The organism is Ruegeria sp. CDSB117, assembly GCF_059611005.1.
The window spans coordinates 57,672-98,544 of the sequence record NZ_JBXWOS010000019.1; the positions used below are offsets into that span (position 1 = coordinate 57,672).

Annotated in this window: 35 protein-coding genes, 1 tRNA gene and 1 pseudogene (1 of these 37 running past the window's edge); 18 read left to right on the forward strand and 19 right to left on the reverse strand. The window is 58.4% G+C overall.

Features of this window, described 5'->3' with window-relative positions; translation table 11 throughout:
- The 6 genes from AC2FJC_RS18600 to speB form a co-directional block, all read left to right on the forward strand.
- Positions 1-191: the 3' portion of an imelysin family protein gene (locus AC2FJC_RS18600; RefSeq protein ID WP_496740712.1), read on the forward strand. 820 nt of this gene lie to the left of the window's left edge; the window shows 191 of its 1,011 coding nt (coding positions 821-1,011); its start codon lies beyond the left edge, outside the window; it ends in the stop codon at positions 189-191.
- A 3-nt stretch (positions 192-194) separates the two neighbouring features.
- Entirely contained in the window at positions 195-1,280 is a 1,086-nt protein-coding gene (locus tag AC2FJC_RS18605) for a DUF1513 domain-containing protein (RefSeq protein ID WP_496740714.1), read from the forward strand.
- A gap of 101 nt (positions 1,281-1,381) precedes the next feature.
- Positions 1,382-3,271, forward strand: a complete 1,890-nt coding sequence (gene speA / locus AC2FJC_RS18610) for a biosynthetic arginine decarboxylase (protein WP_496740716.1) — start codon at positions 1,382-1,384, stop codon at positions 3,269-3,271.
- Between the two features lie 22 nt (positions 3,272-3,293).
- Positions 3,294-4,517 carry a saccharopine dehydrogenase family protein gene (locus tag AC2FJC_RS18615; RefSeq protein WP_496740718.1) on the forward strand — a complete coding sequence of 408 codons (1,224 nt, stop codon included), beginning with the start codon at positions 3,294-3,296 and terminating at the stop codon, positions 4,515-4,517.
- A 75-nt stretch (positions 4,518-4,592) separates the two neighbouring features.
- Positions 4,593-5,762 carry a carboxynorspermidine decarboxylase gene (nspC, locus tag AC2FJC_RS18620; protein WP_496740720.1) on the forward strand — a complete coding sequence of 390 codons (1,170 nt, stop codon included), beginning with the start codon at positions 4,593-4,595 and terminating at the stop codon, positions 5,760-5,762.
- The gene (speB, locus tag AC2FJC_RS18625; RefSeq protein WP_496740722.1) at positions 5,759-6,601 is read left to right on the forward strand and encodes an agmatinase; all 843 of its coding nucleotides are present in this window, start codon (positions 5,759-5,761) and stop codon (positions 6,599-6,601) included. The genes nspC and speB overlap by 4 nt, the downstream gene beginning before the upstream one ends.
- On the opposite strand, the gene AC2FJC_RS18630 is transcribed toward speB, so the two are convergent.
- Complete coding sequence (locus AC2FJC_RS18630) at positions 6,598-7,188, reverse strand: HD domain-containing protein (protein ID WP_496740724.1); 591 nt, start codon at positions 7,186-7,188, stop codon at positions 6,598-6,600. The genes speB and AC2FJC_RS18630 overlap by 4 nt on opposite strands.
- 100 nt (positions 7,189-7,288) lie before the next feature.
- Between AC2FJC_RS18630 and AC2FJC_RS18635 the strand changes: the two genes are divergently transcribed.
- Entirely contained in the window at positions 7,289-8,119 is an 831-nt protein-coding gene (locus AC2FJC_RS18635; protein WP_496740726.1) for a LysR family transcriptional regulator, read from the forward strand.
- Here the strand turns inward: AC2FJC_RS18635 and lptF are convergent.
- Together lptF and AC2FJC_RS18645 are read right to left on the reverse strand one after the other, a co-directional pair.
- Positions 8,116-9,255, reverse strand: a complete 1,140-nt coding sequence (gene lptF, locus AC2FJC_RS18640; RefSeq protein WP_496740728.1) for an LPS export ABC transporter permease LptF — start codon at positions 9,253-9,255, stop codon at positions 8,116-8,118. The two genes, AC2FJC_RS18635 and lptF, sit on opposite strands and share 4 nt — an antisense overlap.
- Before the next feature lie 806 nt (positions 9,256-10,061).
- Positions 10,062-10,137: transfer RNA gene (locus AC2FJC_RS18645), tRNA-Trp, on the reverse strand.
- A 143-nt stretch (positions 10,138-10,280) separates the two neighbouring features.
- On the opposite strand from AC2FJC_RS18645, the gene AC2FJC_RS18650 reads away from it, so the two are divergent.
- Positions 10,281-10,988, forward strand: coding sequence for a lysophospholipid acyltransferase family protein (locus tag AC2FJC_RS18650; protein WP_496696472.1), 708 nt, complete (start codon positions 10,281-10,283; stop codon positions 10,986-10,988).
- On the opposite strand, the gene AC2FJC_RS18655 is transcribed toward AC2FJC_RS18650, so the two are convergent.
- From AC2FJC_RS18655 to AC2FJC_RS18675, 5 genes are all read right to left on the reverse strand, one after another.
- The gene (locus AC2FJC_RS18655) at positions 10,985-11,230 is read right to left on the reverse strand and encodes a MoaD/ThiS family protein (RefSeq protein ID WP_170559220.1); all 246 of its coding nucleotides are present in this window, start codon (positions 11,228-11,230) and stop codon (positions 10,985-10,987) included. The genes AC2FJC_RS18650 and AC2FJC_RS18655 overlap by 4 nt on opposite strands.
- Positions 11,223-13,478, reverse strand: coding sequence for a xanthine dehydrogenase family protein molybdopterin-binding subunit (locus tag AC2FJC_RS18660; RefSeq protein WP_496740730.1), 2,256 nt, complete (start codon positions 13,476-13,478; stop codon positions 11,223-11,225). Before AC2FJC_RS18660 ends, AC2FJC_RS18655 begins: the two co-directional genes overlap by 8 nt.
- Positions 13,478-13,957, reverse strand: a complete 480-nt coding sequence (locus AC2FJC_RS18665; RefSeq protein WP_496740732.1) for a (2Fe-2S)-binding protein — start codon at positions 13,955-13,957, stop codon at positions 13,478-13,480. Before AC2FJC_RS18665 ends, AC2FJC_RS18660 begins: the two co-directional genes overlap by 1 nt.
- Positions 13,954-14,820 carry an FAD binding domain-containing protein gene (locus AC2FJC_RS18670; RefSeq protein WP_496740734.1) on the reverse strand — a complete coding sequence of 289 codons (867 nt, stop codon included), beginning with the start codon at positions 14,818-14,820 and terminating at the stop codon, positions 13,954-13,956. Before AC2FJC_RS18670 ends, AC2FJC_RS18665 begins: the two co-directional genes overlap by 4 nt.
- 129 nt (positions 14,821-14,949) lie before the next feature.
- Positions 14,950-18,162 carry a reductive dehalogenase gene (locus AC2FJC_RS18675; RefSeq protein WP_496740736.1) on the reverse strand — a complete coding sequence of 1,071 codons (3,213 nt, stop codon included), beginning with the start codon at positions 18,160-18,162 and terminating at the stop codon, positions 14,950-14,952.
- Positions 18,163-18,238: 76 nt separating this feature from the next.
- Between AC2FJC_RS18675 and AC2FJC_RS18680 the strand changes: the two genes are divergently transcribed.
- Entirely contained in the window at positions 18,239-19,141 is a 903-nt protein-coding gene (locus AC2FJC_RS18680; protein WP_496740738.1) for a LysR family transcriptional regulator, read from the forward strand.
- Here AC2FJC_RS18680 and AC2FJC_RS18685 read toward each other — a convergent pair.
- Complete coding sequence (locus AC2FJC_RS18685) at positions 19,132-19,983, reverse strand: LysR substrate-binding domain-containing protein (protein ID WP_496740740.1); 852 nt, start codon at positions 19,981-19,983, stop codon at positions 19,132-19,134. The two genes, AC2FJC_RS18680 and AC2FJC_RS18685, sit on opposite strands and share 10 nt — an antisense overlap.
- A 103-nt stretch (positions 19,984-20,086) precedes the next feature.
- Between AC2FJC_RS18685 and AC2FJC_RS18690 the strand changes: the two genes are divergently transcribed.
- Entirely contained in the window at positions 20,087-20,788 is a 702-nt protein-coding gene (locus tag AC2FJC_RS18690) for an SDR family oxidoreductase (protein ID WP_496740742.1), read from the forward strand.
- A 2-nt stretch (positions 20,789-20,790) separates the two neighbouring features.
- Here AC2FJC_RS18690 and AC2FJC_RS18695 read toward each other — a convergent pair whose 3' ends face one another.
- From AC2FJC_RS18695 to AC2FJC_RS18710, 4 genes are read right to left on the reverse strand one after another with little or no spacing between them, the layout of a single operon-like run.
- A complete protein-coding gene (locus AC2FJC_RS18695) occupies positions 20,791-22,062 on the reverse strand; it encodes an NAD(P)/FAD-dependent oxidoreductase (protein WP_496740744.1) in 1,272 nt (423 codons plus the stop codon).
- Between the two features lie 39 nt (positions 22,063-22,101).
- Complete coding sequence (locus AC2FJC_RS18700; protein WP_496740746.1) at positions 22,102-23,136, reverse strand: ACP S-malonyltransferase; 1,035 nt, start codon at positions 23,134-23,136, stop codon at positions 22,102-22,104.
- Positions 23,133-25,325 carry a dehydrogenase E1 component subunit alpha/beta gene (locus tag AC2FJC_RS18705; protein WP_496740748.1) on the reverse strand — a complete coding sequence of 731 codons (2,193 nt, stop codon included), beginning with the start codon at positions 25,323-25,325 and terminating at the stop codon, positions 23,133-23,135. The genes AC2FJC_RS18700 and AC2FJC_RS18705 overlap by 4 nt, the downstream gene beginning before the upstream one ends.
- 24 nt (positions 25,326-25,349) lie before the next feature.
- Positions 25,350-26,516 carry a pyridoxal phosphate-dependent aminotransferase gene (locus AC2FJC_RS18710; protein ID WP_496740750.1) on the reverse strand — a complete coding sequence of 389 codons (1,167 nt, stop codon included), beginning with the start codon at positions 26,514-26,516 and terminating at the stop codon, positions 25,350-25,352.
- Between the two features lie 96 nt (positions 26,517-26,612).
- Here AC2FJC_RS18710 and AC2FJC_RS18715 point away from each other — a divergent pair, with 96 nt between their 5' ends.
- Positions 26,613-27,503, forward strand: coding sequence for a LysR substrate-binding domain-containing protein (locus AC2FJC_RS18715; RefSeq protein ID WP_496740752.1), 891 nt, complete (start codon positions 26,613-26,615; stop codon positions 27,501-27,503).
- 157 nt (positions 27,504-27,660) lie between these two features.
- On the opposite strand, the gene AC2FJC_RS18720 is transcribed toward AC2FJC_RS18715, so the two are convergent.
- Both AC2FJC_RS18720 and AC2FJC_RS18725 read right to left on the reverse strand, forming a co-directional pair.
- Positions 27,661-28,818 carry an acyl-CoA dehydrogenase family protein gene (locus AC2FJC_RS18720; protein WP_496740754.1) on the reverse strand — a complete coding sequence of 386 codons (1,158 nt, stop codon included), beginning with the start codon at positions 28,816-28,818 and terminating at the stop codon, positions 27,661-27,663.
- 126 nt (positions 28,819-28,944) lie between these two features.
- Positions 28,945-29,508: a TetR/AcrR family transcriptional regulator gene (locus AC2FJC_RS18725; RefSeq protein WP_496740756.1), complete on the reverse strand. Its 564-nt coding sequence runs from the start codon at positions 29,506-29,508 to the stop codon at positions 28,945-28,947.
- A gap of 301 nt (positions 29,509-29,809) precedes the next feature.
- Between AC2FJC_RS18725 and AC2FJC_RS18730 the strand changes: the two genes are divergently transcribed.
- The 6 genes from AC2FJC_RS18730 to AC2FJC_RS18755 all read left to right on the forward strand — a co-directional run bounded on the left by AC2FJC_RS18730 (position 29,810) and on the right by AC2FJC_RS18755 (position 38,127).
- Positions 29,810-30,274 carry a nuclear transport factor 2 family protein gene (locus tag AC2FJC_RS18730; protein WP_496740758.1) on the forward strand — a complete coding sequence of 155 codons (465 nt, stop codon included), beginning with the start codon at positions 29,810-29,812 and terminating at the stop codon, positions 30,272-30,274.
- An 11-nt stretch (positions 30,275-30,285) separates the two neighbouring features.
- A complete protein-coding gene (locus AC2FJC_RS18735; RefSeq protein WP_496740760.1) occupies positions 30,286-30,906 on the forward strand; it encodes a pyridoxamine 5'-phosphate oxidase family protein in 621 nt (206 codons plus the stop codon).
- Positions 30,907-31,212: 306 nt separating this feature from the next.
- On the forward strand, positions 31,213-33,693 hold the full coding sequence (locus tag AC2FJC_RS18740) for a heavy metal translocating P-type ATPase (RefSeq protein ID WP_496740762.1): 2,481 nt from the start codon (positions 31,213-31,215) through the stop codon (positions 33,691-33,693).
- Positions 33,690-34,079: a Cu(I)-responsive transcriptional regulator gene (gene cueR, locus AC2FJC_RS18745; RefSeq protein WP_496725353.1), complete on the forward strand. Its 390-nt coding sequence runs from the start codon at positions 33,690-33,692 to the stop codon at positions 34,077-34,079. Before AC2FJC_RS18740 ends, cueR begins: the two co-directional genes overlap by 4 nt.
- The gene (locus tag AC2FJC_RS18750) at positions 34,033-35,049 is read left to right on the forward strand and encodes an NAD(P)-dependent oxidoreductase (RefSeq protein WP_496740772.1); all 1,017 of its coding nucleotides are present in this window, start codon (positions 34,033-34,035) and stop codon (positions 35,047-35,049) included. Before cueR ends, AC2FJC_RS18750 begins: the two co-directional genes overlap by 47 nt.
- A gap of 12 nt (positions 35,050-35,061) precedes the next feature.
- On the forward strand, positions 35,062-38,127 hold the full coding sequence (locus tag AC2FJC_RS18755; RefSeq protein WP_496740764.1) for an aminotransferase class III-fold pyridoxal phosphate-dependent enzyme: 3,066 nt from the start codon (positions 35,062-35,064) through the stop codon (positions 38,125-38,127).
- Between the two features lie 51 nt (positions 38,128-38,178).
- Here the strand turns inward: AC2FJC_RS18755 and AC2FJC_RS18760 are convergent, their stop codons facing one another.
- A complete protein-coding gene (locus AC2FJC_RS18760; protein ID WP_109312371.1) occupies positions 38,179-38,655 on the reverse strand; it encodes a hypothetical protein in 477 nt (158 codons plus the stop codon).
- Complete coding sequence (gene hemP, locus AC2FJC_RS18765) at positions 38,652-38,819, reverse strand: hemin uptake protein HemP (RefSeq protein WP_081894606.1); 168 nt, start codon at positions 38,817-38,819, stop codon at positions 38,652-38,654. The genes AC2FJC_RS18760 and hemP overlap by 4 nt, the downstream gene beginning before the upstream one ends.
- Before the next feature lie 225 nt (positions 38,820-39,044).
- Here hemP and gph point away from each other — a divergent pair, with 225 nt between their 5' ends.
- Complete coding sequence (gph, locus tag AC2FJC_RS18770) at positions 39,045-39,704, forward strand: phosphoglycolate phosphatase (protein WP_496740766.1); 660 nt, start codon at positions 39,045-39,047, stop codon at positions 39,702-39,704.
- 142 nt (positions 39,705-39,846) lie between these two features.
- Here the strand turns inward: gph and AC2FJC_RS18775 are convergent, their stop codons facing one another.
- Both AC2FJC_RS18775 and AC2FJC_RS18780 read right to left on the reverse strand, forming a co-directional pair.
- Positions 39,847-40,281 carry a hypothetical protein gene (locus tag AC2FJC_RS18775; RefSeq protein WP_496740768.1) on the reverse strand — a complete coding sequence of 145 codons (435 nt, stop codon included), beginning with the start codon at positions 40,279-40,281 and terminating at the stop codon, positions 39,847-39,849.
- Between the two features lie 61 nt (positions 40,282-40,342).
- Positions 40,343-40,846: pseudogene (locus AC2FJC_RS18780) on the reverse strand (aminotransferase class IV); the annotation flags it as partial.
- Positions 40,847-40,873 lie beyond the last annotated feature (27 nt).

Below are 40,873 nucleotides of genomic sequence, written 5' to 3' on the forward strand. Positions count from 1 at the left end.
CATTCGCCGCCGCGATCGACCGGGCGCAGTCACTGGACGATCCGGCATTTTCTGGGGTGGCAACCCAGCAGGGACGGTTCCGCTTTGAAGCATTACAGCAATCCATCAACGATATCCGCGTCATTGCCTCCACCGAGCTTGGCCCGACGTTAGGCATCAATGCCGGGTTCAACTCGCTGGACGGGGACTAAATCATGACCAACCGTCGACGCTTCCTTGCCGGGCTGGCTGCCGCCAGCGTTGCCCCCATTCGTGGATGGTCTGCTGTCGGTGCGCCGGACTACCTGGCCGCGGCGCTGTTCCCGGATGGGACTTATCGGCTGGCCGGGATGGACGCGGGCGGCGACATCCTGTTTTCCCTGCCATTGCCCGCACGCGGGCACGCAGCAGCAGCGCATCCCCACCATGCGCTGGCGGTGGCCTTTGCACGCCGCCCGGGAACATTTGCACTCATCATCGACTGCGAGACGGGCACCCAGACCGCTTTGTTGGAGGCCCCCAAAGACCGCCATTTTTATGGCCATGGCGTGTTCTCAACCGATGGTACACGGCTGTTCACCACCGAAAACGACTATGAGACCGGTCAGGGCGTGATTGGTGTCTGGAACACGGATGGCTACACACGAATTGGCGAGTTCGCCTCAGGCGGTGTCGGACCACATGACATGCGCCTCATGCCGGATGGCCGGACATTGGTTGTTGCAAATGGCGGGATCGAGACCCACCCTGAAACCGGAAGAACCAAGCTCAACCTGCCGGTGATGCAACCGCGCCTGTCCTACCTGGACCAAAACGGTAGAGTTCTGGAGCAGGTAGAGCTGCCACAAGCCTTGCACAAAAACTCGATCCGCCATCTGGCCGTGCGATCCGACAGTCTGGTCGGGTTCGCGATGCAATGGCAGGGCGACACATCGCAACACCCACCCCTGCTGGGTCTGCATCGCCGTGGCGAAAACCCTCGGCTGCTTAGCGCCCCCGACGCAGACCAAAGCACGCTGCACGGGTATGCGGGCAGCATCGCGTTTTCCGGTGACGGCGAAACGGTCGCCATCACCTGTCCGCGCGGCAATGCCCTGCACCAGTTTCGTGTCGCGGACGGACAGCTTGATGGCGTCTTCCTGCACGAGGATGTTTGCGGCCTTGGCACCGCATCAAACGGGTTTGTGTTCACAACCGGGACTGGAGTCATCGGGCAATTGTTCACAAACAAGGCCCAAATATCCAACCGGGCTGATTGCCAATGGGACAACCATTTGATCCCAATTCGCACAGCTGCATAAATTCGGAAAATTCCGCCTCATAGATTACACTTGGAAGAATCATATAGCTGCCGTATTGGCGGGCGCGAAACTGGCACCCTGACTTACAAGGACTTACTTGATTGAAACACACGCCCGACGCACCGCATTCCATCTACGGAGTTGAGAAATGGGGCAAAGGTCTCATTGAGGTGACAGAGCAGGGCGAAATCGGTCTGCGCAATCCGATGGCCCCCGAGGCCGAAGCGATCAGCTTACCGGGTATTCTCAGTGATCTAGATGAACGCGGCATCAAAGCGCCGATGATCCTGCGCGTCAGTTCATATCTGGAACACGAGATTGCCCATATCAACGAAAGCTTTCGCGATGCGATTGCGCGCACCCGCTACAAGGGCAGCTATCGCGGTGTCTTCCCGATCAAGGTGAACCAGCAGGCGCAAGTGGTCGACCGGATCGTCGAGTTCGGTAAGAAGTACAACTACGGGCTCGAGGCCGGATCGAAACCCGAACTGGTGGTCGCGCTGGCGCACCGTCTCGCCCCCGAGGCGTTGATTGTCTGCAACGGCGTCAAGGATGCCGAGTTCATTCAGTTGGCCATCCTCAGCCGCAAGATTGGGTTCAACACGGTCATTGTGTTGGAAAGCCCGAAAGAGGCTGACACGGTGATCGAAGTCTATAACGAGCTGGGCATCGAACCCCTGATCGGCGTGCGGGTCAAACTGACCAACCAGATCAGCGGCAAGTGGGAAGAAAGCTCGGGCGACCGGTCCGCCTTTGGTATGAACACCGACCAGTTGGTCGCCGCAGTAGACAAACTGAAAAACGCGGGCCTGCTGCATTGCCTGAAGCTGCAGCACTCACACCTTGGCTCGCAGGTGCAGGACGTCAACGATGTACGCCGCGCGGTGGGCGAAGCCTGCCGCTACTACACTGAACTGACACGCGAAGGCGTGCCGCTTACCCATCTGGACCTCGGCGGCGGTATGGGCGTGGACTATACGGGTGAGAAGAAGGCCGCCGAGAACTCGATCAACTACACGGTCGAGGAATACTGTGCCAATGTCGTGGAAACCGTCGCCTATGCGATGGACGAGGCAGAAGTGAAGCACCCTACGCTGGTCACCGAAAGCGGCCGCGCCGTGGTGGCAACATCGTCGATGCTGGTTTTCAACGTGCTGGAAAGCACGCTTTACGATGCGCCCAACGGCCCCGAGGTTGAAGCGGACGACCACCATCTGGTCTCAGATCTGGCGGCAATCAACGGCTATCTCAGCAGCGACCGCCTGCAGGAATGCTGGAACGACGCAAATTTCTACCGCAACGAACTGCGCGCGCTGTTCCGCCGCGGCTATGTGGACCTGCGCCAGATGGCCCGCGCCGAACGGATCTACCTGTCGCTGATGGCCCGTCTCAAGGCGCTGGCCGCAAGCGATGATCTGGACACGGATGTGGATGATCAGCTTGAGAAAGTGGCCGATATCTATCACTGCAACTTCTCGTTGTTCCAGTCGTTACCTGATGTCTGGGCCATTGACCAACTGCACCCTATCGTGCCGTTGCAGGGCCTGAACCAGACGCCAGATCGTCGCGCGGTGCTGTCGGACATCACCTGCGACAGCGACGGCAAGATCGACCGGTTCATACTGGCCGACGGCGTCTCGCCCAGCCTGCCGGTGCATTCCCTGCCCGAGGATCAGGAATACCTCATGGGCGTCTTCTTCGTCGGTGCCTATCAGGAAACACTGGGCGATTTGCACAACCTGTTCGGCGACACAAACGTCGTTACCATCGACCTGCGCGCCGACGGCGGCTTTGACCTACTGCACGAGCAAGAGGGCGACACGATCAGCCAGGTTCTGTCGTATGTCGAGTTCGACCCCAACGATTGTGTCGCCGCGTTCCGCAAAATGGTGGACGAGGCGATCTCGACCGGTACTCTGATGGCCAAGGACCGCAAAACCCTGATGAGCGCCTATCGCGACTCCATCAACGGCTACACCTATTACGAATAACTCCAGAGAGGAGATGACCCCCATGGGAACTTTGAGTGGCAAAACACTGGTTGTCGGCGCAGGTGGCGTATCGCACGCGGCCGTGCACAAGATGGCAATGAATTCGGATATCTTTACCGAAATCACATTAGCCAGCCGCACGAAATCAAAATGCGATGCCATCGCGAAGGCAGTGAAAGATCGCGTGGGCGTTGACATCGCCACGGCGGAGCTGGACGCCTATAAGGTCGAAGATACCGTCAAGCTGATCAAGGAAACCGGGGCAGAACTGCTGGTGAACCTCGCCCTGCCCTATCAGGATCTGGTGCTGATGGATGCGTGTCTTGAGGCGGGCATTCATTATCTCGACACTGCGAACTATGAACCCGAAGACGTGGCCAAGTTCGAATACCACTGGCAATGGGCCTATCAGGACCGGTTCAAAGAGGCTGGCCTGACCGCCATCCTCGGCTCGGGCTTCGATCCGGGCGTGACCAGCGTGTTCGCCAAATGGCTGAAGAAACACAAGCTGGACACCATTCGCCAGATCGACGTTCTGGATGCCAATGGCGGTTCGAACGATCAGGAATTCGCCACCAACTTCAACCCGGAAATCAACCTGCGCGAAGTGCTGGCCGAAGTGCGCCACTGGGAAAACGGCGCGTGGCATACCAGCCCGGCGATGACCACAAAGGTCGAATACGATTTCCCCGCCATCGGCCAAAAAAACATGTACCAGATGTATCACGAGGAATTGGAGTCGCTTACAACCCACTTCCCCGAGATTGAGCGTGCCCGCTTCTGGATGACATTCGGCGACGCCTACATCACCCATGCCAAGGTGCTGGAAAATGTCGGCATGACTCGCATCGACCCGGTGATGCATGACGGCAAGGAAATCATTCCAATCCAGTTCCTGAAAACTCTGCTGCCCGATCCCGGCGATCTGGGTGCCGAAACCAAAGGCAAAGCCTGCATCGGCGACATCGCCACGGGTCAGGCCAAGGACGGCTCGGGCGAGAAGACCTATTACATCTACAACATCTGCGACCACGAAGAATGCTACGCAGAAGTCGGCAGCCAAGCCGTCAGCTACACCACGGGCGTCCCCGCCATGATCGGTGCGGCGCAGGTGCTGAAAGGCAACTGGTGCGAGCCGGGCGTGTGGAACATGGAACAGCTGGATCCGGACAACTTCATGGATATGCTGAACGAACACGGCTTACCGTGGCAGGTCCACGAACTCGACGGTCCGGTCGAGTTCTAATTTCATCTTTTCCAAAATACTCCGGGGGTCCGGGGGCAGAGCCCCCGGCCTCTCCACAATTCGGAGGCGCCGGACATGTCCGACATGATGACCACACAGGCCGGAGATGCCGGAGCCTTTCGCAGCTTTGACCTGAGCCGCGTGCCAAGCCCCTGCTTTGTGGTTGATGAAAAAGCCGTCGAGCGGAACCTGACCATTCTCTCCGATATTGGAACCCGATCCGGCGCCCATGTGCTGAGCGCGCTCAAGGCATTCTCGATGTTCTCGCTCGCCCCGCTTGTCCGCCAACATCTTGGCGGCACATGCGCGTCCGGCATTTTCGAAGCACGGCTGGGTCGCGAAGAATATGGTGGCGAGGTCGCGACCTTCTGCGCCGGGTACAAGGACGCGGACGTCGATGAAATTCTGTCGCTGTCCGATCACATCATATTCAACTCACCAGCGCAAAAAGAACGGTTTCTTGCCAAAGCTCGGAACGCTGGCGTTCAGGTCGGTCTGCGCATCAACCCGGAACATTCCGAAGGCGAGATCCCAAAATATGACCCCTGTGCGCCCTGCTCTCGCCTTGGCACCCCAATCAGTCAGTTGACGACCGACGAACTGACCGGGGTTGATGGCCTGCACATGCACACGCTCTGCGAACAAGGATTCGCGCCATTGCAGCGCACTTGGGAAGCCGTCCTGCCAAAACTCAAGCCCTTCCTCGGCCAACTCAAATGGCTGAACTTTGGAGGCGGCCATCATATCACGCGCGACGACTATGACCGCGACGGGCTGGTGGCGTTCATCCGGGACATCCGCGAGACATACGGCATCGATGTCTATCTCGAACCCGGTGAGGCGGTCGCGCTGGACGCAGGTATCTTGGTCGGCGAAATCCTCGACCTGCCAACCAATGTCATGAACCTTGCAATCACCGATATCTCGGCCACCTGCCACATGCCTGACGTGATCGAAGCCCCCTATCGTCCCGCCCTGATGGATGAGGCCGAAGCAGGCCATACTTACCGTCTGGGCGGCCCCTCCTGTCTGGCCGGTGACGTGATCGGGGATTACACCTGGGATCAGCCACTGGAAATCGGCCAACGCTTTGCCTTCCTGGATCAGGCGCATTATTCGATGGTCAAGACCAATACGTTCAACGGCGTACCGTTGCCCACCATTGCCCTGTGGAATAGCGAAACGGACGAGCTGAAGATCATCAAGCAGTTCGGCTATGACGACTTTAAGGACAGACTCTCATGAGCATTTTCCTCGACAGTGAACTGACCGCATCTGAGCGCACCGAGGATGCCCGTTTTCGCGTGATCCCGGTGCCGCTAGAGCGCACGGTCTCTTACGGCTCGGGCACAGCCAAAGGGCCTGATGCCATCATCGAAGCCAGCAATGAGCTGGAACGCATCACCGGACACGCCGAGCCATGCGTCGAGGGGATCTTCACCGAAGAACCGGTGGATTGCGACGCCGCCCTGTCCGAGATCATGGAGCGCCTTGCCCAGCGCACCGAAGCCGCTGTTCGCGCTGGTAGGGTTCCAGTGACTTTGGGCGGAGAGCATTCCCTCAGTTACGGCGCCGTCATGGGAGTGGCCCGCGCGTTAGGTCAACCCATCGGCATAGTTCAGATCGACGCCCATGCTGACCTGCGCAACGCCTATCAGGGGGAAAAACACTCCCATGCTTCGGTCATGCACCTGCTGGCCGAAGAAGGCGTTCGATTGGCTCAGTTCGGTGTCCGTGCCTTTTCGACTGAAGAGGCACAGAGCCGCCTGAAAAACCACATCTTCCACGTGGATGCAGAAGATCTGGTCACCGGGAATATCTACGCCGTCGACCTACCCGAGGATTTCCCCGAGCTGGTCTACGTCAGTTTTGACGTTGACGGTCTTGACCCCTCACAAATGCCGGCAACCGGCACCCCGGTTCCCGGCGGATTGGGGTATTATCAAGCGCTTCGGCTGGTCGAGCACGCCCTGAAAGGCCGCAAATGCGTGGGCTTCGACGTGGTCGAACTTGCCCCGGACGGCAACGCCGCCTGGGACTTTACCGCCGCTCAGATCGTCTATCGCCTGATGGCCGCCTGTTAACCCTCGGACGTTTCGTTCAGTTCCATATGGCCATCGCCCTTGTTCAGGACGCGGCGCAGCATGGGTTCAAAGAACTCAAGCGGTTTGGTCGGATACTCGGGATCAAACGCCTTCTGATCGTATTCATGGCAGAAGTAACGGCAGTCCTCCCAATAGGGGCTGTCGCGGTACTTGTCGCGGGCGTTACGATCACCACCCAGGTGGTGATTGTAGTAATAGCCTTGGAACACGCAGTGGTGTTTTAATATCCAGTGGGTTTTCTCGCTGACATAAGGTTTCATCATCGCAGCCGACAGCTCACCGTGGTTATACGGCGACAGAATATCTCCGGTGTCATGGATCAGTGCAGCGACCACCAGTTCTTCATCCGCACCATCCTCATGGGCACGCGTCGCGGCCTGAAGGCTGTGCTGGTAACGATTGACTGGGTATGGGGTCCACGCTTCGTCCAGGGAACGGATCGCGTCCAGGATTCGGTCAGGAAGGGCAGCGTTGAACGCCTCTTCATACTCCATGACGGCGTCCCAATCGGCTTTGGTCGCCTCTTCAAAACTGGTCCAGGTGGGTTTGTGGCTTTTGTCCAGCATGATGTTTCCTCTGGCTGATCTGCTACGGCCAGCATATCCGAAGGCAACAGCTGAAAAAAATGAATTGATTTTATCACTTCGATCAAAAAATACTTTCGACATGCAAATCAAAGCCCTTGAGACATTTCTGTGCGTTGCAGACACCGGTGGCTTCCATGCCGCCGCACGACACCTCAACATCACTCAGACAGCGGTCAGCGCCCGTATCAAACTGATCGAAGAGGAAACCGGAAAGCCCCTGTTCACTCGGGGCGCAGGCGGCACCAACCTGACAGAATTCGGACGGCAGTTTAGACCCTATGCCGAGCAGATGTTGTCATTGTGGTTCTTCGCCTCTCGTGACCTACCGGGGCAGACACCGCACCGGATTGCCCTGCGCCTTGGTGCACAGCTCAGCGTTTGGGATCCATTGCTGGTCGATCTGGCCGTTCGTTACGAACAGCGCCATGGCCAGCTGTTGCTAACCCTGAACTACGATCATGACCTCAACATGGTCGAGGCCGTGGCGACGCATGTATTGGATGCGGCACTGACCCATGAAAAACCATCTGATCGGCGCGTTCTATATCACGAACTGGCGCCTGAACGTTTGTTGCTGGTCGAAACCCCCGACGCCGACAAAGACCCGGTTTTCGTCAATCTAGAATTGGGCGAAGTCTATCAGGACCACGTGCGGTCAGCAGCGCGCAAAGCGGCAGGTCAGACACTTTTTTTGGGCAATTGCATGATGGGTCTGCGCTATGTTTTACGGCGCGGCGGTACGGGTTACTTTCCCGAATATGTAATTCGAGATCAGTTGAGCGACGGCACTTTGGTATCGGTTACCGAAGCGATGGATCTGATGGTGCCGCTTTACTTGGTGACCCGACGGGACAGCGAGGCGTTTGACGACGTGGTGGCCTGCCTGACTGAACTGCGCGCGGCGAATTAAGCCTGCGACAAGGTTCCATTCGCCCCCCGCGATCGGGTGCGCAGCAATGGTCGCCCGGCGATCAACAGGAACACGCACGAAATAAGGACGCCGATAATCGCTGGCAGGTATAGCAATATCCACAGGTTCGGATCATCGATCACAACCGGCGCCACAAAGCCCCGGACACCCTCCAACAGGACTAGAATGGTGAACGCGCCGAAAATCTGCGGCCAGAGGCCAAAGCGCGAAAAACTGCCCAGCATCAACGTTGAAAACCCAGCCATTGCCACCGCGATACAAATGGCGATCCATGAAAAGCGCTGATGCAGCTCTTCGATCAATTCCCCTTCGGAAAACAGCTCGGTCGCCAGAATTGTATCCCGGCCTTGCAACAATTCGAGCGTTGGGATCGCCTCAAGACTGCGCATGGCGTTGGTGTCTGAATTTGTCAGTTCCGAGATGTCATATGAAGCATCCGCAAAAAGCGTCGAAGACAGCGTTCTGCCTTCTGGATTCAGGCGCAATGCGATCCCGTCCACCATCACCAGATGAATGCCAGTGCCATTGTTGACCAGATAAGCCGTCTTGCTGGAATAGCTTACCGGGTCCTCTTCATTCCGACGATCCGACACGAAAACCTCGGACAGCGTGCCATCCAAATCAATTTTCCCAATGTAGACCGTAACGCCTTGCGCGGGGTGCAGAAATTCACCCTCATTTAAAAGCTGGGCAGTTACGTCGCCGGCAACCTCGGCCTGGCGCTGCTCTAGCTGCTCCACCGATGCAGGGCGCAGAAAGACACTGATCGCGGCCATCATCAGACCGGTCAGGATGCCGAATACGAACACTGGGCGCGCTAATCTCCAGGGGCTGGTCCCTGTGGCCAGCATCACCGTCATCTCGCTTTCGCGGCTCAGGCGGTTGGTGGCATAGACAGCGGCGGCAAAAACCGCCATTGGCATCACGGTGCGGATAAGGGTCGGCAACGTCAGTGCGGTGAATTCCAGAAACACCATCGCGGGTTGGCCGCCGCTGATCACCCGGTCAAATAGGCTGACGGAACGGGTAATCCAGAACACACCCACCAGGACCAGGGTAAAAAAGCCGAACAGAATCAGCAGCTGCCGCAGGAAGTAACCATCAAAACGCGACATGAACCCTCTTCCGCCTGTCTGTTGTGGGCAGGACCATAGGCCATTCCAAAGGCGCAGGAAACCGGATTGATCGAATTGCGCGGCACCTGGCTAAACCAATGTTAACCCCATCTAAACCCCAGGTTCAACACAGCCGCCAATCTGAGTGGAATGAACAACCGAGCACGCGATGGAGGAGAATATGATGGCCCACGCAGACTTCATCACCGAAATGGGCGTCTTTTGAAGCCTCGTACATTCGCATGCGGCGTGAAGCCGGTTGGTTGTAGAAAATGGATCGGTCAGATTCAGCCGCCTTTAGAACCCCCCGGGTCTCAAAATTCCCGTATGCAACACCGGCAAAGTTTTCTAAGCCACATATTTGCCATATTTCCTTTCAGTTGATACGGTCGCAAAAAAGGCGAATGCCGGTGGCCAAGATAGAGCAGCAGTCAAAATATTCTAAGAGCGTCGCAGCGCTCACCGTGCCGGAGTCCCTAAAGGGCAAACGCGGAGGGCTGTTCTATTTGCTTTGCGAAATGGAGCGAGCTCGGCTTATGAGACTGTACGGGCCGAACTTCGAAGACATCATCACAAAGTCGCCCTCGGACCAGGGCTCAAACAACGGTCGATTGGTCAGTATGCTCTCGGTCGACGAGTTCATATTTTTCTAGCAATCAATGCCTGGCAGTTGCCTTGTTCGAAAAGTTAAGAATCGCGTCTTGTGACCGGGTCCCTGCAGCCTCAGATTACACCCCAAATAATTGCAGGATACCTAGCTTGGGTTTCGTTCTTTACGATGAAACGGCCGCAGATCAATGAGGAAATGGCAGGGGCAGCAGGGTTCGAACCCGCGACCTACGGTTTTGGAGACCGTCGCTCTACCAACTGAGCTATACCCCTAAGGTGCGCATCAAATATGCCAGCCGCGCAGCGGACTCAAGAGGCTTTTTCAAATTCCGCGCGACTAATGCATCCGACAAACAAGTTGCGTGCAGCGTTTAGTTCTATAAGACACGGTTTGGTCAGTACGAGGGACCCAATCCGTGAGTATCCGTAAAAAGATCGCCGACAGCGAAGCCGTTTTGAACTGGGCCGCGCGCCGCATCGCAAGTTATATCCGGATGGTCAATCGCAACACCAAATGGCAGCGCATCGGATACGAAGAACTGGACCAACTGGCCGAACAAGGTGAGCCGGTGATCGTGGTGCTGTGGCATCAAAGGCTGGCGCAGTCGCCGTACTTCTTCCCGCTGGACAAAGGACGCATCTGCTCAATCACTTCGTCTGCGCGCGCAGGCAGCATGGTGGGTCGGGTGCAGAAATTGTTCGGAATGGACACGATCGCCATGGCCAGCAAACATAAAAGCAACGTTGCCGTCTCGCGAGAAGTGATCGGTAAGATCAAACAAGGGATTTCCATCGGCATCGCTGCTGACGGACCACGTGGACCCGAGCGTGTGCTTTCCACGGTGCCATTGGTTTGGGCGCGCACATCTGGCAAACGAATCTTCGGGATCACCTTTTCTGCACATTATGGCAGCGAAGCGGGTACATGGGATCGTCTTTTGATGCCCCGCCCCTGGCGAAACAAGGGAGTCTTTCTGTGCCGCGAGTGGACCGAGACCGTGCCTCGCAAAGCATCCGAAGAGAAAATCGAGGAGCTGCGCCAAAGCCTTGAGCAGCATATGAACGATATCACTGCTGAAGCCGACCGCATGGTCGGGCGCGAACCGTGGTCGCCAGAGGCCTAACCGCCCCTTAACCGCTGCATCAGGTAAACTTCGCTGCCTTCAGGGATTGGCTCGGTCAGCCCTGTGGCTATAACACGGCCATCAATTGCAATAGACACCCCGGCATCAATAGGGCCTTGAAGCTGTGGGTGGGCGAGCACCAATGCGCGTAACAGATCTCCGGTCGTCTTGGCTTCAACCTCGACGACCTGCTGGCCCCCGGTCAATGACCGGAGGCCGGACCAGAGATGAACTTCAACCATCGTCCTTGAGCGCGGCCAGAATACGCGGCGGCGACATCGGCAACTGACGCATGCGCACGCCAGCCGCATGGGACACGGCGTTGGCAATGGCGGCCAGAGGCGGCACAATGCCGGTCTCGCCGACGCCTCGTACACCGAAGGGGTGACCGGGGTTGGGCACTTCGACAATCACCGTGTCGATCATCGGCAGGTCACTGGCGACGGGGATGCGATAGTCGAGGAAGATCGAGTTCTGCAGGCGACCATCCTCGCCATAGATGTATTCCTCGTTCAGCGCCCAGCCTATGCCTTGCGCAGCACCGCCCTGATACTGCCCTTCCACATAGGTTGGGTGGATCGCCTTACCGGCATCCTGGATGACCGTGTAGCGGGTGATCGCAGTCTTGCCGGTTTCCGGATCAACCTCGGCATCGACGATATGGGTACCAAAGGACACGCCTGCGCCTTCCGGGGTCGCTTCGAAATGGCCTGAGATCGGTCCGCCTGTCGAGCCCATATGAGCCGTGATATCAGCCAGTGGCCGCGGATCGAAATCACCGGCATTGGGGCCAGAGGGCACCGCACAGCCGTTTTCCCATTTGACTGCGTCCGTCGGAATTCCCCAGCTGGCCGCCGCGCGTTCGCACAGTTTTTCGACCGCGTGTTTGGCTGCTTTGATGGTCGCCAGACCGGAGGCGTACGTCACGCGAGAGCCGTGGCTGACGTCGTTGTACCCAAGCGTCGCTGTATCGGCGATGGTCACCCGGATGTTTTCGTAGGGAATGCCCAGCACCTCAGCCGCCATCAGCGCCATAGATGCACGCGAGCCGCCGATGTCCGGCGTACCGACCATCAACTGGGCCGAACCGTCCTCGGACAGAGATAGCGAGACCGAAGTTTCACCACCGTGGTTAAACCAGAACCCGCAGGAGATGCCGCGCCCCTGCCCCGGTTTCAGCGGCGCCGAGTAGTGCGGATGCGCCTTGGCGGCTTCCAACGTCTCAACCAGCCCGATGCGCTCGTAACGCGGGCCATAGCTGGCTTTGGTACCCTCGTGCGCGGCATTCTTCAGACGCACATCAACAGGATCGAGGCCCAGCTTTTTGCACAGCTCGTCAATCACCGATTCAACCGCAAAAGCCCCCATCGGCGCACCGGGTGCACGATAGGCCGCCTGTTTCGGGCGGTTGGCCATCACGTCATAGCCGATCTGTTTGACGTTGGTCAGGTTGTAGGGCGCAAAGGCGCACATGGCGGTCATGTCACCAGGCGCTCCGGGGAAGGCCCCACCCTGCAGGCGGAAAACGCCCTGCGCGGCAGAGATGGTCCCGTCCTTCTTCATCCCGATCTTGATGTCCATCGACGCCGACGAAGTGGGACCGGTTGCCCGAAACACTTCGGATCGGGTCATCACAACCTTGACCGGGCGGTTGGCCTTGCGGCTCAGCGCCAGCGCAACGGGTTCGATAAAGACGGTTGTCTTGCCGCCAAAGCCGCCACCAATCTCGGATGCCGTGACGCGCAGTTGCGAGGTTTCGATACCCAACAGCGCTGCACAGGTTTTCTGCGCGATCCAGTGGCCTTGGGTCGTGCACCACAGCTCACCCTTGCCATCATTGCCCAGCATACCCAGGCAGGCATGCGGTTCGATGTAACCCTGATGGGTCGCCTCAGTGACAAAGCTGTCTTCGATGACCAGATCGGCCTCGGCAAAACCGGCTTCGACATCACCGTGCCCACTTTCATGGTAACGAACGACGTTCGGGTGCATGCCTTCCGGAACCGAATAGTCTGCGGCACCTTCGCGAATGACAGGCGCATCAGAGGCCATCGCCTTGTCCACATCGGTGACGTGGGGCAACACCTCGTATTCAACCTCGATCAGCTTGAGCGCATCGCGCGCCGCCAGTGCCGAAGTGGCCGCAATGGCTGCTACAGCGTGGCCGTCATACAGAGCCTTTTCGCCCGCCATGACGTTTTCCAGAACATTCCAGAATTCGCCTTCCAGGCCCGGTTTGAACGGGACGTCTGCAAAATCCGCGCGGGTCACGACGGCTTTCACATCCTTATGCGCCTCGGCTTTCGACGTGTCGATTTTCACGATCCGCGCATGAGCGTGAGGTGAGCGTAGGATCGCGCCGTGCAACATACCGGGTGCCGACATATCCGCCCCGAACTTGGCGCGGCCCGTAACCTTGTCCAACCCATCGGGACGGTTCGGTCGCGTGCCAACAAAAGTGAATTCAGATTTGCGATCGTCGAGTGCCATTACGAAGCCTCCCGCAGTTCTTCTGCCGTTTCCATGACGGCACGAATGATTTTGTCATAACCGGTGCAGCGGCAAAGGTTGCCCGCCAGCCAGTACCGGGTTTCTTCTTCGGTCGGGTTGGGGTTCTTTTCCAACAGAGACTTGGCCGCGACCAGAATACCCGGCGTGCAGATGCCGCATTGCAGGGCGGCATGTTCGATGAACTTCTGTTGCAGCGGGTGCAAAACATCGCCATCTGCGATGCCCTCGACGGTTTCGATCTGCTTACCTTCGGCCTCAACCCCCAGCATCAGGCACGAGCAGACCAGGCGTCCATCGACTGAAACGGAACACGCTCCACAATCGCCGGTACCGCAGCCTTCTTTCGCGCCGGTCAGGTTCAGCTTGTCGCGCAGACAATCCAGCAGGGTCTCCCGCGGATCGCACAGGTATTCGACAGTGTCGCCATTTACGGTGGTAGATACGTGGAACTTGCTCATGCTTGTTCTCCCTTCGCACGGGCATAGGCGATTTTCGCGGCGCGCTTGGCAAGAACGCCAGCGACCTCAGTGCGGAACGCGATGGTGCCGCGCTTGTCGTCAATCGGGTTGCACGCAGCGGATGCGGCAGCAGCCAGCGCATCAAGCGCGGCGTCGTCCAACGTACTGCCGATGATGGCCTTCGCGCAGTCTTCAACCAGTAGAACGGTCGGGGCGACAGCACCCAGCGACACGCGGGCTTCGGTAACAGTGTCGCCGTCCAAACGCAGGTTCACCCCTACGCCGACAACAGCAATATCCATCTCGGTGCGTGGGATAAACCGCAGATAGGCGTCGCCGCCATTCTCGCCCCGGGCGGGAATGTGGACGGCCGAGATCAGTTCGCCTTTGGCCAGAGACGTTTTGCCGGGACTGGTCGGGATATCCTCGACTGCAACCTCGCGATCTCCCTCCGGTCCGGTCACTGTGACAGTCACACCCGCTGCAACCATGGCCGGCACGGAATCCGCCGCAGGAGAGCCATTACACAGGTTCCCGGTCAGCGTTGCGCGCCCCTGCACTTGGGTTGATCCGATCAGGTCCATCGCCTCGACCACACCGGGCCAATCCCGGCCCAGTTCGGGGTGCTCGCTCATTTCTGCACCGGTGGCAGCGACCCCCAGCGTCCAGCTGCCATCGGCATTGCTGTTGATGTCGCTCACGCCATCAATCTTTTTGATGTCGATCAGCGTGTCGGGTGTCACAAGTTCCGAGCGCAGCTGCACCAGTACATCGGTGCCTCCTGCAAGAAACCGGGTAATGCCCGTCGCATTCGCGGCCAGAGCCGACGCCTCGGCAAAGCTGGCGGGGCTGTGATAATCCATGAAAATACCTCGCACCTGTTGATCAGGATTCACTGGGGTTCGCAGGGGACGTTAGTGCAGCTACCCCACGGCGTCCATGGCTGGAACGACCAATTTTTGTGTTTATCGAAGTCGTTTTCAGACCTCAGATCAGAGGTCGAGTTCGATCACACCGTCAGGTTCAGCCGCACGGCTTTGACACAAGATGATCGCGCCCTCGCGCTGTTTGTTGGACAGAACGAAATCACGGTGCTCAATATCGCCGGAAACCACTCCGCATTTGCAGACGCCACATATACCGTCGGCGCATTTAACATCCACGTGAATGCCCGCCTCGTTCAATACCTGAGCGGCATCTTTGCCTTCCGGGACGGTCAGTTCCCTGCCCGATTTTGCCAGCTTCAACGTGAAGGGATGGTTTTCATACTCCGGCTGTTCCGGAACTGAGAAATACTCCAGGTGCCGCGCCTCTTCGGGAAATCCCTGCCTGTCAGCCGCTTGTACGACACCGTCCATGTAGCGATCCGGTCCGCAGGTATAGACCTGCCACCCTTCCTGATACCCCGACAAGACGGCATCCAGATCGGCGCGTGTTCCTTCATCTGAGAAATGAAAATGCACGTGGTCGGCCCAGGGCATCGCCGCCAGATCGTCCAGGTACCCAGCCCCAGCGCGGGTGCTGGCGGAATAGTGTAACGCGAACGGCTTGCCTAGCGAATGCAACCGATGAGCAAATGCAATCATCGGGGTGATGCCGATCCCACCACCCATCAGGAAGGTCTTTGTTGCAGTTTCATCCAGTTCGAAATGGTTGATCGGTTTCGAGATGAAGACCTTGCGCCCCTCGCTGAAGATTCGATGCAACAGGGCCGAACCGCCGCGACCTTCATCCTCGCGCAGAACGCCGATCTGATAGACTGACCTGTCCGACGGGTTCCCCGACATTGAGTACTGGCGCAGAAACTCAGGCGCGACCAGCACATCCAGATGCGCCCCGGCGGTCCAATCCGGTAACGGCGCGCCATTCAGGGCCGAGAATTCATACTTGGTCACATCCGCCGTCATCTTGCCGACCTTGGTCAGCGCAACTCGCATCACCGGCGCATCGCCCGCGATCGAGTACCGATGCACGATCGAGGTATCCCCTGCTGCCTTGCGGTTTTTGTATTCTTCGGCTGACACCATCGCCTGATAGGCCGCAATCCCGGCCTCGCGGTCCATCGCAAAAGGATATGGCCACGGATGGGGGGCCAGATAGGCAGGATAGACGGCTAATGTCTGATCTTCGAACTGCAGGTCCAGATCCGTTTGCAGGTCACGCCGGTTCAGCGGATGTTTCGTCGGGCGGTAAGCTCCATCCGCCTGCAATTCAATATCCCACCACCATTTCTTGGTGTCGTTCAAACCGCCATTACCCACGGCATCGTCCAGTTTCGCCAATGCCGGCGCGGCTTTCGGGATGTTCATCGCGGCCCAGCGGAATGGGCGTTCCTTGAAGATGCCCTCAAGGTTCCACGGGCACGTCTTCATGCAGCGCCCGCACATCGCTCCGCCGGGTGTGGTCACACGATAGGTCGCGCATTTCTGGCTGTCGGATTTCCAGATCTCATAGCCGTTGAACATGAGTTTCGGCCCCGCGGTGATTGCCCCCGACGGACATTCGCGCGCGCATTTGTTGCAGCTTTCACAGAAAGTCTGCAGGCCAAAATCAATCGGTTTGTCGTGCTCCATCGGCATGTCGGTTGTCACCGCGCCGGACTTGAGCCGGGGCCCGAGATAAGGGTTCAGGATGACCTCGCCAATCCGGCTGACCTCGCCCAATCCAGACAGCAGCAAAAGCGGCGGCTGAAGCACTTCGCCATCCATGACCGTATGCGCCTTGGCTTTGTAACCGAGGTTGCGGATCTGCTGCGCAATTACACCGCCCAGTAGCGAAAACCGCAGATAAGCGCGCATTGACTGGGCAACTGCGATCCAGTCATCGCCGCTGGACCCCTCCATCGTTTCATAGCCCTGGTCGATGATCATGCTGATGGCCTGATCGTGGGTCGGGTTGATCTCTTCTCCGGTCGCGTCGTGAGAGTACCACGCCCATTCAGGACAACGGCTGAGGCCCACGGCATCGCCTCCAATGAAATAGGTCGCGGCCTTGATATTCGCGGCATTTCGGGCGGCATCGGTCGGGCGCGGGCCATCCGCGCTGTCGCCATCCTGCAAAAGCACAAATGCGCCCAGTGAACGGCGTTGCGCGAAACTGGGGGCGGCCTTGCGCACGTAGTGCCCCCCCCTGGCTGCATCCTGCAGCGGTTTGCCCATATCCCCGAATTGTGCGCGGGCAAACATGTCGGCGCGTTTGGGAACGCGGGCCACGTTTTCTTCGTCGATGTAGGTCGTCGGGTCCTCGACGCGCTTAAGCTTCTCGAACGGATGCGCCCCGTCCACGTAGCGTCGTTTGGCGTAAGCATCCCGGTTCAGCGCGTTCTTGGCGAACCCCGTTCCCAGCCACCACGCCGGACCCTGAGTGCGAAACCACGGTTGCTGCGCCATGGATTGCAGGGGTCGATCATGCGCAATCCCCATCTCGGTTGTAACAGCTGCCAGACCAAACCGCGTACCTAGCCACGGCACAACGACGTCGCCATTCTCGACCGAGGCCAAACCAGCCGCCACCGCCAGTTTTCCAAGATCAACCTCAGAGGACATCGCGGTATGCGCCCGCGCATCGAACCCCAACAACCGGATGTAATTGGCAATCACCACCGCATTTTCGGTCGCCAGCAAACAGGAACGGTGGTCCTGCGCATCCATGATCCATTCAGAGCCGGGCTCATCCGGGTTCGGATCACGGTTGTGTTCATAGACAAAGACGATGGCGTGGCGGTGGGTGTCCATCGGCTTGGGGGCCGCCTCCATACTTTCCTTAAGGTCGGCCATAATGACATCAATACCCGACGCCAGCGTCTTGGTCTGCCGGGTCTTCAGCGCATGGGCCAGTCGATCTATGTCGGGGTTATGGCGCGGCTGGGGCAGCATCGCCTCGGCAGGCAAAGGCCCGCACCCCATCATCGACGCGTCATTGAAATAGCCAAAAGCCTTCAAGTGATGGGCGCACGCGGTCGGATCAGCCGGGATTTCAGAGGGCACAGCATTCACGAACCCATCACGAATAGCGTCCATCATCGCCTGAAACTCACCCATGGCGTTGACGATGCTTTCAGGCTGATCCGGCCGGTGAAAACTGAGTACGGGCATCGGCGGCACGGCGGACAGGTCCGGCACAACGCTCTGACGTGCCAACCGCTCCAACGGATAAGGCCCCATGTGGACCGGCCGGTTCTTGTCCGAGAAAAAGCGGATCCCCATCGTGCGCCTCCTAATTTCTAGGTCTCACCTAATGCGGCGTGGACAGTAAATCCATTCATGAATAATCATAAGCGGTATGAGCAAAACAGATTTCATGGATCTGGATGGCAAAGTCCTGAGGGTCTTTCTGACCATTCTCGAAGAAAACTCGGTGTCCAAGGCCGCAGATCGGCTTGGCGTGACGCAATCGGCCATCAGCCACACCCTGTCCAAACTTCGGGTGGTTCTGGGCGATCCGTTATTTATCAGATCAGGGCAAGGTCTAACCCCTACTGAGCGCGCCTTGTCCCTGAAAGACCCCGTGCAGCAGGTTCTGGACAATATGCGCGCACTGACCGAGGACCGCCCGTTCGACCCGCTGTCCGAAGAGATGGTCTTTCACATCGCCACAAACGACATGCCGAGGGAATTGATTTTCCCGCAATTGCTGCAAAAGGTTCGGACCGAAGGCGTGCGGCTGGGGTTGGGGTTTATCCCATCAGGTGTTCCAGACCCTGAGCTGCTGCGCAGCGATCGGTGTCAATTGATGCTGACGCCTTTGCCGCCGGATGGACCGGACATCTTTCAAAAGCGCATCCTCAGCAGTCCGTTGATGATCTACTATGATGGCACACGACGATCTCCTCCGGACAGTTGGGAAACCTATTGCGAAACCGAGCATGTCGAAGTGCGCTTTGCGGATGGCCGCAGCTCGCGCGCTGTTATGCGGGGTGTCGATCAAAACCAGATCAGGCCACCGACGGTTACCCTGCCGCATTTCAATGCCATTACCTCATTTGTGAAAGGCGGCGACCTGATTTCCACCGACACCGCGTTGATGAAACACGGGCCACTACGTGCGTTGGATTGTGCGCCCTTGCCCTTCGCATGCGACCCTGTCTCGATCTACATGGTCTGGCACCAAAGATCTTCCAACGATCCGGCACATCGCTGGTTGCGTGACAGGATCGAAGCCATCGCAGCGACGCTTCAGGATTGAGACAGCAACCAGTCTTTCATCACTGCGACCAGCGCGGGTTGGCGTGGCTGTTTGGGTGTTACGATGTAAAAGCCCAAGTCCTCGACCAGCTCGTCCGGGATCGGGCGCACCAACTGACCGGCGGCCAACTGGGCAGAAACAAGCGGTTCGTTAGCAAGCGCAACACCCTGGCCCGACACGGCTGCGTCGATGGCAAGGCTGGTCTGGCTGAAACTCATCATCTTTGGCTTGCCGGTGATCCCTGCCCGCTGCAGAAACAAAGGCCACAGCCCATGGGTGTCGTTCAGCAGAGTGTGCTTTATCAGGTCAGCAGGATGCGCAATTTTGGCCGCCATCTCAGGACCGCAAACCGGAACGAAAGCTGTGGAAAACAGAGGCACTGCGACCACCCCGGATCCAAACGGCGCGCGCCCTTGCCGAACAGCAATGTCGACACCGTCCCCCTGGAAATCCGCCAACCGTTCCCGCGCGTCGACCTGCACGGCAATATCAGGGTGGTGCCGCGTAAAGTCCGGAAGTCGTGGAACCAGCCATTTCGAGGCAAAGCTGGGCGTGACAGAGATAGTAATTTGTCTGTCCCCAGAAAGATCCTCGACGGCCTCTTCAATTAGTCGGAAGGCCCGGCGCAAGGGCGCATGGAACCTGCGCCCAGCCTCGGTCAGCGCAAGGCCACGTGGCAAGCGGTCAAAGAGCGTCACAGCCAATCGTGCCTCAAGCCCGCGTACCTGCTGGGCGACGGCACCTTGGGTGACGCCCAGATCCTCGGCAGCCAAGCGAAAGTTCAGATGCCGCGCCGAAGCTTCGAAGGCCCGCAAAGCGTTCAGAGGGGGAAGAGCCGCCATCGTAGCACCCTGTAGTTTTTCTACATCATAAGGCCAGCAGAACTGATTGGTCAATCAGATCGCCAAAGCGCATCTTCATGCCATCAATGAATGGAGAAATCACATGACCAAAGTGGCGCTGATAACAGCGGGCGGCAGCGGAATGGGCGCAGATTCAGCCCGACGTCTGGCCGCAGATGGATTTAAGGTCGGCATCCTGTCGTCTTCTGGCAAGGGTGAGGCACTGGCGCACGAACTGGGTGGTGTTGGCGTGACCGGGTCAAACCAGTCGACGGATGATCTGCAAAAACTGGTCGACACCGCGATGTCCCATTGGGGGCGCATCGACGTGCTGGTCAACTCGGCCGGTCATGGCCCGCGCGCGCCAGTGCTGGAGCTGTCGGACGAAGACTGGCACACCGGTATGGACGTCTATTTCCTGAACGCCGTCAGACCAACCCGGCTGGTGACACCAATCATGCAGAAACAAGGTGGCGGGTCGATCATCAACATTTCAACCTTCGCCGCATTCGAACCCGACCCTGTTTTCCCAACCTCGGGTGTTTTTCGCGCGGGTTTGGCGGCCTTCACCAAGCTGTTCTCGGATCACTACGCGGCTGACAACATCCGGATGAACAACGTCTTGCCAGGGTTCATCGACAGCCTGCCAGAGAAAGAGGAATTCCGCGCGCGCATCCCGATGGGCCGCTATGGACGCAGCTATGACGAGATCGCCTCGGTCGTGGCAATGCTTGCGTCAGAAGGCGGCGGCTATATCACCGGTCAAAACATCCGGGTTGATGGCGGCATCACCCGCGCGGTCTGAGGTCAGAACCGCGCTTTGACAAAATGGGTCAGCGCCGCGCCGGTTTCAAAATAGGCGCGGCGTAGCCCTATCCACTTTTCCTGATACTCTGGGACTGCGGGCACCGGCAAAAGGCTTGGATCGTCCTGCAACAGACTTTGGGCAACAAGGCGGCCAAAGACAGTGCCTGGCCCGATTCCACGCCCCGAAAATCCATGAACGGACAGAGCGTTGGGACCGATCTGCGTAATCTTCGGGATGTGGTCCGACGTCATGGCGATGCGGCCATGCCACCCTTCGACCAACGGCTGATCATTCAGTTGCGGATATAGCTGAGCCAGTTTGCGCTTGATCCAGCTCTTGTGAATCCCGCCGCCTGCCTGATCCAAGTCACCCATGGCACCGATGATAAACCGGCCCTCTTGATCCACTCGGAACGAGGTCATGATCAGGTCTGTGTCCCAGCACCCCTCGCCCCCCGGCAAAACACTGGCGCGCAGATTATCGGACAAAGGAGCCGTGGCATATTGGAAATAATAGACTGGCACATAAGCGGGGGCCGATGCGGTCAGATCACGGTGATAGGCATTGGTCGCCTGAATGACCCATTTGGCGCGCACCGTGCGCCGAGCAGTCTTCAACACCCAGGTTACATCCATTTGCTGCATGGACAGAACCGGATCTTGCGTGGAAACTGACGCGCCAGCCTCGATCCCGGCACGGGCCAATCCACGCACATATGCCAATGGCTGGATGGTCCCGGCGCGCGGGTCGAACAGAGCACCGCCAAAGGCCGCGCTGCCCGTTCGCTGCGCTGTCAGTTCTGCAGACAGCAACTCAACCGGTGCACCAGCAGCTCTGAGTTGCGCATGGCGCGCCTGCAGATCCCGAAGACCCGCAGCCGAATGCGCACAGTGCAAAGTTCCGTTGCGCACGGGTTCGCAGTCTATCCCATGCTGGTCGATCAGGCTGAACACCTCCGATGGGGCAGCGGCCAAAAGGTCAATCAGCCGATCCCCAACCGTGTCGCCGAGATGCGCGCGAATCTCAACGGGCGGCAACCACAGCCCCGCATTCGCCAGCCCGACATTGCGGCCCGAGCCACCGTGACCGATGTCATGCGCTTCAAGCAGACAGACCGAAGCACCAGCTTTGGCCGCAGTCAGGGCCGCTGAACAGCCGGTGTAACCACCCCCGATCACCGCCAGATCAACAGTGATATCACCGGTCGAAACACCGGGTTCGACATGTTCACGGCATGTGTTCAGCCAAAGGGACTGGTTGTGGTCGCTCACGTCGCGCTCCTTGAAATTGCGCGGATCATCAGGGCAGTGTCAGCCGGTTGCAAGCGCTCTTTGATCCTCGCGCCCCATCGCGATCAGGAAGGGTTGCGCATCCTGTTTCGCTTGAAAATCAGCCTTGTTACCCATGCCACGCCAGTTCGCCAGAACAAGAGATTGCGCCACTGCGCCACCTAAGGTCGCGCCGGGGCCGGTAACAATGAACATATCGGGCGCGAACTCATGCGCGGCGGACTGGATCGCACGGGTGAAATCATAGGGTTCGGTCACTTGGTGGCCCAGGGTATAATCCCAAAGCGCATGCGTATCCGTCGCACCCGGCCACCAAACCTTTCCGCGACCGTCGATCAGGGGGCGTTCAGGCTGTCGGAACAAATCCGCGCCCAAGAGCGTACGCCCTTCGGCAGCGACCGGTGCCTGCAAGGATGTGTGAAACGCGGCATGGTTTGGCAAGCGCATCGGGAAACGGTCCTGCAAGGTGGGTTGTGACGCCTCGAAAGCCTTCAGCCCCATCTCATTGCCTGCCAGAACCAACATTCCGCCCAGATCAATGGACAAAGCAAGGTCGTGACCGTCCACCACATTGATGCGTTTCACATCCGCCAGCAGCTCTGCCTTGCGAACAGTGTCGTCCGCCCAACCGTCGTCGGCAAAGGGATAAACCAGTTGGCCACCGATCAGGTGATCCTGCATCAGTGTTCCCATCGTGTTCACGACGCGGAACCCGTGGTCAGGCGACAACGCCCCGGCAGCGGCCAGCGCAATATACCACCCCATCGAGTTCCCGGTGACCGCGACCACTTCGATATCATCGGCCAGCGATTGCGCGTCTGCCAGCGAAGCTGCGTAGATGAGCGGTGAGGCAATATCGCCTTTTGAATACATGGAAACTGTGAACCGCGCTGCGCCATCCAATGCAGTAACTGCCTCTTGCCCTGCTTCCGCACGTATCGCGTCGAAGCCCCGAAACATCGCATTCTGCTGCGCGTGATGGCGATGCAGATAGCCAAGCTCGGGCTTGTTGTATGTACCCCGACCAGGGCAGATGACGACTGCTGTGCGGGTCATGAACGGCCTCCGGTCAGTTTAAGCGCAGCGGTGATAATCCCGTCCTTCGATGGCAGCGGAGCGGCATAGGCGGGGCCAGTTGCGATAAAACAATCTTCGGCCACGACGCGTGCAGTTGGGGTCGTGGGACTGTTTTCGGTGAAAAAGGTCATCAGCGCCTCGGACTGGCTGCCGGTCCGGCGACACTCGTCGACGATAAGGACGTGTTTGCAACCCTTTGTGGCCTGACACAGAGCCTCAATCGGGAGAGGTGCCAGCCAGCGCATGTCGATGATACGGGTTTTCACGCCTGCTGCCTCCAACTCGGGCAGAGCCTGTTTCGACAAGTAATGCCCGTTTCCATAAGTGACGATGGCCAGATCTTTACCCTCGCCATACACGCCCACCTCACCCAGCGTGATACTCTGGTCAGGCGACGGATACGTCGTCATCCAGCCTGCGTCCTGTGCATCGTGCAGATCGCGCATCGGATAGAGGGCAATCGGTTCCAGAAAGACCACCACCCGCTGTTCTTCGCGCGCCAAACGAACGCATTCGCGCAGCATCTTAGCCGCATCTGCGCCTGTCGACGGGCAGGCAATGATCACGCCCGGAATGTCGCGCAGGACAGCCAGCGAGTTGTCATTGTGGAAATGGCCGCCGAACCCTTTCTGATACCCAAGCCCCGCGATGCGTAGAACCATCGGGTTGGTGTACTGCCCGTTCGAGAAAAAGGGCAGGGTCGCGGCTTCGCCCCTGATCTGGTCCTCGGCATTGTGCAGATAGGCCAGAAACTGGATTTCGGGGATCGGAATGAACCCGTTATGCCCCATGCCGATGGCCAGTCCCAGAATGGACTGCTCATCCAACAGCGTGTCGATCACCCGGTCCGGGCCAAAGCGTTGCTGCAGTTTCTGGGTCACGCCATAGACGCCGCCCTTGCGGCCGACATCTTCGCCCATGCAGACGATCTCGCCGTGTTCCAGCATCAGATCGGTCAGCGCCCAGTTGATCAGGCGGCTCATAGGTTGCGGATCATCCATTGCCCGCGTGTCGCCGCCAAAGGCCTTGGCGCGCGCTTCGGCGCTGGGACCGTTCGTGGGCTTACAAGCCCGTTTTGGCGGGATCAGGCTGGCCATAACCTCAGAGGCGGAGGTCAGGTGCGGGCGGGTTGCGGCCTCCGCCGCGATGCGATCAGTACGGGCGCAGGTGTCTTCGTAGATTTTCAACGCCTGTTCCGGCGCCAACGCCCCGGCCTGTTCCAGCAAGCGCACCGAGTGCAGCAGGGGATCGTTGGCCTCATCCGCCTCAACCTCGGACTTCGGCAGGTACGTGGTCGGCACATCTGCGCCCGCATGGCCGTAAAGACGCACGGTTTTCAGATGCAGGAAGGCCGGTTTACGGCGGGTACGGACATACTCGGCGGCGTCTTGCGCCACCGCGAAGGTCTCATAAATATCCAGACCGTTGGCCTGAAAGTACTTGATTCCGGGGCGGTGTTCCATCGACGCCTGTATCCAGCCTTTTGGCGTTTTGACCGAGATTCCAATCCCGTTATCCTCACACACAAACAACAGCGGCAAAGGCGTCGACTGCACGCTGGTCCAGCCTGCGGTGTTGATCGCGCCCTGCGCTGTAGAATGATTGGCCGAGGCATCCCCGAAGGAACACATCGCAATCCCGTCCAAGGGCAATTCACGGTGTTCAGGATCGTGTCTCCGCGCGGCACCTAGCGAATACGCAGCGCCCACCGCCTTGGGCAGATGGCTGGCAATCGTCGAGGTCTGCGGCGGGATCGTGAGCGCCTTAGATCCCAGCACCTTATGCCGCCCGCCCGAAGTCGGATCCTCTTTCGAACAGGCAAAACTCAGCAGCATGTCCCATGCAATCTGCTGACCGGGCACCTGTTCCGACCGCGCGATCTGAAATGCCGCGTCCCGGTAGTGAAGAAATGCGATATCGGTCGGGCGTAGTGCATGCGCCACGGCGGCCATCCCTTCGTGGCCGGATGATCCGATAGTGTAAAACCCCTGCCCCGCCTTCTGCATCGCCCGGCTGGTCCGGTCCAACGCACGGCTAAGGACCTGTGACCGGAACAGCGACACCGCATCGGTTCTGCTTAGCCCCGGCCTCGGGCTTGCGCCTTCGGGGAAGTCGCGCTTTGCGACCTGGGTCAGGAAATTCTCGTGAACGATCTGGGCGCGGTCCATTGGGTGTTTTCCGGTCTTACTTAGTTACAATTTGGCGGTGGCGGCCGCGATACGGCGCATACCTTCTTGCAGGCTTTCGGTGGCATAGGCAAAAGAAAGCCGCAAATGCCCCGGCATCCCAAACGCACGCCCCGGCACCAGCGCCACACCCGCCTCATCCAGCAGAAAGCGACAGAATTCATGGTCTGTGGCCAATTTCGCATGAGTTTTGGGAAAGACGTAAAACGCGCCATCCGGCACGGCACATTCCAGACCAGCGGCGTTTAGCCCTTCGACAACCAGATCGCGGCGCGCTCGCATTGCCCGACGGCGTTCTGCCAGCAAGCCTTGCGGCCCGTTGATGGCCTCCAATGCTGCAGCTTGGGCAATCGAACACGCCCCCGACGTGATTTGCCCCTGCACAGCCACCATCGCCTTGATCAACTCAGCAGGGCCGATACCCCACCCGATACGCCAGCCGGTCATGGAATAGGCCTTGGACACGCCGTTTACAATCAACGTTCGATCCGCCAACTCGGGAACAGCCTGCACAAAGGGCGTGAAAGGCACAAAAGATAGGTGTTGATAAATCTCGTCAGAAATCACCCAGACCTGAGGATAGTTTTGCAATACCGCGCCCAGTGCCTGCAATTCCGCCTTGGAATAGACCGCGCCAGTTGGATTGGACGGGGAATTCAGCAGCAGCCAACGCGTGCGCGGGGTGATCGCGGCCTCCAACTGATCCGGCGTCAGTTTGAATTTCTGCGTCGCCGGACAGCGGACGACTACGGGGACACCGCCAGCCAAACTGACCATATCCGCATAGCTTGTCCAGAATGGAGCAGCCATAATCACTTCATCACCAGGGTTCAGAGTTGCCATCATTGCGGAGGACAAAACCTGCTTGGCACCCGTCGAAACGATTACATTTTCGGGGCGCGCGCCAGCCTCAGTCGCAATCGCTGATCGCAAGGCGGGCGTTCCTGCCGTTGCGGGGTATCGCGTCTGCCCGTCAATAGCTGCGCGGTGGGCCGCCTCAACAACATGCGGCGGCGTTGGGAAATCAGGCTCACCTGTGCTGAGCGCAATCACGTCGGCACCCTGCGCGCGAAGACGCGCGGCCTGCTCTGAGATACGAACGATCTCTGACAGCTCAATGCCATTCAACCGGTCGGCGGGCTGAAACTCTTTAATACTGGTCGTCAGGTTCATTGGTCCACATCCACGCTGGAATCCACACCTCTGTATCGGGCTGGCGCGCTGCAATTGCCAGTGATATTCCGTGTGAAAGGTATGAGGATTAGTCATATGATTGCGCCCCGTCGGTTTCTTCCCTCGATCCCCTCTCTTCTGGCATTGGAGGCGGTTGATCGCCTCGGCAGTGCCTCGGCTGCAGCCGAGGAGCTGTCGCTAACCCAAAGCGCGATCAGCCGACAGCTGAAGTCCATGGAGGAACAACTGGGTGTCGCGCTTATCCAGCGCAATCAAATGCGATTGCACCTGACCCCCGCCGCAAAAGATTATGTTCAGGTGGCGCGCAAAGCGCTGAACCAGATTGCGCAGGCGTCACTGAAACTGAAGGCCAACCCAACAGGCGGGTCGCTGAACCTGTCCATCCTGCCCGCCTTTGGAATGCACTGGCTGGCGCCGCGCCTGCAGGATTTTGCCCGTCGCCACCCCGAAGTGACCGTGAACCTGAGCACATGCCTCAAGCCGTTTGATTTCGAGACCGAACATTTTGATGCCGCCATCCACTTCGGCCAAAAGAACTGGCCGGGCGTCAACTACCTGCCGATTATGCGTGAAGATGTGGTTCCGGTCTGCGCGCCGGACCTGTTGCCCGATCAGGAGCAGGACATGATCTGGCTGATGACAGCGCCATTGCTGCATCTAGAGACCCGACCGGACGCTTGGGAGCGATGGTTTGCGGCACAAGGGCGTGACACATCGGGGATGCGGGGAATGCTGTTCGATCAGTTCTCGACCATGGTACAGGCCACGATCCACGGGTTGGGAGCGGCGCTATTGCCCAGCTATCTGATCGAAAACGAGCTGAATACCGAAAGGTTGGTTCCAGCATGGAACGGGCCCCATATCAGCCTTGGGCAATTCTTTCTGGTCTGGCCACAGTCTCGACCGGAATCCGAACCGCTACGGTCGTTTCGAATATGGCTGCAAGGTCAGGTTGGCCCATTCTGATCCAAAACTGCACAGCCAAACACTGCGCAGCCTCCGGCTTTGCGTCCTGCGGACGGCAGAGGGGCCAGCAGGTGCGGGCTGCGCCCGCACCTGCTGGCCCAACGGGAGGAGACGTTTTCCAGAAACGTTGACGACAGGCGGGAGCCCTTTGGGTGCGTTACTTGTCCAGCGAACGGGCGATCAGTTCCTTCATGATCTCGTTGGTGCCGCCGTAGATCATCTGCACCCGCGCATCCGCATAAAGCCGGGCAATCGGGTATTCCATCATGAACCCGTACCCACCGAACAACTGAAGGCATTCGTGCATGATCTCGTTCTGCACTTCTGAACCCCAGTATTTCACCATAGAAGCCGTCGCCGCATCCAATGTACCAGCCTCAAGCTGCGCAATGCAGTCATTGACGAAACTGCGCAGAACCTCGGCCTTGGTTTTGCACTCGGCCAGTTTGAAACGCGTGTTCTGAAAGTCCATAACGCGCTGGCCAAATGCCTTGCGTTCCTGCGTATAACGCACTGTCTCGGCAATTGCGAAGTCGATCGCGCCCAGCGCCATGATACCGATGGTCAGGCGTTCCCACGGCAATTGCTTCATCATCTGATAGAAGCCCTGACCTTCCTCGGGTCCGATCAGGTTGGTCATGGGAACCTTGACGTCTTCAAAAAACAGCTCGGCCGTATCGTTGGCCTTCATCCCCAATTTCTTGAGGTTACGGCCGCGACGAAACCCTTCTGCGCCGTCTGTTTCTACAGCGATCAGCGATACGCCCTTGGATCCCTGCGTCTTGTCCGTCTTTGCGGCCACCAGGATCAAATCGGCGGATTGGCCGTTGGTGATAAAGATCTTGGACCCGTTCAGGCGATAGGAATTTCCGTCTTTGTCCGCCGTGGTGCGAACGGACTGAACGTCCGAGCCTGTTCCGGGCTCGGTCATGGCCAAAGCGCCGACCATCTCACCGGATGCCAGACGGGGCAGCCATTTGTGCTTTTGATCCTCGCTGCCGTATGCGTTCAGGTAATGGATAACGATAGACTGAATCCCAAATCCCCAGCCTGCATCGCCGCGTGCGGATTGGCCGTACAACGTGACCGCGTCAAATCCGATCCCGCCGCCTACGCCACCATATTCCTCGGCAATAGCACCGGCCATCAGCCCCATGTCCCCTGCCTTGTTCCAGAACTCGCGATCGACCATGCCGTTTTGGTTCCAGCGTTCGATATTGGGCACAAGTTCGTCGTCCATGAACCGGTTTGCCATTTCGGCAAACATCTGATGTTCGTCAGTGACCCAGTTGGCGGTTGGCTTGAATAGCGACATGTAGGTTTCTCCCAAATCGAATTTCGATAAGGGTAGCGTTGGGCATCGCGCAAACCAACCCATCCACCGGATTGCTACGCAACGTCTTTTTCGCACAAGACCTTACGTTCACAGGTTTAAACCCGGTCAAGCCAGGGCATTATCCAGCAGAACCTGTGCCGCTGCCTTTGCATCTCGCGCTGGATCGCAGCTTTTTACCAGGACGGCCGTTACGATTGCGCCCTCTTGCAAGAGCAGCAGCTGGCATCCCAATGCATCGGGATTACGTGCGCCTGCCTTGCGGGCCAAATCGGTTAGAAACTCGAGCATCAGATGCTTGTGTTCGGCTGCTTGCACATGGATTGGGTGATCTTGTTCCTGATACTCTGCGCCCGCTTTGATGAACATGCATCCGCGAAAGCTGTCCTCCTGGAACCATTCGCCCAGCGCATCGAAACTGGCGATCAACCGTTCGGCAGGCGTATCGGCAAGTGCATCAATCCGTGACATGAACCATTCGCGAAAATTATCGTTTCGCAGCCGCAGCGCCGCCAGGATCAGCTCTTCCTTGGTACGGAAATGTTTGTACATCGACGTTTTCGACACGCCCGTCTCTACCACTAACTTGTCCATGCCGGTGGCGTGAAATCCGTCACGATAAAAGACCTGCAATGCTTTGCGGACCAGCTCGTCACGTTTGTTCGGGCGCATCTGTCAGCTCCTGTGTGTACTGATCGGTACATAATGCACTGCAGCGATGGCTGCAACAGACACAACCTAACCTGCTGTTTTCACTTACTCTCCTTAGGAGACGAAAATGTGAACTCAAATAAATCCAACTCAACACTTGAAAAAGGTTACCGATCTGTACACATTCAAGACACAGTGTACCGATCAGTAAACTCAGGAACGAACATATGAGACCCCGCACCAGACCACTCTCGCACCAGTACATCCCCCTTCTTTTGACCATCGCCTTATTGGCAGCTTCTCTGACCTGAAAGACCTACAAATGACCCGTCCTCCTCTGCCCCCGTTCACCCTGGAAACCGCAACGCAAAAAGTGGGATTGGCGGAAAACGCCTGGAACAGCCGGGATGCGGATGTCGTGACCCCGGCCTATACCGAAGACAGCCAGTGGAGAAACCGGGCAGAATTCCTAAGCGGCCATGCAGACATCCATGCCTTTCTGACACGCAAGTGGCACAAGGAACTGGACTATCGGTTGATAAAAGAGCTGTGGGCCTTTTCCGGTGACCGCATTGCGGTACGCTACGCATATGAATGGCGTGACGACAGCAGTCAGTGGTTCCGGTCTTATGGCAACGAAAACTGGCGATTTGCCGAAGATGGTCGAATGGCCGAACGTCACGCATCGCTGAACGACCTGCCGATTGCGGAAACCGAACGTCTGTTTTTCTGGCCGCAAGGCCCCCGCCCCGACGATCACCCCGGCCTGTCCGATCTGGGACTTTGAAAGGACATCTCATGCCTCGCGCCTTTTCCGAACTGACCTTCACCCCTGCCGTCCGCGCCCATCAGGAACGGATGGGGTCTGCCAAGACCTATGCCAAATTCATCGAAAGTGGCCCGCAGCAAGGACACGAAATCGGCGAGCCTGAAAAGGCCTTTATCGAAGCGCGGGATGGGTTCTATCAATCCACTGTGTCCGAAACGGGTTGGCCATATGTGCAATACCGTGGCGGACCGACCGGGTTTCTCAAAGTTTTGGGACCGCAGACAATCGGTTATGCCGACTTTTCGGGCAACAAACAGTATATCTCGCGCGGCAATCTGGATGGAAATGACCGGGTTGCAATGATCTTGATGGATTACGCCAATCGGCGGCGCCTGAAAATCCTTGGCCGGGTCGCGTTCACCGAGGGCGAAGATGCCACGACCAGCCTATATCCTGACGGTGCCGATGCCCCAGCTGAACGCGCCGTCATCATCCAGGTCGAAGCGCTGGACTGGAACTGCCCGCGCCACATCACGCCCCGCTTTACCGAGGCGGAGCTTCGTCCACATCTGAACTCGCTAGGGCAGCAATTGGCGCAACTTCAGGCCGAAAACGACAGGTTGAAGCAAGAGCTGGCAAAACGGCCCTGACCCAGCAGCGCCGGACGAACCTCTCGAACCAGGACTTTGCCCATGTCGCGATCTTCATTGAATATGGCCGGTTTTATTCTTGTAGGCATTGCGCTGACCACGGCCGCAATGTCGCTTGCGTTCTTTGCCTCCCCCGAGGCCGTCAGATCGCCGCCGCCGGATACCTACAACTCTCTCTTGCTAGGAATGTTTGCGAACAGGTGACGCCGACGCGCGCGTTGCAGAAAGAAAATCCGCGAAACCCCTTGACCTTCCCGTGACTGGAACCCCCATTTGGAGGGCAGATCAGACATCGGGACGAGTCGCATGGCTACGCCGCAAACAACACAACTCAAAATCTCGGGCATGTCCTGCGCGTCCTGCGTGGCGCGTGTAGAAGCCGCATTGCAATCGGTGCCAGAAGTAACCGATGCCTCGGTCAACTTCGCGACCGAAACGGCGCAGGTCACACATACCGGGCCGATCAACGCACTGACTGACGCCCTGAGCAACGCCGGGTATCCGGCGGCCAGCAAGCAGACGACCCTGAAAATTGGCGGGATGACCTGCGCCTCGTGCGTGGCAAAGATCGAAAAAGCGCTGACTGCTGATTCTGCGGTCGTCGACGCACAAGTTAACCTTGCGACCGAAACCGCCGTGGTCACGTTTATCGATGGCGCCACCGACCCGCAAAAGCTAGCCAGTTTGTCTGAGGCAGCTGGATACCCTGCGCGCGTAGCGGACAGCATGACGGCTGACCAAACAGACCACACGAAATCCGACGAAGCGCATGCGCTGACCCGCACGACGATCTTCGCAGCGGTATTGGCTCTGCCAGTATTCATTCTGGAAATGGGCGGGCATATGATCCCGGCCTTCCACCATTGGGTCCAGGCCACAATCAGCACGCAATCCAGCCACCTCATCCAGTTCGCACTGACCTCGGCCATTCTGATTGGCCCCGGGCGCGTGTTCTACGCCAAGGGTATTCCGTCACTGATGCGCGGATCGCCCGATATGAACGCGCTGGTCGCTTTAGGAACGGGGGCCGCCTATTTGTTTTCCGTCACCGCAACCTTCGCCCCGCAGATCCTGCCGCAGGGTAGCGCCAATGTGTATTTCGAGGCCGCCTCTGTCATCGTGGTTCTCATACTGCTGGGCCGGGTCATGGAAGCGCGGGCCAAAGGTCGGACCGGGGCCGCGATCCGCAAGCTGGTCGGGTTGCAGCCCAAAACGGCACGGGTCGAACAGGACGGAAATTTCATTGATCGCCCCATCGCCGACATAACAGTAGGCGATACCCTGCAGATCCGCCCGGGCGAACGGGTTCCTGTGGATGCCGAGGTTCTGGACGGCACCTCTTATGTGGATGAAAGCATGATCACGGGCGAACCTGTGCCGGTGGGCAAGTCGCCATCGGATCAGGTCGTTGGCGGTACGGTGAATGGCACCGGAGCGTTGCGAGTACGCGCAACGCGCGTTGGTGCCGATACGGTGTTGGCGCAGGTGATCCACATGGTCGAACAGGCGCAGGGGGCGAAGCTGCCGATCCAAGGGCTGGTCGACCGGATTACTGCGCGATTTGTGCCCGTTGTGATGGCTGTTGCGCTGCTGACGATTGCCGTTTGGTTGTTCGTTGGCCCAGAACCAGCTTTGCCATTGGCGCTGGTCGCCGGTGTCTCAGTTCTGATTATCGCCTGCCCCTGCGCCATGGGCCTTGCGACACCAACCTCGATCATGGTCGGCACCGGCCGCGCGGCAGAATTGGGTGTGCTGTTCCGCAAAGGCGATGCGTTGCAGCAGTTGCAGCAGGCCAAGGTGGTCGCGCTGGACAAGACCGGGACACTGACGCTGGGCCGGCCGGAACTGGAGAGTGTTACGACTGCAAACGGCTTTGACCGCGACGGTGTTCTGCGTTTGGCCGCCGCCGTCGAGGCACGGTCAGAGCATCCCGTTGCCACTGCCATCACTCGTGCCGGACCATCTGATTTGCCTAAGGTATCCGAATTTGGTTCGCTCACAGGGCTGGGTGTTCGGGCTGTGGTCGAGGGGCATAAGTTGCTGATCGGTTCCGCCAGATTGATGGAACAGAACGACATAACAGTCAGGGACCTGATGGCCGAGGCCAACCAGCGCGCCGAAGAAGGCGCAACCCCTTTGTTTGTAGCAATCGACGGGCAGGCCGCTGCGATGCTTGCGGTTGCGGACCCGATCAAGCCCGGTACTGTGCAGGCGCTTGGGCGGTTGCACGAAATGGGGCTAACCTTGGCGATGGTGACAGGCGACAACACCCGGACGGCGCAGGCGCTGGCGGATAAGCTGGGCATAGATTATGTCACGGCCGAAGTACTGCCCGATGGTAAGCTTGCCTCGATCAATACTCTGCGCGACACGTTCGGCGCACTGGCCTTTGTCGGGGATGGCATCAACGATGCCCCGGCGTTGGCTTCGGCGGATATCGGAATCGCCATCGGAACCGGCACCGATGTAGCGATTGAAACTGCGGATGTGGTGCTGATGTCGGGTGATCTGCGCGGTGTCGCAAACGCGGTCGAGATCAGCCGCAGAACCATGCGCAACATCAAGCAGAACCTAGGCTGGGCGTTTGGTTACAACATCCTGCTTATCCCGGTTGCTGCGGGAGTTCTTTACCCGTTTGGCGGCCACCTTCTGTCCCCGGCCCTTGCCGCAGGGGCCATGGCATTGTCCAGCGTCTTTGTCGTCTCGAATGCGCTGCGCCTGCGACGCGTCCGCGCCAGCCTGCCTGACGCCCCGCAAGACCATTCAACACAAACGGTGACCTCATGAATATCGGCGATGTTTCAAACCAGACAGGTCTGCCCGCAAAAACAATTCGGTACTATGAAGATATCGGTTTGGTGAAACCGCTACGCGATGACAACGGATACCGCAGATTTCGCAGTCAGGACGTGCACAAACTGACTTTTTTGGGCCGCGCCCGCGCCTTGGGTTTCACGATCGAGGATTGCCGCACATTGATGGCGCTTTATGAGGATGAAACCCGTGCCAGTGCCGATGTCAAAAAAGTCGCGCGCGCGCACATGGTCCAGATCGAAGCAAAGATCGCGGATCTAGAGGCCATGCGGGACACTCTCAGCCATCTGATCGACGCTTGCGCAGGCGACGATCGGCCCGATTGCCCGATCCTGCAGGATTTGGGCGGCAAATCGTGACGCGGGGTTGCCCTTTGGACTCAGCTTTGCTTTGTCTCTGCTGAACAATCCGGCCCGCCGAAAAAGACGGACACCGGACAGCAGAGAGGATCTCCAAATGGCAAAAGTCGCGTTTCTGGGTCTAGGTGTCATGGGCTATCCCATGGCCGGTCACTTGCAGGCCGACGGGCATGAAGTCACCGTGTATAATCGCACCGCCGCCAAGGCAGAGGCCTGGGTCGCCCAACATGGTGGCGCAATGGCGGCCACACCGCGCGAGGCCGCGCAGGGTGCGGATTTTGTCATGGCCTGCGTTGGTAATGACGACGACCTGCGGATGGTCTGTACAGGTGAAGACGGCGCATTCGGCGGCATGTCCGACGGCGCGATCTTTGTCGATCACACCACTGTTTCCGCCATGGTGACGCGCGAGCTGTACCAAGCTGGACAAACGCAAGGTATTGCTTTTGTGGACGCTCCGATCTCGGGCGGTCAGGCAGGGGCAGAAAATGCGGTTCTGTCGATTATGTGCGGTGGAGATCAGGCGGCGTATGACGCGGCGGAACCGATCATGCAGGTCTATTCCAAGATTTGCCGTCGCATCGGCGACAGCGGTGCAGGTCAGATGACCAAGATGTGCAACCAGATCGCCATTGCCGGACTGGTGCAGGGCCTCAGCGAAGCGCTGCACTTTGCCGAGAAGGCGGGCCTTGATGGCCGCGCGGTCGTTGAAGTTATCAGTCAGGGTGCGGCAGGCAGTTGGCAGATGGCGAACCGGTACGAGACGATGCTGGATGACCATTTCGACCATGGGTTTGCCGTGGACTGGATGCGTAAGGATCTTGGCATCTGTCTGGATACGGCCAATGAAACGGGGGCTTCACTGCCTGTGACCGCTCTGGTCGATCAGTTTTACAAGGACGTTCAGAAACTGGGCGGCGGACGCTGGGATACATCTGCGCTGGTCAAACGCCTGCGCGCGCTGGACTAAGGGACTGCAGCTATGGTTGAGCCGACGGAGTTCTGGGCCCGCGCCCTGCGCACCCATTGGGGGCTTGAGGCCAAACTGACCCGGTTGGACGGCGAATATGACCTCAACTTTCTGGTCAAGGCCACCAATGGTCAGGACTATGTGCTGAAAGTCATGCGTGCGGATTGCGAGGCAGAGTTCATTGATCTGCAGATCAAGGCGCTGAAACACATCGCTGTCGAGGCTCCGGGCTTGCCCTTCCCCGATGTGCACCCTGATATCAGCGGCGCGCTACTTCCGGAAATCTCTGATCAGGATGGGCAGCCGCGACTGGTTTGGTTGCTCGAATGCCTGCCCGGCCAATGCTATGCCAAGGCTGCGCCGAAATTCGAGGAACTGATCCTGAAACTGGGCCGCGTTCTAGGCGCAACCGACCGGGCACTGGAACGGTTTACTCACGACGGGCTACACCGCGCGGATTTCAAATGGGACCTGACACAGGCGGGCTGGATTTCGGACAAGTTGGATGCCATTGCCGACCCTGCGCGGCAGGTAATGTTGTCAGAGATTTGCGTTGAATTCGATGCGATCTCGGGCTCTCTGGCGGGCCTGCCGAAGCAAGCGATCCACAATGATGCCAACGACTACAATATATTGGTCGACGGTGAACTGGGTCAGCGGCAAACCGTCTCTGGCTTGATCGACCTGGGCGACATGTGCGCCGCACCGCGTATCTGTGATCTGGCGATAGCCGGGGCGTATATCGTCCTGGACCACCCAAAACCCGAGCGGGCATTGACGGCGTTGGTCCGCGGCTATCACGCCGCCAATCGTCTGCGAGCTGACGAGGTCGATCTGATCTGGCCGCTGCTGCGGATGCGGCTGGCCGTGTCCGTGGTAAACTCGACCCTGATGGCGGCGGACAATCCGAACGATCCTTATGTGACCATCAGTCAGGCCCCTGCATGGCGCTTCCTAGAGAACGATACGGTGAATGGCGGCTTGATGCCCGCCCGGCTGCGCGCCGCTTGCGGGTTGCCGGTGACCGACGGGGCCGAACGTATCCACGCCTATCTGTCCGAACATCGCGGTCAATTCGCCCAGATGTTCGAACAGGACCTGAGCGATGTTCCGATGGGATCGCTGTCGGTCGAGAATTCAACATGGCCACAGAACCCGTTCCTCATGCCGCTAGACGAAGCCGCGCGCGTGGGTGAAGAGTTCGGAGAAGGCCTTTGGCTGGGTTACTACAACGAACCGCGCCTGATCTATGCCGAGCCGGCGTTCCGCAAAGGGCCGTGGAAGGCCTCTGACAGGCGAACGGTGCATTTGGCCGTGGACGTATTCGCCCCAGCCGGAACCGTGCTGCATGCCCCCATGAGCGGCCGGGTCGAAGCGGTCGAAAACCGGGACGCGCATCTGGACTATGGCGGCGTCGTGATCCTGCATCATGAGACACCCGAAGGCGATCCGTTCTATACGCTCTACGGTCATCTGGACCCCGAGGTCTGTGACCGACTGAAACCGGGCGATCCGGTGGCGCAGGGCGCGGCTTTTGCGCGATTGGGGGATGCTACGCAGAACGGCGGCTGGGCTCCGCATGTGCACTTTCAACTGGCCCTGACAACGGACGGCATGCAGAACGACTGGCCCGGTGTCGGCGATCCTGACGAAATGGAGTTGTGGCACGCCGTCTGTCCAAACCCTGCGGCCCTGCTGAACCTGCCGGACGACAAGGTGTTCTATCGCCCGACCGACAAGCAAGCGATCCTGCAAGGGCGGTACGACCATTTCGGCGGGAACCTGAGCCTGACCTATGACGATCCGGTCATGCTGGTACGTGGGTGGAAACACCATCTGTTCGACGAATGGGGCCGCCCCTATCTGGACGCTTACAACAACGTCCCCCACGTGGGCCACGCGCACCCGCGCATACAAGCTGTCGCGGCGGATCAACTTAAGCGGATGAATTCGAACACACGCTACCTGCACCCCGCACAGACCGCGTTTGCCGACAAGATTCTGTCCAAGCTACCGGATCATTTTGAGGTCTGCTTTTTCGTCAACTCGGGCACCGAAGCCAACGAGCTGGCCTTGCGTCTGGCGCGCGCGCATACCGGCGCCAAGGGGATCGTGACGCCGGATCATGGCTATCACGGTAATACCAACGCGGCGGTGGCGATCTCTGCCTACAAGTTCAACAAACCGGGCGGGATTGGTCAGGCCGATTGGGTCGAGTTGGTGGAAGTCGCAGACGACTATCGTGGCTCGTTCAAACGTGATGATCCTGATCGGGCACAGAAGTTTGCCGATCTGGTTGATCCGGCTATTGCCGCGTTGCAGGCCAAAGGACAGGGGTTGGCTGGCTTCATCGCCGAGACCTTCCCCTCGGTCGGCGGCCAGATCATTCCACCCAAGGGGTACCTGCCAGCCGTCTACGACAAAATCCGTGCAGCTGGAGGTGTTTGCATTGCTGACGAGGTGCAGACGGGCCTTGGTCGCCTTGGCGACTACTATTTCGGCTTTGAACACCAGGGCGCGCTGCCGGATATCGTTGTCATGGGCAAACCCATCGGCAACGGCCATCCGCTGGGCGTACTGGTCACGACCAAAGCCATCGCCGACAGTTTCAACAACGGGATCGAGTTCTTTTCAACCTTTGGCGGCTCCACCCTGTCCTGCCGAATTGGCAAAGAGGTGCTGGACATCGTCGATGACGAAGGCCTGCAAGATAACGCCCGTGTCATGGGTGGGCAGCTGATGGATGGGCTCCGTCAGATCGAGGCTGATTTCGCCTGTGTCGGTGACGTGCGCGGCATGGGCTTGTTTCTTGGTGTGGAGCTGATCAATCCGGACGGATCCGAGGGCACCGAGATCTGCAGTTACGTCAAGAACCGGGTGCGCGATCACCGGATCCTGATCGGCAGCGAAGGACCCAAGGACAACATCCTGAAAATCCGCCCGCCTTTGACCATCGAGGCGGAGGATGTCGACATGATCCTCTGGGCCCTGTGCGAGGTTCTGTCCGAGGTTGGTGACTTTGCCCCTGCCCCGACTTGCGATCATGATCATCATCACGCGGGCTGCGGGTGCTGCTAAAACAACAAAACCCCGGCTCGCCAGAGTCGGGGTTTTGAAGCCGCCTGCCGCTTAATGCAGCACGGCCGAGGGGGTTTTGTGCCCGGTTGTCGGCAAGGGCACTGACGCGGTCATCCGACGCAGCACCATACCCATCTCTTCGGACAGTGACGCCAGTGCCGGGGCAAAGTCTGGTCTAACGATCAGCGTTGCCATCATCATCGCGTCTTCACGCGCCCCTTCCGAGGCTGCAGCAATCATCTGGGCAAAACAGTTTTCGTCTGCGCCAAGGCAAGAACAGCCAAGTCCGTGCCGTACCAACGGACGGCGGCCGTGGTGGGCACACAGCCCGCACAAACGATCCAGCGTCATCATTGCAGCCCGCCCCTGATCCAGACCAAGCGCGATCTCGAAATCGCTTGCAGCATCCGAACGGGCCTCGGGGCTTTCGCTCCACAATCGCAGATACATCACAGCACCGGCTTCGATTGGGCTGAGGTCGGACAGACGCCCAACCGCAGCGCCACCGCGCGAGGAATTCGTGCTCATTTTGTCAGGATCAACTTGCCGGCGCGCGTGATACGCAAGGTATATAGTTGATCGCCCAGTTCGATATGGGCCAGGTTGCCACCCTTGGTCAGATCTTCGGCCTTATGTGCCGGAAGCATGGACACCGCATAGGACTGGCTGGGATTCGGGGTCTGCACATTCATCAGGACAACTCCAGTAGGTTCTCAGGCGAAGGGCCTTAATTTGTTCGCGCTTTCAACAATATGGCTGACCCGAACTGGGTTGGCTGAGGGGGTCTTTCCGTTAATCTGATTAATTTAGTCAGGTATGTCAACTCTATTCGATGGAAACCGCGGATGTGGGGTGATTGCGCAAGGATTTCATGCAGGTTAGGTCTGGCTCACGCGCATTAACCGACGGGGAAACCGATGACCGCAACAATCATGTTCGACCTGGATGGAACGCTGGTAGACAGCCTTCCGGACATTGCAGCGGCCGCCAACCGGACATTGCTGGATATCGGCGTCGCCCCGTTGCCGGAAAGCACGATCAAGCAATTCGTGGGCAACGGTCTGCCAAAACTGGTCGAACGCATGATCCGCCATCACGACCTGCCGATCGAGCAGCATAGCGAATTGACCAAACTCACACTAGCCCATTACTCTGCCGCCTCCAGCGACAAAACGATCCCTTACCCAGGCGTCCCGCAAGCTCTGACGCAACTGCGCGAAATGGGCTGCGTTCTGGGCGTATGCACAAACAAACCTGAGGCACCCGCACGTCATATACTGGACGCACTGGATCTGGCACATCACTTCGATACAGTGTTTGGCGGCGATACATTGCCTGTTCGCAAACCGGACCCCGGGCACCTTGAGGCAAGTTTCAACGCGGTCGCCAGCGCCGGACCCCGGCTCTATGTCGGAGACAGCGAAGTGGATGCCGAAACTGCGCGTCGTGCAAACGTGCCCTTTCTTTTGTTTTCGGAAGGCTACCGAAAAACTCCGTTGGAAGAGATCCCACACAGGTTCAGCTATGATGACGCGCACAAACTACCCGCACTCGTCCTGGAGGCATTGCAGGGATAGGGGAGAAATTTGCTGGCAGGGGGATTTCAGAAGGCGGTTGAGGGGCCGGCCGAGGGGGTAAGTAGCCAGCCCCTCATCGGGGAAAAGTGGTATTGTCCGCAGTAAATCTTTGGATGATTAACCCTAACGAATCGACCTGCATTCAGAAATTGGGGGTTTCCCGTAGGCGGAGATAACTAATTGAATTTTCATTCATTTTTATGACAAAAAATGCCAAATAACCGAAAATGCACATTTTGGCACGCGTCTGAACCCAAGAATCATTCATCTGGCCGGCGAAAACTCTACTCCATGCGCTGCCTGCCAAGAAAAATTGGACAGACCTTCCTTGGAAAACAATCCTCGTCCGCAGGCCGATCAGGGTGACGCTGGATTGCGCCAAATTCAGCAATGGGTTTTCGATAAACTGAAAAAACGGTGTGTTCTTCGGGTCCGGTGAGATTGCGAGCCGGCAGAACGCTTCAAGCTTGAATTGCTCGCCATCAACGCTGCTGGCTTCGGCCCAGTTCAGACCAGGCCGTGCAAGGTTTGTCTTGCGATCCATATGGCTGCGGCGATTTTTGATTTTGAACGTCAAAGAGCCTCGTTCGGTCGCCTGCCAGTTGGTTCAGGCGCAAGCCGCGATCTGTACCATGAACTCAACTCGCAACCTTCAGGGTGCTTCGTTGCACGAGATCCTTGTAGAGCTCGCGTAGGCGACGTGCCATCGGGCCAGCACCTTCATGTTCTCCGATCGTTTTCCCGTCAATTGAAGCGACAGGTGTTTGCGCACCGAAAGTGCAAGTCAAAAAGGCCTCGTCGGCTCCATACGCTTCATAAAGCGAGTAATTCTTCTCGAACACCGGGATGCCGTTGGCCCTGCACAGGTCTATGACCTTTTGGCGAGTGACCCCGTTCATGCAGTAGTCGCCAGTGGAGGTCCAAACCTCATCGCGGCGAACAATGAAGAAGTTGCAGGCATTTGTGGTGTTCACAAACCCAAGTGGATCCAGCATGAGGGCCTCGTCCGCGCCAGCCTGTTCAGCCTGCAGACATGCGATAACGCAGTTCAGTTTCGAGTGACTGTTATACTTAGGTTCTGGACCCATTAAATTTGTTGCTGCTGTCTCTGTTGCATGCTTCAAGCCACTGAGTTTCAGAGGTGTATCATGAGCAATCTATTCTGGCTG

Coding starts and splice junctions, on each gene's coding strand:
- AC2FJC_RS18715 (WP_496740752.1), top strand. CDS start 26,613: ATGATTGCGCCCCGTCGGTTTCTTCCCTCGATCCCCTCTCTTCTGGCA.
- speB (WP_496740722.1), top strand. CDS start 5,759: ATGAGCATTTTCCTCGACAGTGAACTGACCGCATCTGAGCGCACCGAG.
- gph (WP_496740766.1), top strand. CDS start 39,045: ATGACCGCAACAATCATGTTCGACCTGGATGGAACGCTGGTAGACAGC.
- AC2FJC_RS18655 (WP_170559220.1), bottom strand. CDS start 11,230: ATGGTTGAAGTTCATCTCTGGTCCGGCCTCCGGTCATTGACCGGGGGC.
- AC2FJC_RS18710 (WP_496740750.1), bottom strand. CDS start 26,516: ATGAACCTGACGACCAGTATTAAAGAGTTTCAGCCCGCCGACCGGTTG.
- AC2FJC_RS18725 (WP_496740756.1), bottom strand. CDS start 29,508: ATGCGCCCGAACAAACGTGACGAGCTGGTCCGCAAAGCATTGCAGGTC.
- hemP (WP_081894606.1), bottom strand. CDS start 38,819: ATGAATGTGCAGACCCCGAATCCCAGCCAGTCCTATGCGGTGTCCATG.
- AC2FJC_RS18630 (WP_496740724.1), bottom strand. CDS start 7,188: ATGCTGGACAAAAGCCACAAACCCACCTGGACCAGTTTTGAAGAGGCG.
- AC2FJC_RS18735 (WP_496740760.1), top strand. CDS start 30,286: ATGCCTCGCGCCTTTTCCGAACTGACCTTCACCCCTGCCGTCCGCGCC.
- AC2FJC_RS18690 (WP_496740742.1), top strand. CDS start 20,087: ATGACCAAAGTGGCGCTGATAACAGCGGGCGGCAGCGGAATGGGCGCA.
- AC2FJC_RS18675 (WP_496740736.1), bottom strand. CDS start 18,162: ATGGGGATCCGCTTTTTCTCGGACAAGAACCGGCCGGTCCACATGGGG.
- AC2FJC_RS18700 (WP_496740746.1), bottom strand. CDS start 23,136: ATGACCCGCACAGCAGTCGTCATCTGCCCTGGTCGGGGTACATACAAC.
- AC2FJC_RS18685 (WP_496740740.1), bottom strand. CDS start 19,983: ATGGCGGCTCTTCCCCCTCTGAACGCTTTGCGGGCCTTCGAAGCTTCG.
- AC2FJC_RS18705 (WP_496740748.1), bottom strand. CDS start 25,325: ATGGACCGCGCCCAGATCGTTCACGAGAATTTCCTGACCCAGGTCGCA.
- AC2FJC_RS18670 (WP_496740734.1), bottom strand. CDS start 14,820: ATGGATTATCACAGCCCCGCCAGCTTTGCCGAGGCGTCGGCTCTGGCC.
- AC2FJC_RS18635 (WP_496740726.1), top strand. CDS start 7,289: ATGCAAATCAAAGCCCTTGAGACATTTCTGTGCGTTGCAGACACCGGT.
- AC2FJC_RS18680 (WP_496740738.1), top strand. CDS start 18,239: ATGAGCAAAACAGATTTCATGGATCTGGATGGCAAAGTCCTGAGGGTC.
- AC2FJC_RS18665 (WP_496740732.1), bottom strand. CDS start 13,957: ATGAGCAAGTTCCACGTATCTACCACCGTAAATGGCGACACTGTCGAA.
- AC2FJC_RS18605 (WP_496740714.1), top strand. CDS start 195: ATGACCAACCGTCGACGCTTCCTTGCCGGGCTGGCTGCCGCCAGCGTT.
- AC2FJC_RS18615 (WP_496740718.1), top strand. CDS start 3,294: ATGGGAACTTTGAGTGGCAAAACACTGGTTGTCGGCGCAGGTGGCGTA.
- AC2FJC_RS18720 (WP_496740754.1), bottom strand. CDS start 28,818: ATGTCGCTATTCAAGCCAACCGCCAACTGGGTCACTGACGAACATCAG.
- AC2FJC_RS18760 (WP_109312371.1), bottom strand. CDS start 38,655: ATGAGCACGAATTCCTCGCGCGGTGGCGCTGCGGTTGGGCGTCTGTCC.
- AC2FJC_RS18730 (WP_496740758.1), top strand. CDS start 29,810: ATGACCCGTCCTCCTCTGCCCCCGTTCACCCTGGAAACCGCAACGCAA.
- AC2FJC_RS18740 (WP_496740762.1), top strand. CDS start 31,213: ATGGCTACGCCGCAAACAACACAACTCAAAATCTCGGGCATGTCCTGC.
- cueR (WP_496725353.1), top strand. CDS start 33,690: ATGAATATCGGCGATGTTTCAAACCAGACAGGTCTGCCCGCAAAAACA.
- AC2FJC_RS18755 (WP_496740764.1), top strand. CDS start 35,062: ATGGTTGAGCCGACGGAGTTCTGGGCCCGCGCCCTGCGCACCCATTGG.
- nspC (WP_496740720.1), top strand. CDS start 4,593: ATGTCCGACATGATGACCACACAGGCCGGAGATGCCGGAGCCTTTCGC.
- lptF (WP_496740728.1), bottom strand. CDS start 9,255: ATGTCGCGTTTTGATGGTTACTTCCTGCGGCAGCTGCTGATTCTGTTC.
- AC2FJC_RS18660 (WP_496740730.1), bottom strand. CDS start 13,478: ATGGCACTCGACGATCGCAAATCTGAATTCACTTTTGTTGGCACGCGA.